Origin of the sequence: Arthrobacter sp. B1805 (assembly GCF_002929745.1) — a bacterium.
Taxonomy (GTDB): domain Bacteria; phylum Actinomycetota; class Actinomycetes; order Actinomycetales; family Micrococcaceae; genus Arthrobacter_D.
Genome location: NZ_PJIQ01000004.1, coordinates 171800 through 229470 on the forward strand (window position 1 = coordinate 171800; position 57671 = coordinate 229470).

The 57671-nt window shown below is 68.2% G+C and carries 51 protein-coding genes and 1 pseudogene (2 of these 52 running past the window's edge); 19 read left to right on the plus strand and 33 right to left on the minus strand.

Going from position 1 to position 57671, the window contains the following annotated elements; translation table 11 throughout:
• From CXQ96_RS06315 to CXQ96_RS06350, 8 genes are all read right to left on the minus strand, one after another.
• A protein-coding gene (locus CXQ96_RS06315) for a PPK2 family polyphosphate kinase (protein ID WP_104117297.1) crosses the window boundary here: on the minus strand, positions 1-483 show its 5' portion. 342 nt of this gene lie to the left of the window's left edge; 483 of the gene's 825 nt are visible here — the first part of the coding sequence; the start codon lies at positions 481-483; its stop codon lies off the left edge, out of view.
• 74 nt (positions 484-557) lie between these two features.
• A complete protein-coding gene (locus CXQ96_RS06320; RefSeq protein ID WP_104117178.1) occupies positions 558-1775 on the minus strand; it encodes a pyridoxal phosphate-dependent aminotransferase in 1218 nt (405 codons plus the stop codon).
• 92 nt (positions 1776-1867) lie between these two features.
• A complete protein-coding gene (locus tag CXQ96_RS06325; RefSeq protein ID WP_104117179.1) occupies positions 1868-2836 on the minus strand; it encodes an ABC transporter substrate-binding protein in 969 nt (322 codons plus the stop codon).
• Positions 2833-3579 carry an ABC transporter permease gene (locus tag CXQ96_RS06330; RefSeq protein WP_258058905.1) on the minus strand — a complete coding sequence of 249 codons (747 nt, stop codon included), beginning with the start codon at positions 3577-3579 and terminating at the stop codon, positions 2833-2835. Before CXQ96_RS06330 ends, CXQ96_RS06325 begins: the two co-directional genes overlap by 4 nt.
• Positions 3579-4274 (minus strand): ABC transporter permease, encoded by a 696-nt coding sequence (locus tag CXQ96_RS06335; protein ID WP_104117180.1) that lies wholly within the window; start codon positions 4272-4274, stop codon positions 3579-3581. Before CXQ96_RS06335 ends, CXQ96_RS06330 begins: the two co-directional genes overlap by 1 nt.
• A 2-nt stretch (positions 4275-4276) precedes the next feature.
• Positions 4277-5395 (minus strand): ABC transporter ATP-binding protein, encoded by a 1119-nt coding sequence (locus tag CXQ96_RS06340; protein WP_104117299.1) that lies wholly within the window; start codon positions 5393-5395, stop codon positions 4277-4279.
• Between the two features lie 288 nt (positions 5396-5683).
• Positions 5684-6670 (minus strand): N-acetylglucosamine kinase, encoded by a 987-nt coding sequence (locus tag CXQ96_RS06345; protein WP_104117181.1) that lies wholly within the window; start codon positions 6668-6670, stop codon positions 5684-5686.
• Between the two features lie 96 nt (positions 6671-6766).
• Positions 6767-8008 (minus strand): MFS transporter, encoded by a 1242-nt coding sequence (locus CXQ96_RS06350; RefSeq protein WP_104117182.1) that lies wholly within the window; start codon positions 8006-8008, stop codon positions 6767-6769.
• A 168-nt stretch (positions 8009-8176) separates the two neighbouring features.
• Between CXQ96_RS06350 and CXQ96_RS06355 the strand changes: the two genes are divergently transcribed.
• Together CXQ96_RS06355 and CXQ96_RS06360 are read left to right on the plus strand one after the other, a co-directional pair.
• Positions 8177-8659: an Lrp/AsnC family transcriptional regulator gene (locus CXQ96_RS06355; protein ID WP_258058906.1), complete on the plus strand. Its 483-nt coding sequence runs from the start codon at positions 8177-8179 to the stop codon at positions 8657-8659.
• Between the two features lie 34 nt (positions 8660-8693).
• Positions 8694-9566: a metal-dependent hydrolase gene (locus CXQ96_RS06360; RefSeq protein WP_104117184.1), complete on the plus strand. Its 873-nt coding sequence runs from the start codon at positions 8694-8696 to the stop codon at positions 9564-9566.
• A 42-nt stretch (positions 9567-9608) separates the two neighbouring features.
• Here CXQ96_RS06360 and CXQ96_RS06365 read toward each other — a convergent pair whose 3' ends face one another.
• The 4 genes from CXQ96_RS06365 to galU all read right to left on the minus strand — a co-directional run bounded on the left by CXQ96_RS06365 (position 9609) and on the right by galU (position 13608).
• The gene (locus tag CXQ96_RS06365; RefSeq protein WP_146070834.1) at positions 9609-10892 is read right to left on the minus strand and encodes a phosphotransferase; all 1284 of its coding nucleotides are present in this window, start codon (positions 10890-10892) and stop codon (positions 9609-9611) included.
• A 62-nt stretch (positions 10893-10954) separates the two neighbouring features.
• Entirely contained in the window at positions 10955-11797 is an 843-nt protein-coding gene (locus tag CXQ96_RS06370) for a hypothetical protein (protein ID WP_146070835.1), read from the minus strand.
• Between the two features lie 272 nt (positions 11798-12069).
• Positions 12070-12699: a GNAT family N-acetyltransferase gene (locus CXQ96_RS06375; RefSeq protein ID WP_104117187.1), complete on the minus strand. Its 630-nt coding sequence runs from the start codon at positions 12697-12699 to the stop codon at positions 12070-12072.
• A 6-nt stretch (positions 12700-12705) separates the two neighbouring features.
• Positions 12706-13608, minus strand: coding sequence for a UTP--glucose-1-phosphate uridylyltransferase GalU (gene galU / locus CXQ96_RS06380; RefSeq protein ID WP_104117188.1), 903 nt, complete (start codon positions 13606-13608; stop codon positions 12706-12708).
• Between the two features lie 56 nt (positions 13609-13664).
• Here galU and CXQ96_RS06385 point away from each other — a divergent pair, with 56 nt between their 5' ends.
• The 3 genes from CXQ96_RS06385 (at position 13665) to CXQ96_RS06395 (ending at position 15545) form a co-directional block, all read left to right on the plus strand.
• A complete protein-coding gene (locus tag CXQ96_RS06385) occupies positions 13665-14318 on the plus strand; it encodes a 5-formyltetrahydrofolate cyclo-ligase (RefSeq protein ID WP_181036379.1) in 654 nt (217 codons plus the stop codon).
• A gap of 111 nt (positions 14319-14429) precedes the next feature.
• Entirely contained in the window at positions 14430-14765 is a 336-nt protein-coding gene (locus tag CXQ96_RS06390; protein WP_104117190.1) for an FmdB family zinc ribbon protein, read from the plus strand.
• A gap of 108 nt (positions 14766-14873) precedes the next feature.
• The gene (locus CXQ96_RS06395) at positions 14874-15545 is read left to right on the plus strand and encodes an RcpC/CpaB family pilus assembly protein (protein ID WP_104117191.1); all 672 of its coding nucleotides are present in this window, start codon (positions 14874-14876) and stop codon (positions 15543-15545) included.
• 34 nt (positions 15546-15579) lie between these two features.
• Here CXQ96_RS06395 and CXQ96_RS06400 read toward each other — a convergent pair whose 3' ends face one another.
• The 10 genes from CXQ96_RS06400 to CXQ96_RS06445 all read right to left on the minus strand — a co-directional run bounded on the left by CXQ96_RS06400 (position 15580) and on the right by CXQ96_RS06445 (position 31235).
• A complete protein-coding gene (locus CXQ96_RS06400; protein ID WP_104117192.1) occupies positions 15580-19665 on the minus strand; it encodes a DUF4011 domain-containing protein in 4086 nt (1361 codons plus the stop codon).
• 93 nt (positions 19666-19758) lie between these two features.
• Positions 19759-21345 carry a glutamine-hydrolyzing GMP synthase gene (gene guaA / locus CXQ96_RS06405; protein ID WP_104117193.1) on the minus strand — a complete coding sequence of 529 codons (1587 nt, stop codon included), beginning with the start codon at positions 21343-21345 and terminating at the stop codon, positions 19759-19761.
• Positions 21346-21447: 102 nt separating this feature from the next.
• Positions 21448-21843: a DUF3817 domain-containing protein gene (locus CXQ96_RS06410; protein WP_258058921.1), complete on the minus strand. Its 396-nt coding sequence runs from the start codon at positions 21841-21843 to the stop codon at positions 21448-21450.
• A 103-nt stretch (positions 21844-21946) separates the two neighbouring features.
• Complete coding sequence (locus CXQ96_RS06415) at positions 21947-22852, minus strand: SURF1 family protein (RefSeq protein WP_181036380.1); 906 nt, start codon at positions 22850-22852, stop codon at positions 21947-21949.
• Positions 22853-23031: 179 nt separating this feature from the next.
• Positions 23032-23523 carry a PTS sugar transporter subunit IIA gene (locus tag CXQ96_RS06420; protein ID WP_258058907.1) on the minus strand — a complete coding sequence of 164 codons (492 nt, stop codon included), beginning with the start codon at positions 23521-23523 and terminating at the stop codon, positions 23032-23034.
• Positions 23524-23542: 19 nt separating this feature from the next.
• Positions 23543-24682 carry a GuaB3 family IMP dehydrogenase-related protein gene (locus tag CXQ96_RS06425; protein ID WP_104117197.1) on the minus strand — a complete coding sequence of 380 codons (1140 nt, stop codon included), beginning with the start codon at positions 24680-24682 and terminating at the stop codon, positions 23543-23545.
• Between the two features lie 131 nt (positions 24683-24813).
• The gene (locus tag CXQ96_RS06430; RefSeq protein WP_104117198.1) at positions 24814-25308 is read right to left on the minus strand and encodes an FBP domain-containing protein; all 495 of its coding nucleotides are present in this window, start codon (positions 25306-25308) and stop codon (positions 24814-24816) included.
• Positions 25309-25644: 336 nt separating this feature from the next.
• Complete coding sequence (locus tag CXQ96_RS06435; RefSeq protein WP_104117199.1) at positions 25645-27474, minus strand: ABC transporter ATP-binding protein; 1830 nt, start codon at positions 27472-27474, stop codon at positions 25645-25647.
• Positions 27475-27534: 60 nt separating this feature from the next.
• On the minus strand, positions 27535-29061 hold the full coding sequence (guaB, locus tag CXQ96_RS06440; RefSeq protein ID WP_104117200.1) for an IMP dehydrogenase: 1527 nt from the start codon (positions 29059-29061) through the stop codon (positions 27535-27537).
• A 119-nt stretch (positions 29062-29180) separates the two neighbouring features.
• Positions 29181-31235 (minus strand): acyltransferase family protein, encoded by a 2055-nt coding sequence (locus CXQ96_RS06445; RefSeq protein WP_258058908.1) that lies wholly within the window; start codon positions 31233-31235, stop codon positions 29181-29183.
• Between the two features lie 303 nt (positions 31236-31538).
• Here CXQ96_RS06445 and CXQ96_RS06450 point away from each other — a divergent pair, with 303 nt between their 5' ends.
• Positions 31539-33173, plus strand: a complete 1635-nt coding sequence (locus CXQ96_RS06450; RefSeq protein ID WP_104117202.1) for a ribonuclease J — start codon at positions 31539-31541, stop codon at positions 33171-33173.
• A 184-nt stretch (positions 33174-33357) separates the two neighbouring features.
• Here the strand turns inward: CXQ96_RS06450 and groL are convergent, their stop codons facing one another.
• Positions 33358-34971, minus strand: coding sequence for a chaperonin GroEL (gene groL / locus CXQ96_RS06455; RefSeq protein ID WP_104117203.1), 1614 nt, complete (start codon positions 34969-34971; stop codon positions 33358-33360).
• Positions 34972-35045: 74 nt separating this feature from the next.
• Positions 35046-35342 (minus strand): co-chaperone GroES, encoded by a 297-nt coding sequence (groES, locus tag CXQ96_RS06460; RefSeq protein ID WP_055768411.1) that lies wholly within the window; start codon positions 35340-35342, stop codon positions 35046-35048.
• Positions 35343-35669: 327 nt separating this feature from the next.
• Here groES and CXQ96_RS06465 point away from each other — a divergent pair, with 327 nt between their 5' ends.
• The 6 genes from CXQ96_RS06465 to CXQ96_RS06490 all read left to right on the plus strand — a co-directional run bounded on the left by CXQ96_RS06465 (position 35670) and on the right by CXQ96_RS06490 (position 41507).
• A complete protein-coding gene (locus CXQ96_RS06465) occupies positions 35670-36617 on the plus strand; it encodes a siderophore ABC transporter substrate-binding protein (protein ID WP_104117204.1) in 948 nt (315 codons plus the stop codon).
• A gap of 32 nt (positions 36618-36649) precedes the next feature.
• Entirely contained in the window at positions 36650-37663 is a 1014-nt protein-coding gene (locus CXQ96_RS06470; RefSeq protein WP_104117205.1) for an ABC transporter permease, read from the plus strand.
• The gene (locus CXQ96_RS06475) at positions 37653-38666 is read left to right on the plus strand and encodes an iron chelate uptake ABC transporter family permease subunit (protein WP_219816101.1); all 1014 of its coding nucleotides are present in this window, start codon (positions 37653-37655) and stop codon (positions 38664-38666) included. Before CXQ96_RS06470 ends, CXQ96_RS06475 begins: the two co-directional genes overlap by 11 nt.
• Complete coding sequence (locus tag CXQ96_RS06480) at positions 38663-39421, plus strand: ABC transporter ATP-binding protein (protein WP_104117206.1); 759 nt, start codon at positions 38663-38665, stop codon at positions 39419-39421. The genes CXQ96_RS06475 and CXQ96_RS06480 overlap by 4 nt, the downstream gene beginning before the upstream one ends.
• A 9-nt stretch (positions 39422-39430) precedes the next feature.
• On the plus strand, positions 39431-40645 hold the full coding sequence (locus CXQ96_RS06485) for a class I SAM-dependent methyltransferase (protein WP_104117207.1): 1215 nt from the start codon (positions 39431-39433) through the stop codon (positions 40643-40645).
• Between the two features lie 148 nt (positions 40646-40793).
• Positions 40794-41507 (plus strand): HAD family hydrolase, encoded by a 714-nt coding sequence (locus CXQ96_RS06490; protein WP_104117208.1) that lies wholly within the window; start codon positions 40794-40796, stop codon positions 41505-41507.
• A 72-nt stretch (positions 41508-41579) separates the two neighbouring features.
• Here CXQ96_RS06490 and CXQ96_RS06495 read toward each other — a convergent pair whose 3' ends face one another.
• The gene (locus tag CXQ96_RS06495; protein ID WP_104117209.1) at positions 41580-41873 is read right to left on the minus strand and encodes a DUF503 domain-containing protein; all 294 of its coding nucleotides are present in this window, start codon (positions 41871-41873) and stop codon (positions 41580-41582) included.
• 249 nt (positions 41874-42122) lie between these two features.
• Between CXQ96_RS06495 and ybaK the strand changes: the two genes are divergently transcribed.
• A complete protein-coding gene (gene ybaK / locus CXQ96_RS06500) occupies positions 42123-42617 on the plus strand; it encodes a Cys-tRNA(Pro) deacylase (RefSeq protein ID WP_104117210.1) in 495 nt (164 codons plus the stop codon).
• 131 nt (positions 42618-42748) lie between these two features.
• Entirely contained in the window at positions 42749-43240 is a 492-nt protein-coding gene (locus tag CXQ96_RS06505) for a GNAT family N-acetyltransferase (protein WP_258058909.1), read from the plus strand.
• 166 nt (positions 43241-43406) lie between these two features.
• On the opposite strand, the gene CXQ96_RS06510 is transcribed toward CXQ96_RS06505, so the two are convergent.
• Entirely contained in the window at positions 43407-44861 is a 1455-nt protein-coding gene (locus CXQ96_RS06510; RefSeq protein ID WP_104117211.1) for an APC family permease, read from the minus strand.
• A gap of 210 nt (positions 44862-45071) precedes the next feature.
• Between CXQ96_RS06510 and CXQ96_RS06515 the strand changes: the two genes are divergently transcribed.
• The 3 genes and pseudogenes from CXQ96_RS06515 to CXQ96_RS06525 all read left to right on the plus strand — a co-directional run.
• The gene (locus CXQ96_RS06515) at positions 45072-45518 is read left to right on the plus strand and encodes a VOC family protein (protein WP_104117212.1); all 447 of its coding nucleotides are present in this window, start codon (positions 45072-45074) and stop codon (positions 45516-45518) included.
• Positions 45515-46249 carry a maleylpyruvate isomerase family mycothiol-dependent enzyme gene (locus CXQ96_RS06520; protein WP_258058910.1) on the plus strand — a complete coding sequence of 245 codons (735 nt, stop codon included), beginning with the start codon at positions 45515-45517 and terminating at the stop codon, positions 46247-46249. The genes CXQ96_RS06515 and CXQ96_RS06520 overlap by 4 nt, the downstream gene beginning before the upstream one ends.
• A 250-nt stretch (positions 46250-46499) precedes the next feature.
• A pseudogene (locus tag CXQ96_RS06525) lies at positions 46500-48314 on the plus strand (amylosucrase); the annotation flags it as partial.
• A 7-nt stretch (positions 48315-48321) separates the two neighbouring features.
• Here CXQ96_RS06525 and CXQ96_RS06530 read toward each other — a convergent pair.
• Complete coding sequence (locus CXQ96_RS06530) at positions 48322-49140, minus strand: shikimate 5-dehydrogenase (protein ID WP_258058911.1); 819 nt, start codon at positions 49138-49140, stop codon at positions 48322-48324.
• A gap of 158 nt (positions 49141-49298) precedes the next feature.
• Here CXQ96_RS06530 and CXQ96_RS06535 point away from each other — a divergent pair, with 158 nt between their 5' ends.
• Positions 49299-50438 carry a glutamate--cysteine ligase gene (locus tag CXQ96_RS06535; RefSeq protein ID WP_104117214.1) on the plus strand — a complete coding sequence of 380 codons (1140 nt, stop codon included), beginning with the start codon at positions 49299-49301 and terminating at the stop codon, positions 50436-50438.
• 58 nt (positions 50439-50496) lie between these two features.
• On the opposite strand, the gene CXQ96_RS06540 is transcribed toward CXQ96_RS06535, so the two are convergent.
• Complete coding sequence (locus CXQ96_RS06540; protein WP_104117215.1) at positions 50497-50742, minus strand: hypothetical protein; 246 nt, start codon at positions 50740-50742, stop codon at positions 50497-50499.
• Positions 50743-51097: 355 nt separating this feature from the next.
• Here CXQ96_RS06540 and CXQ96_RS06545 point away from each other — a divergent pair, with 355 nt between their 5' ends.
• Positions 51098-51976 (plus strand): serine hydrolase, encoded by an 879-nt coding sequence (locus CXQ96_RS06545; RefSeq protein WP_104117216.1) that lies wholly within the window; start codon positions 51098-51100, stop codon positions 51974-51976.
• Positions 51977-52087: 111 nt separating this feature from the next.
• On the opposite strand, the gene CXQ96_RS06550 is transcribed toward CXQ96_RS06545, so the two are convergent.
• The 5 genes in view from CXQ96_RS06550 to CXQ96_RS06570 are tightly spaced (at most 47 nt apart) and all read right to left on the minus strand, a layout consistent with a single transcriptional unit that may run on beyond the window.
• Positions 52088-54064, minus strand: a complete 1977-nt coding sequence (locus CXQ96_RS06550; protein WP_258058912.1) for a beta-galactosidase — start codon at positions 54062-54064, stop codon at positions 52088-52090.
• A gap of 47 nt (positions 54065-54111) precedes the next feature.
• On the minus strand, positions 54112-54750 hold the full coding sequence (locus CXQ96_RS06555; protein ID WP_104117218.1) for a hypothetical protein: 639 nt from the start codon (positions 54748-54750) through the stop codon (positions 54112-54114).
• Positions 54747-55658 (minus strand): carbohydrate ABC transporter permease, encoded by a 912-nt coding sequence (locus CXQ96_RS06560; RefSeq protein WP_258058922.1) that lies wholly within the window; start codon positions 55656-55658, stop codon positions 54747-54749. Before CXQ96_RS06560 ends, CXQ96_RS06555 begins: the two co-directional genes overlap by 4 nt.
• A 5-nt stretch (positions 55659-55663) precedes the next feature.
• On the minus strand, positions 55664-56647 hold the full coding sequence (locus CXQ96_RS06565; protein WP_104117219.1) for a carbohydrate ABC transporter permease: 984 nt from the start codon (positions 56645-56647) through the stop codon (positions 55664-55666).
• A 20-nt stretch (positions 56648-56667) separates the two neighbouring features.
• Positions 56668-57671, minus strand: the 3' portion of a protein-coding gene (locus CXQ96_RS06570) for an ABC transporter substrate-binding protein (protein ID WP_104117220.1). 289 nt of this gene lie beyond the right edge of the window; the window shows 1004 of its 1293 coding nt (coding positions 290-1293); the start codon falls outside the window, past its right edge; the stop codon is at positions 56668-56670.

The window sequence follows — 57671 nt, forward strand, 5'->3', positions numbered from 1 at the left end:
TGCCACCACTTCGTTCTCGAAGGACCTGATCGCGCCGTACCGTTGCTCGATCTCCTCGGGTGCGGACAGTCCGCGGACCCGGTGGATCAGCACATCCTCGTAGTGTGATCGGTCGAACACACCGATCATGCCGGGCTTGGGAAGCTCCCTGTGAATACGCCAGAGGAAGTCATGGCTCTGTTCCTCGTCCGTCGGCGCTTTGAATGCGTGGTGCTGCACACCCTGCGGATCCACGAGTCCCACCACGTGCCGGACTATGCCGCCCTTGCCCGACGTGTCCATGCCCTGCAGGACGAGGAGGACTGAAATCTCGCTTCCGGCCCGGCTCTCGGCGAACAGCTTCTCCTGGAGCCCCGACAGCGCCTTCGCGCCGGCCGCGAGTGCGGCCGTGCCTGCTTTCTTCCCGCCGTCGAACCCGGGGGTGGAGCGAGGGTCGACGGCGTCCAGCGAGAAGTCCGGTCCGGCCAGGAGAAGACGCCGCATCTCGGCAGAGCTGTCGGTCTTCGGTGCCATTATTCCTCCTGCTGTCGAAGTGCTGTCGAGAACGTCCCGTCGGGTCAGGGCTTGTAGGTCGAGAGGAAGTCGGCGAGCCTGCCGATGGCGTCCTCGATGACCTCGACGCTGGGCAGCGTGACCATGCGGAAGTGATCGGTGGCGATCCAGTTGAAGGCGCTGCCGTGCGAGATCAGGATCTTCTGCTGCTTCAGGAGGTCGAGGGCGAACTTCTCGTCGTCCTTGATGGGGTAGACCTCGGGGTCGAGCTTCGGGAAGAGGTACAGGGCGCCCTGCGCCACCTCGCAGCTCACGCCCTCGATCGCATTGAGCATCTGGGCGGCCTTGTCGCGCTGCTGCTTGAGGCGCCCGCCCGGCAGGATCAGGTCGTTGATGCTCTGGTATCCGCCGAGGGCCGTCTGGATGGCATGCTGGGCCGGCACGTTCGCGCACAATCGCATGTTCGCGAGGAGGTTGATGCCCTCGATGTAGTTCGCCGCGTCGCGCTTCGGCCCCGAGATCGCCATCCAGCCGCTACGGAATCCGGCGATGCGGTATGCCTTCGAGAGGCCGCTGAACGTGAGGCACAGGACGTCGTCCCCTGCCACCGACGCCGCGTTGATGTGGACGGCGTCGTCGTACAGGATCTTCTCGTAGATCTCATCCGCGAACAGGATGAGCCCGTGCTCGCGCGCGAGCCTGACGATGCCCTCGAGGATCGACCTCGGGTACACCGAGCCCGTCGGGTTGTTCGGATTGATCAGGACGATGCCCTTGGTGTTGGGCGTGATCTTCGACGCCATGTCCTCGAGGTCCGGCCACCAGTGGTTGTCCTCGTCGCACAGGTAGTGCACGGGAGTGCCGCTGGCAAGGGCAACGGACGCCGTCCAGAGCGGGTAATCGGGCGTCGGGATCAGCACCTCGTCGCCCGCGTTGAGAAGGGCCTGCATCGAGAGGGTGATGAGTTCGCTGACGCCGTTGCCGAGATAGACGTCGTCGACATCGATCGAGTTGATGCCGCGGCTCTGGTAGTACTGCACGACGGCGGTACGCGCGGAGAAGATACCGCGGGAGTCGCTGTAGCCCTGCGACCTCGGGAGATTGCGGATCATGTCGACCAGGATCGCGTCCGGTGCTTCGAAGCCGAACGGGGCCGGGTTGCCGATGTTGAGCTTGAGGATGCGGTGGCCCTGGGCCTCCATGGTCATGGCGTGTTCGAGCAGCGGCCCCCTGATGTCGTAGAGGACGTTACGGAGCTTTTCCGACTGCTTGTAGGTGGCCATTGGATCAGGATGCCACAGCAGGGGCCCGTTACGCGGCATCGAAATGCGGCTTAACGGGCCCCGGCCTTCCCACGGATTCCGGTGCGGCGGTACTAGCCCGCGAGCCCCTTCTCGGCGAGCCAGTCGGCGGCGGCGTCGGCGGGGTTCCGCTTCTCGTCGCCACTGACCTCGCGGTTCAGTGCCAGCAGGTCCTCGGTGGTCAGTTGCGCCGACACCTCGTTGAGGACCTTCTGGGCCTCCTCGCTCACGGTTTCGGTATTGATCAGCGGCAGCACCTGCTGGGCGATGAAGTTGTTCTCCGGGTCCTCGAGGACCACGAGGTCGTTGTCGGCGATCGACGGCGTCGTCGTGTAGATGTCGGCTGCCTGCACGTCGTCGTTCAGCAGTGCCTGCAGCGTGATGTCTCCACCGCCGTCGTTGATGGCCTCGAAGCCGCCGGGCTCGCAGTTGTACTTCTCCTTGAGGCCGGGCAGGCCGTAGGCGCGCTCCTGGAACGTGCTGGGAGCGCCGATCGTGATCTCGCCACAGACCTCTGCCAGATCGGCGATGGACGTGAGGTTGTACTTCTCGGCTGTCGCCGCCGTGACGACGAGTGCGTCCTTGTCCTCGGCCTTGGAGGGCTCGAGCACGCCGAGCTTCACATCGGGCGACTTCGCGGTCAATGCCTCGGGGAGCGCCGCGACGATGTCCTCGGCAGATTCGGCGGTCGCATCGGGATCGGCGAACAGCAGCAGGTTGCCGCTGTAATCGGGGATGATGTCGATCGACCCGTCCTCGACAGCGGAATAGTAGATCTCGCGGGAGCCGATGTTGAGTTTGGTAGTGGCCTCGACACCGGCTGCATTCAGCGCGCCGGCGTAGATCTCGGCGATGATCTGGCTCTCCGCGAAGTCAGCTGAACCGACGACGACGGAGCCGCTCGCCTGGGTGGCGGTCTCCTCCGGCTGTCCTTGGGGTTCCCTGTTGGCACCGCAGGCAGTCAACGCCAGCGCGGCCGTCAGGCCGCCAGCCAGTCCCATCAAAGCGCGCCGACCGGCGCGTTGTGCTGACAGGTTCTTCATGGTGTTCCTCCTTGTGCACTGGCGACGGCCTTCTGCCGGCCAGATCCTTGTGCCTTCCCGGGGCCCGACGTGCGCAGCCCAGGCGAGATGGCGATTCTCTGCAGCAGTCCCATGAGCAGATCGACGGCGATCGCGAGGACGGTGATGACCACGGCGCCGCCGAAGAGGCGCCCGTAGTCCGCTAGCTGTGTTCCCTCGACGAGGAAGACCCCGAGGCCGCCGAGGTTGATGAAGGCGACGACGGCTGCGGTCGCGATGACCTGCAGCACGGCGGCGCGTACACCCCCGAGGATGACCTGCAGACCATTGGGCACTTCGACCCGGAAGAGGATCTGCATCTCGCTCATGCCCATGCTGCGCGCGGCATCGACCACCGCACGGTCCACCGAGGAGATGCCGGCGTAGATGCCGCTCAGCAGCGGGGGGACGGCCAGGAGGACGAGCGCCCAGATGGGCGGCATGAGCCCGAGCCCTGCGAGGAGCACGAACAGGAAGACCATGCCGAGGGTCGGCAGGGCACGCAGTATGCCGACGCCGGACACGATCACGATGCGGCCCCGCCCCGTGTGGCCGACGTAGAGACCGATCGGTACGGCGATGACGAGTGCGATCAGCATGGTCAGCCCGGTGTAGCCGAGGTGCTCGACGACGCGCGTGGGAATCCCGCGCTCCCCCGCCCAGTTCTCGGAAGCAGTCAGCCACTCCCACATCTGGATGAGGAGATTGTTGCTCGAGTAGTCCATCAGGCTCCTGCCACCCTCGCCTCGAGCGCCACGGTGTCCCGTGCCGGCTTCGCGCCGGCGGCCGTCCTGCGCGTCCACGGCGTCAGCAGGCGCTCGGCCAGCACGAGCACGAGGTCCATGACGAGAGCCAGCAGCAGGATGATCACGATGCCGACGGCGATCTCCGTCGGGAACGACCGGAAGAGCCCGTCGGTGAACAGCGTGCCGAGGCTCGGGACCCCGATGAGCGCACCGACGCTCACGAGCGAGATGTTCGTGACCGAGACGACGCGGAGTCCGGCGAACAGCACGGGCAGCGATAGGGGGAGGTCGACGGTCAGGAACCTGCGCATGGGCTTGTAGCCCATGGCGACCGCGGCCTGCCGGACGCCGTCGTCGATCGAGTTGAGGGCATCCAGCGTGGAGCGGACGAGCAGGGAGAAGGCGTAGATGGACAGCGCCACGATCACGTTGATCGGGTCGATCACCTTCGTACCGAGGACCACGGGGAGGAACACGAACATCGCGAGCGACGGGATCGTGTACAGGATGGAGGAGCCGGTCAGCAGGACCGATCCGACGGTGCGGTTGAGCCGCGCGACCTGCGCCATCGGCACGGCGACGAGGACGCCCAGCAGAAGCGGCACGATCGCCTGGAACAGGTGCAGGCGTGCGTGGAGCCAGATGTAGTCGAGGTTGCCGAGGAACCAGTCCACGCTCAGACCACCGTGTTGTGATCGGCGCGCCCGCGGTCGAGCCTGGCAGCCTCGATGAGCTCGAAGACCTCCGCGGCCCTCACCACCCCGAGGGCGCGCCCGTCGGCGTCGACCGCTACGCCCAGGCCCGACGGCGAGGACAGCGCGGCATCCAGCGCGCGGCGCAGGGTGTCGCCGCGCGTATACAGGGAACCTCCGGGAACGGCCTCGGCCTGCTGCGTGATGCTTTCACGCCGGGCCTGCGGGATCCAGCCGTGGGGACGACCGTCCGCGTCGACGAGCAGCGTCCAGGGCGACCGTACGGAGACCGTCGGATCCCCGAGCCGCTCCACCTCGATGGTCTCGATCGGGTGGATCACGACCTGGTCCCCCGGCTGGAAGGACAGGTGGCGGAATCCGCGATCCCTTCCCACGAAGGACGCCACGAAGTCGTCCACCGGCACGCGCAGGATCTCCTCGGGAGTGGCGTACTGGGCGAGCCGCCCCCCGACGGCGAGGACGGCCACCTTGTCGCCCAGGATCGTCGCCTCGTCGATGTCGTGCGTGACGAAGACGATCGTCTTGGCGAGGTCGCGCTGCAGTCGCAGCAGTTCCTCCTGCAGTTCGGCGCGCACCACCGGGTCCACTGCGCTGAAGGGCTCGTCCATGAGCAGCACCGGCGGATCCGCTGCGAGGGCGCGAGCGACACCCACCCGCTGCTGCTGGCCGCCGGACAGCTGGCCGGGGTAGCGCCGGCCGAGGTCCGACGCGAGGCCGACGACGTCGAGCAATTCCTGCGCCCGTTTGCGGGCGTCTGCCTTGCCGACCCCGTTGAGCCGGGGCACGGTCGCTATGTTGTCCAGCACGGTCCTGTGGGGCAGGAGGCCCGAGGCCTGCATGACGTAGCCCATCGAGCGCCGCAACTCCGCGGCATTCCGCTGCGAGACGTCCTGCCCGTCGAGGAACACCTGGCCCGACGTCGGTTCCACCATCCGGTTGATCATGCGCATGGACGTCGTCTTGCCGCAGCCCGATGGCCCTACCAGGACCGTGATCCTCCCCCTGTCGATGGCCATGGTGAGATCGTTCACCGCGGGGCGCCCGCCGTCGTACGTCTTCGTGACGTGGCGGAACTCGATCATGGGATGTTGGCTGGACGCCTGCTCGGTGGAAGTCATGGCAGCTGTGCCTTTCGTGGCAGGAGCTTCTCGGCCGGGCTACACCCGCGGGCCGCACATGATGCGGTTCCGGCTTGCCGTCCGAGTGGTCGATGAGCGGGGCGCTCAGCGGTCAGTTCAAGCTGTCGGAGGTTCTGAGTCTAACCATGACTTCGGAGCAGACAAGGCCTCATATGGGTCGCGGCTGCGTCACACTGCGACACCCGCCCCCGGGTGGACCTTGTGCCCGGCTCGGAAACGGTCCCGGCCCGGCTACGCCCGCCCTCCGGCCAGGAACTTCGCCCCCATGACCGGATCCTCGGTGAGGAACACGACCTCGATCACGCCCTCGGCGGTGAGGCGGGCCCGGAGGCGGGCCTGCAGGTCGGGCTGGTGCATCGCGAGCCCTCCGCCCAGGACGATCGGACCAGGTACTCCGATCACCGTCGCGACATCGAGCACGAGGCGCGTGAGGTCTGCTGCCGCTCGGTCCACGATCGCCGCGGCGTCCTCGTGTCCGTCCCGTGCGGCGTCGAACACCGCCCGGGACTGTGCTGCCCAGTACGTGCGCCCCGCTCCTGAGTGGAAGAGTCCGATCAGTTCCGGCACGGTATCCACTCCGTTGAGCGCCAGGACGGCCGTGTCGAGCGTATCGGGACGCATCCCGAGGTCGTGCCGATGCAGCGCACGACGGACTGCTTCACGCGCCACCCAGTAGCCGCTGCCCTCGTCCCCGAGGAGGTAGCCCCAGCCGCCCGACCTGGCTTCCCTGCCGTCATCCCCCACGCCCCAGGCCACCGACCCCGTTCCGGCGATGACCGCGATGCCGGTTCGTGCACCGCCCGCCGCGAGGATGAGCCGTGTGTCATGGACGACGTCGATGGCGGCGTTCGGCGTGTTCGGGGCGATCAGACCCCGAAGGCGTTCGGCATCGGCTGCCGTGTCCACTCCCCCGGATCCAGCGACGACGAGGCCGACACCGTGCGCCTGCATGGGCGGCAGGAGTTCCTCGAACAATGCCCGCAGGTTACGGGCGGCTTCCGCGGGAGTGACGTTCTGCACGTTCGCACTCCCCGCGCGTGCCTCCCGGACGAGCGTGCCGCCGACCCACAGCGCACCGTGCGTCTTGGAACCGCCGATGTCGAGCCCGACGACGACCGCTCCGTCACCGTTGCCTCCGACTCCTCCGAGCGCTCCGTCCTTCCCGTTCCTGCCGGCTCGGATGGTCGGGAGGGACTCGTGCGCGGGCGTGTTCGACATGCCTACAGCCTACAAACAGCGGAACCCGTCCGGGTCGGACCCCGAGGACCGACCGGGCGGCCCGCCTACTGAGGGGCACGTTACCGAGTGGCCCGCCTACCGGGCGGCTCGGCGGCGGACGATCAGTGAACCGATGGCGAGCACCGCGCACACGGCGGACACAGCCGCCGCGAACACCGTGACGGACTCGTTCAGCCCCCATACCCCGGCGGCGGCACCGAGGCCCAGCACGGGGACGGCGCTGCCGAGGTAGGTGATGACGTACACGGCACTGACGGTCTGGGCATGCAGGGCCGGGTCGACCTTCACGGACACCTCGTTGAAGACCACCCGGAAGGCCATGCCCTGCCCGAAACCGGCAACGACGCAGGCTGCGACGAGCAGGGAAACGCTGCCCGTACCCTCGGCGACCGGCAGGAGGCCCACCCCCACGGCCATGCCCGCGAGGCCCAGCGGCACCACGAACCGTCCGCGGGGTGACAGCAGCTGACTGACGGCGGACGAGCCGAGCACGAGGGCCGCGAGAAGGCCGATGAGCGGTCGCGACGACGTACCGGCTATTCCCGCGAACCAGGTGGGAGCAAGGCTCAGCGTGAAGCCGAAGACCGCGAAACTGAGGAAGCCGACGGACGACGCCGTCCAGAAGGACCGTCGCGCGTCCGGCGATACCGCAGGACGTCTGGGTCGCAGTGCCGACAACGGATTGTCCGGGGCCCCGGGTTTGATCGCCGGCCGCGCACGGAGCAGCACGAGAGGCACCAGAAGGCTCGCGAGCACCACCAGGTAGACGAGGAAGGGCGTCCTCGTGGGAGTGGGCAGGAGCGAGAGGAGCCCGCCGATCACCGGCCCTGCGGCCACTCCCCCGGCGGAGGCCATCAGCGTGAAGCGGGATGCCCAGTCCGGCCGGGTCGGAAGGAGGTCCCGGAGCGCGGCGGCGCTCGCGCCGGTGGCCAGGGCGACGGCAGCACCCTGCAGGATTCGCCCGGCGGCCAGCATCGGCAATGAGGTGGCGAACCCGAACAGGGCGGCGCCGAGCAGTCCGAGAACGACGGCGAGGACCAGCGCGGCGCGCCGCCCGATGTAGTCCGACCAGTGCCCAGCCAGGACGAGCCCGACGATCAGCGCCACGACGTAGGAGGCGAACGCGACCGTGACGGCGAACGATGTCAGCCCGAGTTCCGCCTGGATGAGCGGGTAGATGGGCGTCGCGAGGTTGGCCCCGATCAGGAGCGTCGAGATCACCGTCACCGCGAGCGCGAGCCGCACCGCCAGGGACGCGTCCCAGCTGCGGCGCTCAGCGGAGGACGGTTTCATCCGGAGCTCGTTGATGACGCTCATCCCACCGCTTCTCCTTGCTCGCACGCGCTCAGACTATGGCTCTTCCGCGCGCTCTTCCGCCCGGACATCTATAGGATGAGGTTGAGTGCCACCGTCTAGCAGGACGGGACGGATATTTTGCGCAGGATGCGCAACACAGGCAGCGCCGATTGACCGGAAGTGAGCTCCGTGAGCAAGTTGGACAACCTCGACATGCGCCTGCTGCTCGAGCTCGTGCGGGACCCCAGGGCCCAGGTCAGTGAGCTCAGCGAACTCCTCGGCGTGGCCCGCAATACGGCGCAGAGCAGGATCCGCAGGCTGCTCCGGGCGGGGACGCTCCGCAGGAGCGGACGCGAGATCGACCTCGAGGCCCTGGGCTACGACGTCATCGCCTTCATCACCATCGAAGTGTCGCACCGCGAACTCGATGGCGTCATCGCCGGGCTGCGCACCCTCACCCAGGTGTTGGAGGTCCACGAGATCTCCGGACGCGGCGACGTGTGGTGCCGCGTCGCGGCGACGGACACGCACAACCTGCAGGTCGCACTGCGCTCCGTGCTCAAGATCAAGGGGGTCATCCGCACCGAGACGGTGCTCGCCCTGCACGAGCACATCCCCTACCGCACGGAACCCCTCCTGGAACGACTGGCGCAGCTGCCGGCCGACGCCTGACCCGCCCCAGCACGCCCGAGCACAAGGAGCTCCCATGGTTCTGCCGACGTCCGACACCCTCGTCACCTATCCCCAGGGAGCCGTCGGATCGGCCTCGCGCGTGATCCACGTCGAGATTCGCGACGACGGTCGACGCGCGGTCCTGCTCGACACCACCGCGTTCCACCCTGTCGACCACGCCTGGCCCGACCAGGGACCGGACCGCGGCGAGCTGGTTGCCGACGGGAGTAGCTGGCCCGTGGTCGATTGCGTGGTCGGAGCCACCGACGGGACCACGCTGTACCTGGGCGGGGAGGCGCCCGTGCGCAAGGGCACCGACGGATGGGCGTTCGTCGTCGTGCACCTCCTCGACGGCGACGGGCCCGCGGAAGGCGACGACGTCGTCGTACGTGTGGACGCGGCACACCGGGCCGCGCTGTCCGCGGGGCACACGGGGTGCCATCTCGCCTCGCTGGCCCTGAACCGCGCGCTCGCCGGGCGCTGGAAGAAGGACGCGGCACCCGATGCTCTCGGCGCCCCGAACTTCGACGCCCTGGCGATCGACACCACCGTCATCGGCGAGTTCGGCTCGGTCGACCGGTACCGCCTGGGGAAGTCCCTGCGCCGCAAGGGCTTCGGTACGGAGGGCCTCGACACCGACGCCACAGCCTCCATCGTCAACGCCACGCTCGCCGTCTGGACGTCGACGGGCGCACCGATAACCATCGGCGCGGACGGGCCGGGCCTCACTGATCGGCGGCGGTGGATCTGCGACCTTCCCGGCGAGCAGGCCGAGATCCCCTGTGGCGGGACGCACCTGGCGTCGCTGGCGGGCGTCGCGGTGTCCGTCCACCTGGACTTGGCCGACGTCGACGGGACACCGGTCCTGCGGATGGAGACGCGCGTGGACGTGCCCTCTCCGGCCTGAGGCCTGCGTTCGAGCCCTCGGGCCGGCACGGGGTCGCCGACATCAGCGCTCGCCGGCCCTGCCTGGCCGACCGGCGCCCAGCGACCGCGCCTCCGCAAGGAACTGCTCCGCCACCTCCAGTCGGGACAGCGCCTCCGTCATGCCGCCCTCGTCCCCGGGGCGGCTCCGGGCTCCGGCAACGAGGGTGAGGCTTACGGCGGCGGCGCGACTGCGCAGCGCGGCGGGGTCCACGTGCCGGTCGAAGACCCGCATGAAGCGCACCAGGGCCTGAGGCACGTGGACGTAACCGTGGTGCAGGCCGGGTAGGACGGCGACGTGGCCGAGGAAGCAGGCGAGGTCGTCGACGAGGCGGCCCGGTCCGAGCGCGTCGACATCGAGGACACCCGATACGGCAGCGCCGGTGATGAGGAGGTTGCCCTCGTAGAAGTCGCCGTGCGTAGGGACCAGGGGGCCGCTCTCACTGGCACGGACGGCGTCGTCGATCCCGTGCGCGAGCCGACGGATGCGCTCCGCCTCGGCCGGAAGGACGGCCACCGCGCCTTCGCCGTAGTCGCGCACGCGGGCGGCCCATGGCGGACGTACCGGCAGCGTGAGGACGGCAGGCGGGAGCGACCTGAGGAGCTGTACGAGCGCCTCGGGATCGACGTCGGCGGCACCGTCGCGCATGAGCAGCTCGGCGAGCGGAGTCCCCGCGGCCGCGTGCATCGCGACGACGTCCTGCACCGGTTCGCCTGCGAGCACCGGCGCCGGAACGCCCGCGGACTGCAGCATCCTGTGCCGCTCCGCCAACTGCACGGCCGCGTTCCGGCGCAGCACCTTAAGGTAACGGGCGTCGTCGCCGTTCCGCGCCATGACGACTGCCCGCCTCAGCGGCCGGTAGCTCTTTAGTTCGACGACGGTGTCCGCGGGATCATGCTGCGGACCGAACGCCCACCGGGTCATGCCCGCCGGATCCAGTGCAAGGGGAAGCCCGGGCAGCAGTGGATCGGCGGGATGCACCCAGACGAAGAATTCCTGGGTGCCCTGACGATGAGCAAGTACGGTGCGGCCGCTCAGTCCCGGAGGTGCGCTCGAGGTGATGCAGGCGTGGGTCGGTACGGAAGGAGAGACGCTGCGACGCCGTCCGCCGGGAGCGGGCTGCACCGCTATCGAGAAGACCCCCGTCACCCCGGCACCGGGCCGATGATGCACCGGTCCGAGCTGCCAGGACACGAGGCCCCAGCCGTCCGGGGCGAGCACCTTCCGCAGGAGCTCGCCGGGCGCATCCGACTCCAGGTAGGTGATGGCCTCCTGCTCGCGCATGATGCGCGCTTCCCTGGACCTCATGCGGTGGCTAGGCAGCGGTTACGGCCATCGTGGCGACGGCGCCGGGCCCTGGCACCGCTGCCTCAGGCTCGGCGTCGCTGCAGCACGTCGTCGAGGTTGATGCGCCCCGTGGCGGGAGCGGACCCGGAGGTCGTGGTTGCGGGATCGGCTGTCGCCGATGCGCTCCGTGCTGCAGCCTCCGCGGCCTTGATGGGGGTCTTCGACGAGGGCTTCGGTGCCTCGGGCAGATCGAGTGGAGCGGGGGCCTGGCGTTCGGCCTTCACCGAGTCGACGTAGGTGGGACGCGGGACCTCGACCGGCGCCCAGGCTGTTGCTCCGGCGGGCTGCGTAGCGGTTTCCTCGGTGACCGCCTGGATCCCGCTGTGCACCGACACCGCGGTGGCTCCGTGAGCTACTGCGAGGGCTGCTGTGCGAAGCTCCATCGCCGTCAGCGGCCGAACCGCCTGGTCCTCGGCGTCGAACAGTGCCGTGGGACGTTGTGGAGCAGCGCGACCGGCGGTTCCGGTCGTCTCGGACATCTCCGAAGTCTGGGATGTACCGGATGTCTCGGGTGCGGTGGTGCGCACGGGCGCCATCGCAGCGGCGAAAGCGTTGTTGATGCGTGCCCGACGGGATCGGATGGCGAGGAACCTCAGCACCCCGACGGCGGCGGCAGTCAGTGCGGCGCAGGCGAGTGGAACGAGCAGGGACACGACGTTCAGCGCCGCGAGAACCAGCGTGACGGGTACGGCGACCAACGCCATGAGCCCCACCAACGCAACGGCGATGCGTCCCCAGCGGGGCGTGAACGACGTCGTGGGTGCGGACACGCCGGGGTGCGCCGGCGCGGGCACTTCCTGGAACGCCGGGGAGTGGGTTCCCTGGATGCTCCACCAGCGACGCGGCGCGCTCTCAGGCTGGGTCATTGCCATCGCGCTCCCCCACGCGCCGCGAGTCGAGGCATTCCGCGGAAGAGCCGCGGTTCCGGCTGTGGCCGGCACGTTCGCGCGGAGGACGAACGGGGCTACCCACACCAGCCACAATCCGACGATTGCAGCGAGTACCAACGAACTATCCAGAGAGAAGACCACATCTAGAACCGTAGGAGCAATCGCCCGCTGGGCGCGGCATTGGCACGGGTGTGTCGTGATCGAATATGCCCTTCAGGGCATTGGACATCCAGGTCACCCCAGGCAGGTCACCCCAGGCGAGGTGGACTGCCCTCGAGCCACGGAGTCAACAGACCGCGGGGCACTTCCTCCGCCGTGAGGGCGAAACTCCTGTGATCTGCCCACTGACCTGCTATGTGCAGATACCTGGGGCGCAGCCCTTCGTCGCGGAAGTGCAGTTTCTCCACGACCCGGAGGCTCGCACGGTTCTCCGGACGGATGTTGATCTCCATACGGTGCAGCCCGAGGTCACCGAAGCAGTAGTCGGTAGCAAGAGCCACCGCGGTCGGCGCGATCCCCCGCCCGGCCCGCTCGGAGTCGACCCAGTAGCCCAGCGTCGCCGTCATCGCCGAACCCCAGGTGATGCCCGAGACCGTCAACTGTCCGACGAGGCGCTCGTGGCCCGAGCCCGGCTGCTGCTCGAGGATGAGGAACGGAAGCGCCGTTCCTGCCCGTGCCTGTGCCGTCAGCGAGCGCACCATCTGGTGATAGGTGGGCAGGAAGCCCTCCGGGTCGGGGTTCGACGCCTCCCACGGGGCCAGCCAGCGGGCGTTGCGGTGTCGCAACGCAGTCCACGCCGCCTTGTCCCTGTGGCGAATGGGCCTGAGGACCAGCGAACCAGCCCTCAGGGTCACGGGCCAGCTGGCTGCCGACCACACGGCGGATCAGTCCGGGATGTTCTTGCTGAAGTCCTTGATCCAGGCGCAGAGGTCCGGTCCGAGATCCTCGCGTTCGGACGCCAGCGTGACAACCGCCTTCAGGTAGCTCAGCTTGTCACCCGTGTCGTACCGACGGCCACGGAAGACGACCCCGTAGACGCCGGAGCCCTCTCCCTCGGCCGCAGCCAGGGTCTGCAGGGCGTCGGTCAGCTGGATCTCGTCTCCCCGACCGGGCTGCGTGGTCTCCAGGACCTCGAAGACCCGGGGGTGCAGCACGTAACGCCCGATGACGGCGAGGTTCGACGGCGCGTCCTCCACGGCGGGCTTCTCGACCAGCTGGTTGACGCGGACGTGGTCCTCCCCGTCCAGCTCGGTGATATCGGCGCAGCCGTAGGCGCTGATCTGCTGCGGATCGACCTCGATGAGGGCGATCACGGAGCCACCCGTCTTGGCCTGAACCTCGATCATCGTCTCCAGCAGGGGATCACGCTCGTCGATCAGGTCGTCTCCGAGCAGGACCGCGAACGGCTCGTCGCCCACGTGGAGCTTGGCCCGGAGGACCGCGTGGCCGAGGCCCTTGGGGTCCCCCTGGCGGAGGTAGTGGATGTCGCCCAGCTCGGACGGGCGCCGCACGGCGGCGAGCTTGTCGAGGTCACCCTTGGCCTCGAGGGTCTGCTCGATGAAAGGAACACGATCGAAGTGGTCCTCCAGCGCCCGCTTGTTGCGCCCCGTGATCATCAGGACGTCGGACAGTCCTGCGTCCACGGCCTCCTGGACGACGTACTGGATGGCCGGCTTGTCGACGACCGGAAGCATTTCCTTCGGCATCGCCTTGGTTGCGGGAAGGAAACGGGTTCCCAGGCCGGCCGCGGGGATAACGGCCTTCGTCACACGTGATCGCAAAGTCATGGGCACCACACTACATAATGGGCGTGGACTCGCGAGGCAGCGAGCACAATGGTGGAATGACACGCTCCCGCCGTGCTACGGAAAAGGCCCGCCTGCGCGCCTCACTGCGGACGACACGCGCCGCCTTCGATCCGACGGAGCGGCAGGACCAGTCGGACGCCCTCGGCGAGGCCGTGGTCGCGCATGTCGGTCGACTGTTCGCGGACAGCGCCGGCGCCACCCCCCGCCCCACCGTCGCCGCGTACCTCGGCGTCGACCCCGAGCCACGCACCGCTTCCCTCCTCGGGGAACTGCACCGGCTAGGGTTCGGCGTCGTCGTCCCCATCTGCGAACCCGCCTACGAGCTGTCCTGGGCCGCATGGACTCCCGGCATCGCCCTCGAGCGCTCGGTGCGAGCCCCGGTGGATGAACCTGTGGGTCCACGCCGTCGGTTCGGCGACCTCGCCCCGCAGGTCGCGCTCATCCTGGTCCCAGCGCTCGGGGTGGACGTCGAGGGCAACCGCATCGGCCAGGGCGGCGGGTACTTCGACCGCTTCCTCGCCCGGCATCCCGTCGACGAGCCCGGAGCCGTACCCCGGCTCGGGGTCGTCTACCGCTCGGAGATACTGCCGAGCGGAGTGATCCCGACAGAGCCCTACGATCAGCCGCTGACGGGAGCGTTCACCGCGGACGGCCTGCTGCGCTTCGACAGGACCCGCGACGCACGATAGTCGGACACGGCGCCCGCGCTCGGGGTGTAGACTGGCACTCGACCCCGGAGAGTGCCAATCGACGGTCCAGAGAGCCATCCGGGTCCACGACGTTCGTCCAGGAGGATTTCCATGCCGATGTACGCCTATGCCTGCAAGGATTGCGGCCACGCCTTCGATATCCAGCAGTCGTTCTCCGACGACTCGCTGACGGTATGCCCCGAGTGCGGCGGCGCCCTGCGGAAAAAGTTCAACAGCGTCGGCGTCGTCTTCAAGGGGACTGGCTTCTACCGCAACGATTCCAGGGACACCAAGACCAGCGTGGAGGCCGGTTCGTCGTCTGCGACATCCGATTCGGGTACCAAGGCCAAGGTCACCTCCGATTCCTCGGCGGGCACGGGTTCCTCGTCGAGCTCCCCGTCAACCTCCTCGGCCACCCCGAGCGGTGGAGGCACCGCCTCCTCCTGAAGGTGCGGGGAGGAACTTCCCTACGTCGCCACCGCGTCGGGCGCGCTGATGTCCACATACGCCTGATCGCAGGACCACGCACGCGGAGGCCCGGCCTACGGTCGGTTCATGAACCAGACGAATCACGCCGGACGCCCCCCGATCCGGTATCGCCTGCGCAGGCGCATCCAGCGACACAGGCGCCTGATCGCCTGCCTGCTGCTCAGTGCCGCCGCGGGTGTCGCCGTTGAAGCCGCCGTGGGTGAGGACTACGCAACGACCACCGTCGTCAGCGCTGCACACGACCTCCCCGTCGGGAAGGTGCTGAGCGACGCCGACGTCGCACTCATCGACCTTCCGGAACAAGCGATGGGCGGGCCCGCCTACCAGGACCGGTCCCAGGTGGTCGGCCAGCAGCTGGCTGCTCCCCTGTCCCAGGGGTCGCCGATTCCACCGACGGCGCTCGTGGGTGACGGCCTGCTGACGGGTACCGCGCCGGGAACTGTCGCCGTGCCCATCAGGCCGGCCGATCCGGCCACAGTCCAGCTCCTGGCCCCGGGTCAGATCGTCGACGTCATCCTGAGTACGGGCAACGGCTACGACGTCGCGTCGGAATCGACGGTCCTCGCTCGCTCCGTCCCGGTCGTGTGGGCTGCTCCGGGCGGCTCGGGAGGCACGTGGCCAGGGGCCGACGACGACGCCGGACTCGTCGTCGTCGCCGCCGGAGCGAAGGAAGCCGCTGCGCTCGCCGGAGCGTCGAGCTCAGGGGATGTCCACCTCGTGTTGAGAACAGCCCCGTGAGCCCGGCGGACTCACGGGAGGAGCGTCGACGCGATCAGCCCCAGTGCGGGGGACGCTGCTCCTGAAGCCAATCGTCGTGATTCTCCTCGGCGTCGCCCCAGGTTCGGGGGTCGTCCTCGCCCGCGGTCGTCGGAAGCGCAGGAGAGGCATCCTCTGCTGCTCCTGCTTCACGGCCGACGATGATGCCACGTCCCGGGTGCTGCTCGTCCTTCCGCATCCTGGCGGCGTCCTTTCGCGTTCGCGGCTGCTCTGACATCTCACGCGGGGGGAGGCCGATGAGGGCCGAAGCCCGCTGGGCGCACCCATCGGGATCGGTGAACACCTCGATCGTCCACAACGGCATGTAGCGCCACCCCATACGCTCGAGGACCTGGGGTCGGAGGCGGCTTCGCTCCCTCACGGACATCGACCCGTAGCGGGTTGTACCGTCGGATTCAATCGCGAGCGGCGCCGGGCGCTCGTCCGACACCGTCGCAGCGCTGCCGTCGGCACTTCCTTCGACACTGACGCCCGGAGGCCGCACCGCGACGATGTCGAGGACGCCTGCGTAGTGGTCCCACACGTCCGCGCCACGGTACCTCAGGCGGTCCACCAGATCCGCAACCAGTGGATCCTCGTTGCCGCCTGACCTGACCGCGTTGTGTCCCCCGTCGCCCCCGAGTTCGCGCTGCAGGAGTTCGAAGAAGTCCAGCGCCCCCGTCGTGAGGCGGTCGGGATCGAGGTCGGAGGGCTCGAAGCACGTCAGCACATGCTGCAGGCGCCGCGCCCTCGTCATGGCCATGACGAAGTTCTTGCGACCGTCGGAGCCGGACAACGGACCGAAGGAATGCAGTGCACGTCCGTGCGGGGTCCGTCCGTAGCCGAGCGAGAAGATGATGTCGTCGCGCACCAACCCACCGGCTCGCTGGACGGGAACCACACGGAAGGCTTCCCTGCGCGGTGTGAAGAAGTCGGCCGCCCAGGGGAATTCCGCCATCTGCAGGCGGATCGCCTCTCCCACGCGCGCTGCATGCCGTGCACTCGCCGTCACGACCGCGAGCGAGAAGCTCGGGCGGCGGCGGATGTGGTCGAAGACCAGTTCGACGACGCGGTTCACCTCGACGTCGACGCTCTCCACGCCGTCGTGCTCCGAGCTCGGCATGCCGGTGCCGTTGGGCAGGTACTCGACCACGAGCCCTCGACCCTCACCCGTCACTTCGGAGGCCTGCGGCAGTCGCGAGAGCTTCCCGTCGTAGAACGATTCGCTCAGGTACGTGTCGAGACCGCGATCGACCCCCCGGTAGACCTCTGTCAGCCCGCGGACCGGCAGTACCTCGCGCAACGAGTCGAATGCACTCGGTAGCGGCTCGAGGGTCGTCGCCCGGTCGGCGGCCTGCACCTCGATGCTGAAGCGGGTGGGGTGGGCGAGGCGATCGTCGCCGAAGACGACGACCTGCGCCGCGCGCGCCACGCAGGGCACCGCACTCTGCAGGGACATCGACTCACCGTCGAGGACAACCGCGGTGTCGAACGTGTAGCCCTCGGGAACGGTGCCCCTGATCGTCAGCGGGCTCACGGCCCAGACGGGCAGCAGTGCCGCGACCAGGTCCCGGTGAAGGCTTGCGAAGACCTCGAGGGTGAGGGTGCCGTCCTTGAGTTCCTGCCGCAGGCGGCCGGCATCGTCGGGGTGATCCGCCACGGCGTTCCGCCACCGTTCCGCGAGCGTCCAGCGGATCCGGGCAGGGCCGGACGCGATGTGGGCGTTGTCCGCCAGACGGTACTCGGCCTCGAGCTTGCGGAGGCTGGCGCCGTCGGACATGGCGAGGTAGTCGTCACCGCTGATCATCGCCTCCAGAGCGGACTGCCACCAGGCGAGCTCCAACTCCGGGCCGACCCCTTCCGCAGGAACCTCGCGGGCTGCGAGGTCGGCGAGCAGTTCACCCAGCCCCTGCTCACGCATCTCGTCGAGCAGCAGCGTGCGCTCCGGCAGCGTCTCCAGGGTCTCCCGGTCCGATGCGAGGCCGCTCAGGATCGCCTCGAGCCCGTCCAGTTCGAGGGACGCGAGGTCCGGGTGCCGTGACGTGGGCCGCAGTATCTCGGTCAGGTCCGCGAGGCGGGCCTCGACGGCCTGATACGACGCGTGGATCTCGGCGAGTCCGGTCGGCACCGAGGGATGCCGCTCGGTCAGCGCGTAGCGCGTCCACAACGTGCGTTGCTGCTGCACTTCGAGAAGGGAGGTGTGGAGGTCCGAGATGTGCACGCCGGGCCGGATGTACTCCTTGGCGACGCGCCGGAGCCGCGACCTCGTCATCGAGCTCATCTCGATGTCGCGTTCCTTGCGCCACGATGACGGCGCGGTCGCCGAGATCAGGTCGGTCACGGGTCGGTCGAAGATGTCGGGCGTGAACTTGTCGAGACTCCCCCGCACCGCCACCAGGAGCTCGAGCTGCTCACCCCACTCCCTGAAGGTCGCGCCGAGCGTGATGTGCGAATGCTCTGCTACGCGCTGCACCCGATTCCGCAGGTCGGGGATCTCCGTCGAGAGCTGCTGCGCCAGACCGTGCGCGTGCTCGGTCTCCTTGCGGTTGAGCAGCTGCGCGCCGTACCAGGGACTCTCGGTCGAGGCCTTGCTGAAGCTACCCAGTTCCGCTGCACGCCGGAGGTGCTCGCTCAGTTCCTTGCGATCAGCGATCGAGTCGAGGACGCTGCGCTTGAGGCGCACCGTGGTGGAAGGCGCAGGGTCGAGGGCCGTGAGGCCGGCGAGGGACTGCATGGCCTGATAGGGCGAGCACGCCCAGCGGCTCCGGACGTTGTGGAGGCTTCGCACGTGCTCCATGAGCTGGTGGCGGTGACCCGTCAACGTGGAGTGCAGGGATTCGAGGTGCGGCTCCGTCGCCTTCTCGTTCCGCACCAGGGCACGGATGACGGCCTCCCGCAGCTGCGCGGGACCGGTCTGACTGCCGAGCTGGAGCACGAGTGAGCCGAGATTCAGCCCGTCGAGATCCTGCACCAACTCGTTGAGGGTGCCCCGGCGCTCGGCCGCGACGACGACGCGGCTGCCGACAGCGGCCGCCCGCGCAACGACGTTCAGCGCGGTCTGTGTCTGCCCCGTTCCCGGCGGTGTGGCCACGGCGAGGCTCACGCCGGCCGAGGCGAGGTCCAGGACCTCCTGCTGCGCCCGGTCCGCGTCGAGGATCAGCAGCTCGTGCGCCGGATCCCGCTCGTCCGCGGGCGGGAAGGACAGTCCGTCCGCTGCCCCGGAAAGGACCGAAGCTGCCCCTGCGTCTCCCCGCGCCGACGCGATGAGGGCAGCGAGCACCGGGTGTTCGGGGCGGAGTGCCGGATCGCCCTTGACGCCTGCGAGGTCGGCGAATGTCGACACGAGGATCCGGTGCTCGACGGACATCCCGCGGACGCCGTCCGCCAGGACCCGCATGCGCTCGAGCACGGGGTAGGGATCGAAGCGCGCGGTGCCGTAGGCCAGCCGGGCGATGCCGGTCGGGTCCACCTGCAAGCCCTGGTGGTCCCGCAGGTGGCGCACGAGGGCCGGATTCATCCGGGCCTGCTCTGTGATCTGCAGTTCGTAGTCGTCCTGTGAGGCATGCACCGTCAGTGACACAGCAGTGAGGAGCACCGGTGCGTTCAATGTCTCCGAACGTCCTGCATCGTCCACCGATCGCCAGGACGCCGTTCCGGCGGCGAGGTATCCGACGTCGATGCCGCGCTCGGTTCCGAGTTCGAAGATCTTCGCCCGCAGGGCTCGTGCGGCCGCCTTGGCCGCACTGTACTGGACGGGGTCCCGCAGAAGCGTCGACAGACGCGTCCGGCGACCGGCGAGGAGTTGCGCGAGCCCGGAGGGGTGCGCGTGGGTCAGGTCGATGCTCGTGCCGGCCGACGGCCGGAAGTGGAGCAGCGTGTCCCCGCTCGCCTGCGCACCGAGGCCCTCGAGCCACGGAACGAGGAAGTCCTGCGCCGACGACCGATCCTCGGACCCGGCAGCATCCTGCTGGCCGGTCCCGGTGCTCCGCTGGTCCTCCTGCAGCTGATCCGCCGGCGTCGCTGCCGCATCCCGCTGGTCCTGCTCCGGCACGACGGCCTTCTTCCCTGCATTGTCACGTGCTGATCTCGACCAGATTGGCATGTCTTCCAAGCTATCCGAAAAGCGGACGGTCCCTGCGGATAGCAACGCTGCCCGGGCGGACCGAAGTAGGTTTATCGCCGCCCGGACCGCTGCCTATTCCCATTCGATGGTTCCCGGCGGCTTGCTCGTGACGTCGAGCACCACGCGGTTGACGCCGTCCACCTCGTTGGTGATCCGGTTGGAGATGCGGGCCAGCAGATCGTACGGCAGGCGTGACCAGTCGGCGGTCATGGCATCCTCGCTCGATACCGGGCGGAGGACGATCGGGTGCCCGTAGGTGCGGCCGTCACCCTGCACGCCCACGCTGCGCACGTCCGCCAGCAGGACCACTGGCATCTGCCACACCTCGTTGTCGAGCCCGGCCGCCGTCAGCTCGGCACGGGCGATCGCGTCGGCCTTCCGGAGCAGCTCAAGGCGCTCCTCCGTCACCTCGCCGACGATGCGGATCCCCAGTCCCGGACCGGGGAACGGCTGGCGTCCCACGATCTCGGCAGGGAGCCCGAGCTGGGCCCCGACGGCTCGGACCTCGTCCTTGAAGAGGGTGCGGAGCGGTTCGACGAGCTCGAACTGGAGGTCCTCGGGCAGGCCGCCCACGTTGTGGTGGCTCTTGATGTTGGCGGCTCCTTCGCCGCCCCCGGACTCGACCACGTCGGGGTACAGGGTGCCCTGCACCAGGAAGCGGATGGGCTCGCCCTCCGCCTCGGCCTCCCGCATGATGGCGCGTTCCGCCTCCTCGAAGGCGCGGATGAACTCGCGTCCGATGATCTTGCGCTTCGTCTCCGGGTCCGATACTCCGGCGAGTGCCTCGAGGAACCGCTTCTGCTCGTTGGCGACGTAGAGCCGAACGCCGGTCGCGGCCACGAAATCGCGCTCGACCTGCTCGGCCTCACCCTCGCGGAGCAATCCGTGGTCGACGAAGACACACGTGAGCTGGTCGCCGACGGCGCGCTGTACCAGTGCTGCCGCAACGGCGGAGTCGACGCCGCCGGAGAGTCCGCAGATGACGCGCGAGTCGCCGATCTGTTCTCGGATGCGCTCCACCTGCTCCTCGAGGATGTTGCGGGTCGTCCAGTTCGGGTCGAGCTGCGCGCCCCTGAAGAGGAAGTTCTCGATGACAGCCTGACCGTGCGGCGAGTGCTTCACCTCGGGATGCCACTGCACACCGTAGAGGCCCTTCTCCTCGTTGGCGAACGCCGCGACCGGCGCGCCCGCAGTACTCGCGAGGACATCGAAGCCCTCCGGCGCGGACTGGACGCTGTCACCGTGGCTCATCCACGCATTCTGCTGGTCCGGCGTGCCGCTGAGGATGGACCGCGATCCGCCGTCGGAGCGGACGTCGGTGGAACCGTACTCCCTCAGACCCGTCTTCGCGACGGTACCGCCGAGCGCATTGGCCATCGCCTGGAAGCCGTAGCAGATGCCGAGTACCGGAACGCCGGCGTCGAACAGGTCCGCCTCGACCTTCGGAGCACCTTCCGCATAGACACTGGACGGGCCGCCCGAGAGGATGATCGCCGAAGGATTCTTGGCGAGGATCTCCTGTGTACTCAGCGTGTGCGGCACGATCTCGGAGTAGACATCGGCCTCACGGACGCGGCGCGCGATCAGCTGGGCGTACTGCGCGCCGTAATCCACGACGAGGACAGGGCGGTGTTCGGAACCGTTCTCGGGGGTAGTCACCTATCAACAATAGTCCGCGTGCACCGGCGTCGCACATTGGGATGACGGTCCACCGAGCAGTTGGAAGCCGTCCGTGACCACTCCACGCCGGTCACGGGGGCATCAGTAGCGCGGCGCGGCCTCGGGGTGTGCCGTCAGGTCCTGCTCCGCCTGCCGGTGGACCCGCTTCTCGACGAAGAACGACAGCAGGGGCACGACGCCGCCGAGCGCGATCAGGACGAAGCGGCTGAACGGCCACCGCATGAACTGCCAGAGCCGGAAGTCGGCGATCAGGTACACGACGTAGAGCCAGCCGTGCACGATCAGCACCGCCGTGGAGAGGTTGAACCCGCCCGCCGTCTCGGCGACGACCTCGGGCAGGAACTGGATGGCTGCACCGCCGCCCGCGACGATCTCGGAGTCGAAGCCGTACTTGGCGACCATCTCGACGACGACGAGCAGGAGCATGACGCCCGTGGCATAGGCCAGCACCTTGTAGAACGCGAGCGCGGACCTGATCTGCCTGTGGGTTCCCCCGAAGCGCCGCTTCGGTGTGCCCTTCGATGGCGTAGGTCCAGTAGCTCCGGTTGCTCCGCTTGCTCCGCTTGGTTCCAGGGTGGGCTCAGTCACTGTGCGCGCTTCTTTCAGTGTCGGACGTCGGGTCGGTTGACGCATGGGTGGACGGGCCGGCACCGGTCACGACGACGGAGGCGTCGGGCCGTCGGTCGGCGCCCTCCGCCTGCGCTGCCTCGGCGGCATCGGCGGCGTCCTCGAGGGAGCGGCGGTAGTCGTCGGCAACCAGGCGCCACCACAGGAAGAAGGCGAAGCCGGCGAAGACGACCCACTCGATCGCGTAGAAGATGTTCAGCCAGTTGATCGGCGTCTCCTGCGGCTGCGGACCGACGACGACCTGCCGCATGCCCTCGGCGAAGGGGACATCGGTACCGCCGACCGTCACCTCCGACGCGACGACGAAAGCGGAATAGGACTCGCGGTCCCACAGGTTGGTCAGTTCGGCAGTGGCCAGCGTGGGCACCTGCCCTTCCACGGGCCGCTGCACCTCGGGGGCTTCCGGTGGCAGGAGGCGACCGACGACGGAGGCCGGGCCCTGCTGTTCCTCGATCGCAGCGGCTTCATCGGCCTCCGGCACCCACCCGAGCACGACGGGGATGACGGCACCGCCGACGCCCGGTTCCGGGTCCCCGTCCGATCCCTCGACCGCGAAGGCCTCGACGACCCAGAGGCCGTCCTCGCCCTCGGACAACCGGTTCTGCACCAGGACCCTGGTGCCCGACAGGAAACTGCCGTCCAGCGAGACCATCTGATCGGCAGTGCTCGAATACAGCGGAGTGAGGGGTTGCAGCACCTCGGTCAGCGGGCGGACGTTCTCGGTGGCACTCGGCGCAGGCGGCGGTGCGTCGCGGGAAGAGCTGAACTGCCACTGGCTGAGGAGCACGAAGACCGCCGCGATGGCCATGGCGAGGATCAGCATGAGGATCCATCGAGGCTTGAGCGCGGTCTTCAACACCCCTCAACGGTACTTCGTACGGCTGTAGAACAACGAATGCCGGAGGGCCTGGACTCTGATGGCCGAGCCGGCGGAAGAGTCGTCGGGGGAGCCTATAGCTTGCTGGAGGGCACGTATGCCTCGCTGTGGAAATCCTGGCGGAACGAGTAGCGCGTCCGTACTCGCCGTCCGCCCGGTCGCTAGTGGTCGAAGAACACCAGGGACGAGTTGATCAGCTCGGCGATGACCTCGGCGTCGTGCGCCCGGCGCAGCGACTCCCGGAAGTTCTCCTTGAACAGGCTCCGAGCGATCGTGGCCAGCACTTCGAGATGCTCCGAGAAGGATTGTGCCGGCGTGGCCATGAGGAGCACGAGCGTCGCCGGACCGTCCACGGCGCCGAAGTCGAGGCTGTGCCCGAACCGGGTGACACCGACCGCGATGGAGGTCTGGTTGACGTACTGGCTGCGAGCGTGCGGCAGGCCCACACCGCCCGGCAGTCCCGTCGCCATCTGGTGCTCGCGGGAATTGACCTGGTCGAGGAAGGCCTCCAGGTCCGAGATACGCCCGGCCTCGTACAAGCGTCCGGCGAGTTGCGCCGAGGCGTCCTCCTTGGAGGTCGCCTCCATCTCGAGGATCACGAGCTCGGGAGTGGTCAGTCCGGCGTCGTGCAGGTCAAGGGACAGGTCGCTCACAGTATGCCTTTCGGAACCATCAGTCGGTGGAGATGTACGGCGAGAGGACGACTTCCACGCGCTGGAACTCCTTGAGGTCCGAGTAGCCGGTGGTGGCCATCGCCCGCCGCAGCGCGCCGATGAGATTCGACGTGCCATCCGTGTGGTGGGAGGGGCCCCACAGCACTTCCTGGAGCGGACCGACGGTGCCGATGTTCACCCTGTCGCCGCGTGGCAGTTCATGGTGGTGCGCTTCCTGGCCCCAGTGCCAGCCCTTGCCGGGTGCCTCCTCGGCACGGGCGAGCGCCGAACCGAGCATGACGGCGTCTGCGCCCATGGCGATCGCCTTCACGATGTCGCCGCTGGCCCCCATGCCGCCGTCGGCGATGACGTGGACGTACCGGCCTCCGGATTCGTCCATGTAGTCGCGGCGGGCTCCGGCGACGTCGGCGATGGCGGAGGCGAGCGGCGAGTGGATGCCGAGCGCGCGGCGCGTCGTGGTGGTCGCCCCGCCGCCGAAACCGACGAGCACACCGGCGGCACCGGTCCGCATGAGGTGGAGGGCGGGCGTGTAGCCGGCCGCACCGCCGACGATCACGGGGACGTCGAGTTCGTAGATGAACTTCTTCAGATCCAGCGGCTGCTCGTTCTTCGACACGTGCTCCGCAGAAACCGTCGTGCCGCGGATCACGAAGATGTCGACGCCCGCGGCGAGGACCGTCTTGTAGAACTGCTGGGTGCGCTGTGGCGTCAGGGCACCGGCGACGGTGACACCCGCCTCACGGATCTCGGCGAGGCGGCTCGTGATGAGGTCCGCCTGGATGGGTGCGTCGTAGAGCTCCTGCATGCGCCGGGTTGCTGCGGGGCTGAAGTTCTCGGTGCTCAGTCCCGCGATCTCGTCGAGGACGGGCTGTGGGTCCTCGTATCGGGTCCACAACCCCTCGAGATTGAGTACGCCGAGACCGCCGAGCCTGCCCATGGCGATAGCCGTGGCGGGTGACATCGCCGAGTCCATGGGGGCTGCGACGACGGGCATCTCGAACTGGTAGGCGTCGATCTGCCAGCCGACGGAGACGTCGAGCGGATCACGCGTGCGCCGCGAGGGCACCACCGCCACGTCATCCAGCGAATATGCCCTGCGTCCGCGCTTGCTTCGGCCAATCTCGATCTCGTAAGTCACTGCTCTAGGTTAGCCCAGCGCGGCCCGCGGACGAGCGGCACGTCATGCTGCGACGGGCACGCACCCGCCCGCTTCTGCGGGCGGGTGCGCCCTCGGTGCATCGTGCCGCGGTGTCCGGTCCGATTCCGGTACTAGCGCTTCAGCACGCGGGAGAGGAACCTGTCGGTCCGCTCGCGCAGTTCGCCCACCTGGCGGGCGACGACCGCCGCCGGGTCCGGCTGGATCTCGCTGACGGGCGGCTCCCTGCGCACGTTCGCCGAGCAGATGAAATCGGCGCAGATCAGCGTACCGACCGTGTTGCCGTCGCGGCCTGACTGGCCGGCGCGGCGTGCGACCCACAGGAGGACGTCCTCCTTCGAGAACACGTCACGGCAGAGCTCGCACAGGACGGCTCGGTTCTTCCGTGCGCCGGACTCGGGTGCCCGGAGAAGTATGCCCGAGGGCCCCTTGTCGGTGGGCACCACGAGGTACCCCCGGAGGGGCATCTTCTCGTCACGCCAGCCGAGGAAGTCCAGGTTGTCCCAGTCGAGGGAGTCGAAGTTCCCCGGTGGGGTCAGTTTCGCCGCCTCAGACCGGGTCGCGTTGATGAAGGATGAACGGATGTCCTTGATGGAAAGGGGGTGCATGGAGGAGCGCCTTAGCAGTTGGAGGATCGGGATGATCGGTCTCTGCCGGCTGGTGGCATACGGGAACTACCGTGCCATGACGGGTATCGGTGTCGGTGACGCGCAGGGCGTCCGACGCGGGCGTTCAGGAGTAGGAACGACCCGCCGCATGCTGGGGTGCCGGCCTGGCCGCGGGCGCACAGCAGGCCATCGAGGCCACCCCGCTCACCGTGGCACTTCGGGGCCAAGCGGTCCGCAGCATGCTCATCTGTCCTTGATCGTCGACGCTTCGTGCGGAGCCATCTTCGCAGAAACACCCGCCGGGGAGCAAAGCGTCCCACACCCGGCCAGAAGCCCCTACGCCTCGGGCAACTGGCTCTCGAACATCCGGTAGTAGCGACCCCGAAGCGCCACCAGCTCGGGGTGGGTGCCGGATTCGACGACGCGGCCGTCCTCCAGCATGTACACGATGTCCGCCTTCTCGATCGTGGCGAGCCGATGACTGATGGCGATGATCGTTCGGGAGCGGTCGGCGAACAGCCGCGTGAAGATCCGGTGCTCGGCGAGAGCGTCGATGGCCGACGTCGGCTCGTCCATGACGATGAAGGGCGCGTCCCGGTAGAAGTTGCGGGCCATCGCGAGGCGCTGCCACTGCCCGCCGGACAGGCCGCTGCCCTTCCGCCCGCGGGGGTCCTCCATCCAGTTGCTCACGTAGTTGTCGAAGCCGTTGGGCATCTTCTCGATGAACTCCACGGCCTCGGCGTCCTGCGCCGCCCGACGCACGCGGTCGTCGTCACGCGGGCGGTGCACGTCGCCGAAGTAGATGTTGTTCGCGGCCGTCGCGAACTCGTACCGCAGGAAGTCCTGCGACATGACGGCGAGGTACCGATGCCAGTCGTCGATGCTGATGCCCCGCAGGTCCCGCCCGTCCACCAGCACGCTTCCGCCGCTGGGCTGGTACAGCCCAGCGAGGACCCGGATGAGCGTGGACTTCCCCGCTCCGTTCTCCCCCACGATCGCCACGTGGGTCCCGCGCTCGAAGGACATCGAGATGCCCTTCAGCACCTCCGCCTCGCTGCCCGCATAGGTGAAGTGGATGTCGCGAAGCTCGACGACGGAGGGTGCCGCCTCGAGCCGCCCGACGGCCGCCGTCGAGAGGGGGAACTCCATGAACTGCTCGTAGTCCTTGAGGTTCGCCAGGTCCTCGTCGATGGAGCTGAGCGAGGACACGAGGTTGTTCGCGGTGCTGAGGGCCCGGCTGACGATCTGCTGGACGTAGAGGAACTGACCCACGGGCTGGGCCCGGGCGATGATCTGGCCGACGATCCAGACGAGCGCGAGCAGCTCCGCCCCGTACTGCAGTGCATCCGCGAGGAGCTGCTTGGGGATGTAGCGCTTCTGGAAGTCCAACCGCCGTTTCTCGTCGGCATCGCGCAGGGTCGAGCGTAGGTCCATGAGGTGGCGGACGATGCCGTAGAGGCGCATCTCGGCGATGTGCTGCGGCTTCATCAGGTTGTTCTCGATCATGCGGCGCTGCCGACGCGAGTCCACCTGCGTGTTCCAGTGGGCCATCTGCTCCCGGGACAGGCGGAACTGCAGGTAGACGCTGGGGATGATCGCCACCAGGACGATCAGCGCTATCCACCAGCTGACCAGGAGCAGCGCGCCGATGGCGAGGACCACGGACACCAGCTGCGTGAAGATCGCCGCGATGCGGTCGAGGACCCTGGCGTAGGAGTCCGAGAAGCGGCGCGCCCGGTCGTAGAGATCCACCGTCTCCTTGTCGTCGTACCGCCAGAACTCGAGGGCGAGGAACCGCTCGTACATGCGGTCGCCCACGATGGCACCGACGCGGAAGCTCAGGACCTGCTGGATGTAGCGGTCGACGCTGGTGAAGGCGCCCCAGAGCAACCCGAGCACGGCAGTGACGATCACGTAGGTGACCGCGGACCGGCCGGCGTCAGGGTCACCCGCGTAGGCGGCGGCGAGCGCCGTCGTCGTCAGGGACGCGAAATAGGTGGTGACCAGCGGCAGGACCGCCGAGATGAGCGAACCGGCGATCTTCATGGCGACGGCGCCGGGGGACGCCTTCGCACTGACGACCAGCACCTGCCCCACGGCACGCGCGTAGGGCGCGAGCCGGAGCTTCCGGCGCGCGCCCATTTCAGGCTGCGGCAGGCTGCTCATACGGCGCCGACCTGCGTTCCATCGCCGCCGCGACGGGCGGGCCGACGCGGCGCGGGGCTGCTACTTGGAGCCGTAGTTGGGTGCCTCGACCGTCATCTGGATGTCGTGCGGGTGGGACTCCTTGAGCCCGGCCGCCGTGATGCGGACGAACTTGCCCTTGGCCTTCAGCTCGGGGATGGTGCGCGCACCCGTGTAGAACATGGTCTGGCGCAGGCCACCGACGAGCTGGTAGGCCACCGAGGCGAGGGGGCCGCGGTAGGCGACCCTGCCCTCGATGCCTTCGGGGATCAGCTTGTCGTCGCCCGTGACGTCCGCCTGGAAGTAACGGTCCTTCGAATAGGAGGTGTTCTTGCCCCGCGTCTGCATGGCGCCGAGCGAACCCATGCCGCGGTAGGTCTTGAACTGCTTGCCGTTGACGAAGATCAGCTCGCCCGGGGCTTCGGCGGACCCGGCGAGGAGCGAACCGAGCATCACGGTGTCCGCTCCGGCCACGATCGCCTTGCCGATGTCGCCGGAGTACTGGAGGCCGCCGTCGGCGATCACGGGCACGCCTGCCGGGATGGCCGCCTTCGCCGACTCGTAGATGGCCGTGACCTGGGGGACGCCGACGCCGGCGACGACACGCGTGGTGCAGATGGAACCGGGACCGACGCCCACCTTGATGCCGTCGGCGCCGGCGTCGATCAGGGCCTGGGCACCCTCGCGGGTCGCAGCCTGGCCGCCGATGATGTCGACGTGCGCGGCCGACTTCTCCGCCTTCAGTCGCGCGATCATCTCGAGCACGCCCGCACTGTGGCCGTTCGCGGTGTCCACGAAGAGCGCGTCCACGCCGGCCTCGACGAGCGTCATGGCGCGCTCCCAGCCGTCCCCGAAGAAGCCGATGGCGGCTCCGACACGAAGGCGTCCGTCGTCGTCCTTCGTGGAGAGCGGGTACTGCTCGGCCTTGGTGAAGTCCTTCACTGTAATCAGGCCGCGCAGGATCCCCTCGTCGTCGACGAGCGGAAGCTTCTCGATCTTGTTCGACGCCAGGAGGTTGATGGCGTCGTCGCCGCTGATGCCCACCTTCCCGGTGACCAGTGGCATCTTCGTCATGACGTCGCGCACCAGCGTCCGCTGGAAGTCGCGCTCGAGGACGAAGCGGGTGTCGCGGTTCGTGACGATACCGAGGAGGTGACCGGACTCGTCGACGACCGGCAGGCCCGAGACGCGGTAGTGGCCGCACAGCTCGTCGAGCTCCCTGAGCGTGGCATCGGGGCCGATGGTGAGCGGGTTCGTGATCATGCCGGACTCGCTGCGCTTCACCCGGTCCACCTGGTCCGCCTGATCCTGGACGGACAGGTTGCGGTGGATGACCCCGAGGCCGCCCTGCCGGGCCATCGCGATCGCCATGCGGGACTCGGTGACCGTGTCCATCGCCGAGGAGAGCAGCGGTGTCCTCACGGTGATGCGCTTGGAGATACGCGAGGAGGTGTCGGCCTCCGAGGGGATGACGTCGGTATGGCCGGGGAGCAGGAGCACGTCGTCGTACGTCAGGCCGATGAATCCGAAGGGGTCGTGGGTCTCGTTCTGGCCGGACTGCTGGCTCACTGCTGCGCCTCTTTCGGTGTCACCGGGTGGGGAAGGGGCCTTCGGCTCAGGTGCGCCGGCGGGCTCTTCCAGTCTAGAACGGATCGTGGAAGCGCCCTATTCCGGTGACTGTCCTCACGTCACCACCCGAGCGCCGCCTTCAGCCGCTCCTCGAAGACCGGGACGGTGGTCTCGACGTACGTCCTGCTCAGGTGGTCGCGGTCCATGTAGACGCGCACGTTCCCGACGATGCCGGAGCAGGTGCCCTCGGCGCACACCAGGTCGGTCAGATCCAGGTGCTCGAGTCCCGGCATGCGATCAGCGACGGCCGCGAGGGGCGACGACGGCGCCAGCACATCGGTCATGGCGACATCGCAGACCGAGGGGTCCTCAGCGTTCCGTGCCGTGCATTCCGCCATGTCCTCGTCGAAGCGCGGCGTGTCCCGCAGCCCGACCACGGGGATGCCCGCGTCGAGAAGCGGCTGGATGCCCGCTTCGAAGCCGGCGGGCACCTCCTCGTCCGGGGAACTCCAGTCCGTGCGGGTGCCGACCGTCACGACGGCGTCGGGGCGGAGCTCCAGGGCGTAGTCCCCAACCGCGGCGTTGAACGCCTGGCACTCCGGGAACTCCGGCATCGGAACGTCCACGAACCTGCAGTTCGGCTTGTGTACCGACACGGCCAGCCAGTTGTTCGCCGTCGCCATCGCCCCGATCGCCGTCATCCACATGTGCGAGTGGGAGTCGCCGAGAACCAGCACGATGCGCTCCGCGGTCGCCTCGGCGCCCGTCTGCTCGCACGAGTACAGCTGCGGGTCGGCCGGCATGAGGGCGTCCGAGCACGGCCCGTCCACCGCGGCCCATTCGGCGCCGAGACTGCTGGCCAGTGGCTTCACGAGGGCGTCCTCCGCACCCTCGAACTCGAAGTCGGGAGCCAGGGCGGCCGCACCAGGGTTGTCGGCCAGGGTCTGCTGCTCCACCGCGGCCTCCCGCGCCTGTACGCGGTACTCCCAACCGGTCAGGGGCACGGCAACGAGGGCGAGCGCGACGGCCGCGACCAGGCCCGTGCGCCGGCGCTTGACCGAGGGCCACAGCCAGGAGCGCACCGGCTCCTCGACGTACCGAGTCGTCAGCGCGGCGAGCACCAGTGAGGCGGCAATGACCAGGGCGCCGTCGACCAGGCCTGCCGCGTCCTGGTCCGCGACGATGAGCCAGATGATCAGGACCGGCCAGTGCCAGAGGTACAGCGCATAGGACGCTCCGCCGAGCCGTTGCAGGGGCGCAGAGGAGAGCCAACGGTCGACGCCGGCCGGGCTTCGCGTGCGACCGGCCACGATCACGGCCGCTGCAGCCAGGGTGGGCCACAGCGCGATGTAGCCCGGGAACTGCTGGTGCACCTGCAGGAGGACACCGCAGGCCAGCATCATGCCCACACCGGCCCAGCCGAGGAGGATCCGGACCCGCGTCGGAAGCACCAGGTAGGGCAGGACGAGCGCCACGAGCGACCCGAGCGCGAACTCCCACAGCCGGGCACGCGTGTCGAAGTAGGCCGCAGCCTGGTGCTCACCGGTCTGCCACACGGAGAACCCGAGGGAGACCACGAAAACCGCCCCGAACACAGCGACGAGGACGCGTCGTGGGCGAAGGCTCGTCACCGCGACGACGCCGGCGCAGACCGCGAACAGCAGCGGCCAGAGCAGGAACACCTGGCCCTGGATCGACAGGGACCAGAAGTGTTGCAGCGGACTGGCTCCGCTGTTGTCCAGTGCGTGGTAATCGACGGCGTTGCCGGCGAGCTCCCAGTTCTGCCGGTAGGTCAGCGACGCCCACGTCTGGTCGAAGACGGACCGCCAGCGCGAACCGGGGACGACGGCCGCCGTCGCCGCGAGGACGGACAGGAGGACGACGACCGCAGCGGGGAGCAGCCGCTTGAGCAGTCCCAGCCAGTACGCCGGAAGGGCGAGCGGCTGGCGGGACTCGAGGCGCCGCGTGAACGTGACGGTGAGCAGGAATGCCGAGACGAGCAGGAAGACGTCGACCCCTCCCGACACACGGCCGAGCCATACGTGATAGACGACCACCATGGCGACCGCGAGCGCCCGCAATCCCTGCACCTCGGGCCGGAAGGTGCGCTCACCCGGCGGCTCCCGTACCGTCCGACAGGGCCGGCCCGGAGGGGACTGTAGGACGGAGACCACGCTGTTCCTCCTCACTAGCCGGGCCATACTGAATGGACGCAAACGTCCAGTTTACCGCGCCGCGAACGCCACGGACCGCCTGGGCCGACGGAGGAATAACCCGCGCGGCGCCCGACCACGTAGTCTTGGAGGAGTATGTCCCCGGAAAGCGGGGACCACGCGAATGGAACTGCCGGGTGGATGGCCTCGACGACGTACGTCTGACGGCCTCTGGCCCCGCTTCCCTCACCAACGAGAGAAACCTAATCTGTGAATAAAAGACCTGCCGCACTGAAAGCACCACGGGAACTGGCCAAGGGAGCCATGCGCATCGTCGCTCTCGGTGGCATCGGTGAGATCGGCAGAAACATGACCGTCTTCGAGTTCGACGGGAAGCTGCTGATCGTCGACTGCGGCGTCCTGTTCCCCGAGGAACACCAGCCCGGCGTCAACGTCATCCTGCCCGACTTCTCCTACATCCGAGACCGGCTCGACGACGTCGTGGCCGTCGTGCTCACGCACGGGCACGAGGACCACATCGGGGCCGTCCCGTATCTCCTCAAGGAGCGCGCAGACATTCCCCTGGTCGGCTCGAAGCTCACGCTCGCATTCATCTCGGCCAAGCTGCAGGAACACCGCATCACCCCGAAGACCGTCCAGGTCAAGGAGGGCGACCGCCGCACCATGGGCGGGTTCGACCTCGAGTTCGTGGCGGTGAACCACTCGATCCCCGACAGCCTCGCCGTCGCCATCCGCACCGCGGCCGGCATGGTGCTGCACACCGGCGACTTCAAGATGGACCAGTTCCCGCTGGACCGCCGCATCACGGACCTCGGAGCGTTCGCCCGGCTCGGCGCCGAAGGCGTGGACCTCTTCCTCACCGACTCCACGAACGCGGACGTCCCCGGCTTCACGACGTCGGAGAAGGACCTCTCCCCCGCCATCGATGCCGTCTTCCGCACGGCGCCGCGCCGGATCATCGTCTCGAGCTTCGCCAGCCACATCCACCGCATCCAGCAGATCATCGACACCGCGCACCGGCACCGCCGCAAGGTGGCCTTCGTGGGTCGCTCCATGGTGCGCAACATGACGATCGCAGCGGATCTCGGCTACCTGAACATCCCGCAGGGCCTGCTCGTGGACTTCAAGAAGCTCGAGCGCAGCGACGACCACAAGGTCGTCCTGATCTGCACCGGGTCCCAGGGTGAGCCGATGGCCGCCCTGTCGCGCATGGCCAACAACGATCACGCGATCCGGATCACCGAGGGTGACACGGTCCTGCTGGCGAGCTCGCTCATCCCCGGCAACGAGAACGCCATCTACGGGATCATCAACGCGCTGACCGAGATCGGCGCCAATGTGGTCCACAAGGGCAACGCGAAGGTGCACGTCTCCGGACACGCCAGTGCGGGTGAGCTCGCGTACTGCTACAACATCGTCAAGCCCCGCAACGTCATGCCGGTCCACGGCGAGTGGCGCCACCTGCGGGCCAACTCGGAGATTGCCGTCGCCACCGGCGTCGATCCACGCAACGTCGTCATCGCGCAGGACGGCGTAACCGTCGACCTCGTCCGCGGGCGCGCGACCCTCTCCGGCAAGGTGGAGGCCGGCCTGGTCTTCGTCGACGGCGACAGCGTCGGCGGGATCACGGAGGAGGACCTCCGCGAGCGCCGCCGGCTGGCGGAGGAGGGCGTGGTCACGGTCCTCGCGATCATCGATCCCGACAACGGCGAGATCGTCGAGGCACCCGAGTTCTTCACCAAGGGCTTCTCCTGCTCGGACGAAGACCTCGACAAGGCGGGAGCCGCCGTCGAGAAGGCGCTGCGCGACTCCGCGTCGAACCGCCAGGGCGGACGCCGACAGGATCCGGAGGAGATCATCGAGCGGGCCACGGCCAACTGGATGCGCCGGTTCTACAACCGCCAGCCCGTCGTCACGGCGATCGTCGTCGACGCCTGACCGGACGCCTGACCTGTTGCACCTGAAGGCCCCGGTACTCCTCGGAGTACCGGGGCCTTCGTGTTCCCCGACGGGCCCGAGCCAGGGATGGGACGGCCCGCCGAAGGACGGCCATATAAGAAGAAGCACCCCGGCTCCGAGGAACCGGGGTGCTTCTGGACGAACGGCCGGGGCCCTGCCCGTCCTAGTGCGAGTGGCCGTGGCCCTCGTCGTCGGACTCTTCCGGCTTCTCGACCACGAGGGTTTCCGTGGTGAGCACCAGTGCCGCGATGGAGGCGGCGTTGCGCAGAGCGGAACGCGTGACCTTCACCGGGTCGATGATGCCGGCGTCCACGAGGTTCTCGTACTCGCCCGTGGCGGCGTTGAAGCCGTGGCCCACCTCGAGGTCCGAGACCTTGGAGACGACGACGTAGCCCTCGTGGCCCGCGTTCTCGGCGATCCAGCGCAGCGGCTGGGCGATCGCGCGGCGGACGAGGCCGACGGCGGTCGCCGCGTCGCCTTCGAGGGCCAGGACGTCGGCGTCGGTGTCCAGCGCCTTGCCTGCGTGGACCAGGGCGGAACCGCCACCGGCCACAATGCCCTCTTCGAGAGCGGCACGCGTCGAGGACACGGCGTCCTCGATGCGGTGCTTCTTCTCCTTGAGCTCTACCTCGGTGGCCGCGCCGACCTTGATGACGCCGATGCCGCCGGCAAGCTTCGCCAGGCGCTCCTGGAGCTTCTCACGGTCCCAGTCGGAGTCGGTGCGCTCGACCTCGGCGCGGATCTGCGCCACGCGGTCGGCGACGTCGGACTCACTGCCCGTGCCGTCGACGATGGTGGTCGCGTCCTTGGTGACCGTGATGCGACGGGCGGAGCCCAGCACCTCGAGTCCGACCTGGTCCAGCTTCAGACCGAGGTCGGGCGAGACGACCTGCGCACCCGTGAGTGTCGCGATGTCCTGCATCATGGCCTTGCGGCGGTCACCGAAGCCCGGCGCCTTGACGGCGACGACGTTGAGCGTGCCGCGGATCTTGTTCACCACGAGTGTCGAGAGCGCTTCGCCCTCGATGTCCTCGGCGATGATGAACAGCGGCTTGCCGGCCTGCAGCGCCTTCTCCAGCAGCGGCAGGAATTCCTGCAGCGAGGAGATCTTGCCCGAGTTGATCAGGATGAGCGCGTCCTCGAGGACGGCTTCCTGGCGCTCGGCGTCGGTGACGAAGTAGGGCGAGAGGTAGCCCTTGTCGAACTGCATACCCTCCGTGAGGACGAGTTCGGTCTGCGTGGTGGAGGACTCCTCGATGGTGATCACACCATCCTTGCCGACCTTCTCGAATGCCTCGGCGAGGAGGTCTCCGACCTCGGTGCTCTGGGCGGAGATGGAGGCGACGTTGGCGGTCTGCTGGCCGACGACCTCGCGGGCGTTCTCGAGCAGGCGCTTGGCGACCGCCTCGACCGACACCTCGATGCCGTGCTTGAGCTGCCCTGGTGCGGCTCCGGCGGCCACGTTGCGGAGGCCCTCCTTGACGAGTGCCTGCGCCAGCACGGTAGCCGTGGTGGTTCCGTCACCGGCGACGTCGTTGGTCTTGGTGGCGACCTCCTTGGCGAGCTGCGCGCCGAGGTTCTCGTAGGGGTCGTCGAGCTCGACCTCGCGGGCGATCGTCACGCCGTCGTTCGTGATGGTGGGGGCGCCCCACTTCTTGTCGAGCACGACGTTGCGTCCGCGGGGGCCCAGCGTCACCTTGACGGTGTTCGCGAGCTTGTCCACGCCGGCCTCGAGGGCACGGCGGGCGGCGTCGTTGAATTCCAACTGCTTTGCCATTGTTGGTTCCTTTCAGGCTTGTGCAGCGAGAAAAACCCCGGCCACTGCGGGCCGGGGCTTTTCCAATCGGGGTACTACTTGACGACGACTGCGAGGACGTCGCGGGCGGAGAGCACCAGGTACTCCTGGCCACCGTGCTTGACTTCGGTTCCGCCGTACTTCGAGTAGATGACGATGTCGCCTTCGGCAACGTCGACGGGGACGCGGTTGCCGTTGTCGTCGACGCGACCCGGTCCAACTGCTACAACTTCGCCCTCCTGGGGCTTTTCCTTGGCCGTGTCCGGGATGACGAGGCCGGAAGCAGTGGTCTGCTCGGCTTCGAGCGGGCGGACAACGATGCGATCCTCAAGAGGCTTAATAGAGACCGACACTCGGGCTCTCCTTTGCGTTCGATACCAATGGAATGTAGGCCGTCGGGCTGGGCGTGAACCGTCGTCGCGGTGCCGGCGAACGCTTCCCTCGGGATTAGCACCCACATCGAGTGAGTGCCAACTCCGACTGTATGCAACGGCTAGCACTCGGTCAAGGCGAGTGCCAGCCTTCGTTTCGCGGAGCACCCGCAGGTGACTGAGGACACAGTGAATACGAAACGGTTCGTTTGCGTAATTCGCGGGCCGCCGCTTAGATTCGAAGAGGTAAGGCACTCCTTACTTCAACGACATCCGGCCTTCCCGGCCCTTCCCCCCGGAGTTCACCCCATGGCACATGTGCGCCTCGCCGTCCTCTCCGCCGCCGCCGCGGCTACCCTGGCCCTCACCGCGTGCGGTGGATCCTCCGAAGCGGCCGACGAGCCGGCAGCGGCCTCGACCGTCGTCGAGGTCGCTCACGCCCAGGGCACCACGGAGGTTCCGGTGGACCCCGAGACCGTCTTCACCTTCGACCTCGGCGCCCTCGACACCCTGGACGCGCTCGGCGTGGAGGTGGCCGGCGTTCCCCAGGGAACCCTGCCCGCGCAGTTGTCGGACTACGAGGGTGGCGACATCACGAACATCGGGTCAATGAAGGAGCCGGACTTCGAGGCGATCGCCGCTGCCGCCCCTGACCTGATCATCATCTCGGGCCGCGTGGCGGACTCGTACGACGAACTCTCGGAGATCGCACCGACGATCGACCTCAGCGTCGACGCGGCCGATCCGATCGCCAGCTTCACCGAGCACACGGAGTCCCTCGGCCGGATCTTCCGCGCCGAGGACGCAGTGGCCGAGCGCCTCGCGGCCCTCGACACCAAGATCAGCGAGACGAAGGAAGCCGCGGCGTCCGCAGGGAACGGTCTGATCCTGCTGACCAGCGCCGGTGAGGTCACCGCCTACGGCGCCGGGTCACGCTTCGGCCTGATCCACGACGTCCTCGGTGTCGCGCCCGCCGCCGACGTCAAGGCCGAGGGAACGCACGGAGAAGCGGTCTCCTTCGAGTACGTCGCCGAGATCAACCCCGCCCATCTGTTCGTCATCGACCGTGACGCCGCGGTCGGCGAGGCCGGAGCCGCGGGCTCGGCCGTCCTCGACAACGAGCTCGTGAACGGGACGGACGCCGCGAAGAACGACGCGATCACCTACCTCGACTCCGCGAGCTGGTACCTCATCGGTTACGGGCTGAACAACCTCGACGCCATGGTGTCCGCCGTCAACGAGGCCGTCACGGCCTAGTACCCCCCGCCTCGGAGCCCGCGTCCCCTTTCATGGCAACGCTCTCCCTCCGGTCGCGACGATCGGTACAGCAGTACGGTTCCACCCGCACGTCGGCCCTCTGGCCGGCCGGTGGAGCCGTGCTGCTGCTTGCCTTCGTGAGCCTCTTCGTCGGAGTCTCGGACATCTCCCCGGCGGACCTGCTGGCGGGAGATGCCGGAGTCTGGCAGACCTTCCTCGTGAGCCGGGTTCCACGCACCCTGGCTCTCATCCTCGCGGGAGTGGCCCTGAGCATCGCCGGGTTCGTCATGCAGCTCATGGCCCGCAACCGGTTCGTCGAGCCCTCGACCGTCGGGACGGTCGAATCGGCTACGGCAGGCATCCTCGTGGCCACGCTGTTCCTTCCCGCCGCCCCGATCGTGGTGAAGATGCTCATTGCTGCGCTGTTCGCCATGGCAGGCACCGCACTGTTCCTCTCCGTCCTGCGGCGGATCCCGCTGCGCAACACGCTCATCGTGCCCCTCGTGGGCATCATGCTCGGTGGTGTCATCGCGTCCGTCACCACGTTCTTCGCCTACCGATTCGATTTGCTGCAGACGCTCAACACGTGGATGATCGGGGACTTCTCGGGGCTCATCCGCGGCCGGTACGAGCTGCTGTGGATCGTGGCCGCGCTCGCCGTGGTCGGCTACGTGTGCGCCGACCGGTTCACCGTTGCCGGCATGGGCGAGGAGTTCACGACGAACCTCGGGCTGAACTACCGCAGCACCATGAACCTGGGCCTCGTCCTGGTCAGCCTGATCAGCGCGGTCGTGGTGGTCGTCGTCGGCGCCATCCCGTTCCTCGGCCTGATCGTCCCGAACCTCGTGTCCCTCCTGATCGGGGACAACGTCCGCCGGGCCGTGCCCTGGATCGCGATCTTCGGAGCCGGTTTCGTGCTGGCCTGCGACATCCTGGGCCGGGTCATCCGCTTCCCGTACGAAGTGCCGGTCGGCGTCATCGTCTCCGTCGTCGGGAGCGCACTGTTCATCACCCTGCTCCTGAGGAGGACCGCCGATGCGCGCTAGGACCAGCGCCCTGCCCACCGCCGTCGTGCAGTCCGGAAGGACGCCGATGAGATCGCTGCCGCCCGCAGCCTGGATCGTGGTGCTCGGCGTCACCGCGGCGGCGCTCGTCGCGGCGTTCCTGCTGGTGGGTCTCGAGGGCAACCTCGGCTATGTCCTGCCCCGGAGACTCAACCGTGTGGGAGCCATGGTGCTCGTCGCCGTCGCCGTCGGCGTGTCCACCGTCCTGTTCCAGACGGTGACGGGGAACCGGATCCTGACGCCGTCCATCATGGGACTGGATGCGCTGTACATCCTCATCCAGACCGTGCTGGCCTTCTCCCTCGGCGCGCAGACCCTCCTGACGCTCGGGGCGCCGGTGCGTTTCATCATCGAGGTCGGCCTCATGGTGGCCTTCTCCTGGCTGCTGTACCGCTGGCTCTTCACGGGTGGCGGGCGTAGCCTCCACCTGCTGCTGCTGGTCGGCATCGTGTTCGGCGTGTTCTTCCGCGGAGTGTCGTCGCTGCTGCAGCGATTGATGGATCCGAGCGAGTACATCATCCTGCAGGACCTGTTCTTCGCGAGCTTCAACCGCGTGGAGCCGGCCCTGCTGCTCATCTCCGCGGTCGCCGTCGCCGCACTCTGCATTCCCGCCTGGCGCCTCCGTCACCGCCTCGACGTCCTGGCCCTCGGCCGCGACACCGCGGTCGGGCTCGGCGTCGACCACCGGCGAACCGTGACACTCGTCCTGGTCATCTGTTCGGTGCTGGTCGCCGTCTCCACCGCCCTCGTGGGTCCGGCGACGTTCTTCGGGCTCCTCGTGTCGGCACTCGCGTACCAGCTGTGCCACCAGTTCCGCCATGCCATGGTGCTTCCCATCGCCGTCCTGCTGGGTGTGATCGCCCTCGTGGGTGGTCAGCTCGTCCTCGAGCAGGTCTTCGCTTTCGACACCGCGCTGAGCATCGTCATCGAGTTCACCGGCGGGATCGTGTTCCTCGCCCTCCTCCTGAAAGGTCGTATCCGGTGATCACCATCGACCACGCCAGCAAGCGCTACGGCACCACCACGGTGGTGGATGACGTCAGCTGCACCATCCCGCGCGGTGGTGTCACCTCGATCATCGGACCGAACGGCGCGGGCAAGTCCACACTGCTCTCCATGATGAGCCGGCTGCTTCCCCTCGACGCCGGCACGGTCGAGGTCAACGGTCTCGATGTCAGCACGACGGCGGGGCCGACGCTCGCACGGACCCTCTCGATCCTGCGGCAGGAGAACCAGCTGACGGTCCGGCTCTCCGTCCGCGACCTCGTCGGATTCGGGCGGTTCCCCCACAACAACGGGCGGCCGACCGTCGTCGACCGCGAGCACATCGATCGGGCGCTCGACTATCTCGATCTCACGCACCTGGCGGACCGCTTCGTCGACGAGCTCTCGGGCGGGCAGCGCCAGCGCGCCTTCATCGCCATGGTCCTCGCGCAGGACACGGACTACATCCTGCTCGACGAGCCACTCAACAACCTCGACATGAAGCACTCCGTGGACATGATGCGACTGCTCCGCCGGCTCGCCGACGACCTCGGTAAGACCGTGGTGCTCGTCATCCATGACATCAACTTCGCGTCCTGCTACTCCGACTCGATCGTCGCGATGCGCGACGGAGCCCTCATCCACCAGGGCACGCCGGAGGAGATCATGACGCCGGAGGTGCTGCACGACGTGTACGACGTCGAGATCCAGGTGGAGCACATCCGCGGCAACAGGATCGGCGTCTACTTCGCCTAGGCTGGCTGCATGGCTTCGGACAACATCGCGGACATCCTGACCTCCGAAGGCTGGGAGCTCCTCAACTCGCTCGGCCCCTACTCCGAGGCCGACAGCCTGAGGCTCACCGGGCAGCTGCGCAAGGCCGGCTACTCCCCCGAGGTGGTCGCGGCGGCCCTCACGCAGTCGCGGCTCCGCGCGAAGGCATCGGCCAAGTTCGGCCCCTTCGCTGCCCACATGATCTTCACGGCCGCCGGCCTCGAACAGGCAACGCGCCTGTCCGTCGCGGCGCGCCATGCCCAGCGGTTCGTCGACGCGGGACTCCTGAAGGTTGCCGACCTCGGCTGCGGGCTCGGCGCCGACAGCATGGCGCTGGCCACCCTCGACCGCGAGGTGACGTCCGTCGAGCTGGACGAGACCACCGCCGCCGCGGCGACGATGAACCTGCTCCCCTTCCCCAACGCGCGCGTCGTCAATGCCGATGCATCCTCCGTGGACACCGCGGAGTTCGACGGCGTGTGGCTCGACCCGGCACGCAGGACGACGACGACGTCGGGCACGTCGCGCCTCTTCGACCCGGAAGCCTTCTCACCCCCGTTGTCCTTCGTCCAGGAGCTCGCCGACAGCGGGAAGCCCGTCGGCGTCAAGATGGGACCTGGGATGCCGCACGAGTCCATTCCCGCGACCTGCGAGGCGCAGTGGGTCTCGGTGGATGGTGACGTCACGGAGGTGGCCCTCTGGTTCAACGCGCTCCGTCGGGACGGAGTCCGTCGCGCGGCGCTCACCCTCGGTCCGCAGGGCGCCGCGGAGATGGTGTCCGGCGCGGAGTTCGGCGAGGGCCCGATCGCGGCGATCGGCGAGCCCGCCGGCTACCTCTACGAGCCCGACGGCGCCGTCATCCGCGCCGAGCTCGTGGCCGACCTCGCGGCCCGGCTCGGTGGTCACCTGCTCGACCCGATGATCGCGTACATCTGCGCGCCAACACTGACGGACACACCCTTCGCCCGCGCCTACCGCGTGCTCGAGGTACGTCCCTACAACGTCAAGGCGCTCAAGGCCTGGGTCCGCTCCGAGGGCATCGGCGTGCTCGACATCAAGAAGCGCGGCACGTCCGTCACTCCCGAGGAGGTCCGCAAGCAGCTGCTGACCGGTTCGGGAAAGGGTCGCAAGAAGGCCACCCTCGTGCTGACGCGCATCGGGGACGAGCGCGTGGCTATCGTCGTCGAGCCCGTGCCGGCCGCGTAGGCGGAAGAGCACCGCCTCCCAGACCACACACTTCCCCTCCCGCCGCAACCGGCCGATCCGGTTGGGCAGGCATCCGCCGGCTTCCTAGACTCGGACACGGTAGAACAACGATGCGGCAGGACGATCGCGCGAGCGGAAGGTGGACCACATGGCCGATGGAACGACGGACTCCCCCGAGGTACGGCACGGCGTGCTCTTCGACGTGGACGGAACCCTCGTCGATTCCAACTACCAGCACACCCTCGCGTGGTGGCAGGCGTTCCGCCGGTTCGGGCACGACGTCCCGATGGCCGAGATCCACCGGGCCATCGGCATGGGTGGCGACAAGCTCGTAGCGCACCTCCTCGGCGAAGACCGTGACGCCGAACAGGACGCCGAGCTCGATTCCACGCACGGCGCAATCTTTTCGACCTACTGGCCCGGCCTCCGCCCCTTCGCGGGTGCCGGCGAGCTGGTACGGCGCTGTGCCGACGACGGCCTGACGGTGGTGCTGGCCTCGTCCGCCTCGAAGCAGGAGCTCGGCGTCCTCCGCGGCATCATCGACGCCGACGAGGCGATCAGCGCGGCCACCAGCTCCTCGGACGCCGAGAACAGCAAGCCTTCCCCGGACATCCTCGAGGCCGCGCTCGACGCCGGTGGACTCGAGGCGGCCAACGCCGTCTTCGTCGGCGACTCGGTGTGGGACGTCCTCGCCGCGTCGGAGCTCGCCATCCCCACGATCGGCCTGGCCTCGGGCGGCACGAGCGAGGCTGAATTACGGGAGGCGGGTGCCGTCGAGGTGTACAAGGACATCCGGGCGCTGCTCGACGCGTTCGACGACGGCGCCCTGCACAGGCTCGCCGCGTCCTCCGGCGAAGCCTGAGCGGGCAGGTTCAGCACCCGGTAGCGCCGGGCTCGCGTCCGCATCCGCCGGCTCGGTGGGCCCCTGCCGACGCTAGTCCTCGCTGCTGAGGAGCTGCCGGTGGGCGCTCAGCAGTTCGATCTCCGGCCTCGCTGCGACGTACCGCTCCACGCGGTCCAGCACGTCCACCACGTGCTGCCGATCTCCGCCGACGACCGCGGCCCCGACGACGGCCCGGCGGTGCAGGTCCTGGTGGCCGACCTCGGCAACGGACAGCTCGAATGTCCGGCGGAGGTCCGAGACCAGCGGACGCACCACCGATCGCTTGCCCTTCAGCGAGTGCACGTCACCGAGCAGGACGTCGAACTCGATGAAACCGACCCACATGACGGTCCTCCCTGTAGTGCCCCCGGGGTCAGATCTTCGTACTGTAGCGGAGGCACGACACTGTGACGGAGGCTCGAGGACTCCGCGTCCGAGGGCTGGAGAGCGCTCAGCGACAGGGCGTAGATTACGCCGAAGGACCCTGGCCGGCAGGGCCGGTGGTAGCTGGTCCCACTCCCGAGTGTGGGTTCAGCGGCGGTCGGGGCCGGACGGGCATCGCGGACTCGAGTGCCGTCGGAGAGGGAGGCGAGAGTGGGCAAGAAACCGAACCGGTCCGCCGGTACACCTGCGGTGGCCGCGCTGACAGCAGCGGGAATACCGTTCGTCGCTCGCCCCTACGTGCACGACGACGACGCCCCCTCCTACGGGCTCGAAGCCGCGGCCGCGCTGGGGGTCGAGCAGGAGCGGGTCTTCAAGACGCTCATGACGAGCGTCGACGGATCCCTCGTGGCCGCCGTCGTGCCGGTCAGCGGGTCGCTCGACCTCAAGGCTCTGGCGCATTCGCTCGGAGCGCGGAAGGCGACCATGGCGGATCCGGCCGTGGCGCAGCGCCGTACGGGCTACGTGCTCGGGGGGATCTCGCCGATCGGGCAGCGGCAGCCGTCGCCCGTGGTGATCGACGAGTCCGCCCATGCGCAGTCCACGATCTTCGTGTCCGGCGGCCGGCGGGGGCTGGACATCGAACTGGCCCCTGCTGACCTCATCGCCGCCACGCACGCCCTGACGGCGGCCATCGCGGGTCCCTGAGCGCCGGAAGTGACGGGCTACGGTAGCTGGGTGAAGACCATCACCGGTGCCGCCGGCCCTCATCGCCGCAGCCGCGCGAGGTCCTTTCGGCTGCACCGAGACACCGTCCTGGCTGCGGTCGGCTCCACGCCGTGACGGCGCCCGCGCGGCTCCTTCTTCCAGCCTGGCCCCGAGAGCCGCCCACCTCCGGGCGCGTGGCCCTCCGTGCGTTCGAGGACCGGGACGCCGCCATGGTCCGTGATCTCGCGACGGATCCTCACGTGCCGCTCATCGGCACACTTCCCGCGCTGTGCGACCAGGCGGAAGCTCTCGCGTACATCCGACGCCAGCGTCAGCGGCATCCCGAGGGCACGGGGTTCTCCTTCGCGATCTGCGACGCCTCCTCGGGGGACGCGCTGGGCATCATCGGGCTTTGGCTCCGTGACTACGGGCTGGGTCGCGCCCAGGCGGGGTACGCCGTCGCACCGGCCGCCAGGGGTCGGTCAGTGGCCTCGGACGCACTGCGAGCGCTCTCCTTGTTCGCGTGGACCCTGCCGGATCTCCACCGCGTGGAACTCCATATCGAACCCTGGAACACGGGCTCGATCGCGGTCGCCCGGAACGCGGGCTTCACCTACGAGTGACTCCTGCGCGGCTATCTGGAGATCGGCGGTACACGGCGGGACCTCGGATCCTTCTCACTGGTCCGGACGGCGTCTCCTGAAACCGTCGTTCCGCCGGCGAATGGGGAAGGCCGCTCCACCTCGCCCCGCCCTCAAAGTTAGGCGGGTCAGGCGGATGCCGTCCGGCTCAGCCGTCGACGGCCGTCGGATCACCGGCGCGCGTGTTGGTCTTCCTGTTGATGAGCCACGTCACGAGCCACAGGACGACGCCGATCGCCATCAGGCTCCCGGCGATCTGGTACTGGACGACGTCGCGCCCCACCCACGGTCCCGCGAGGAACGCACACAGCAGCGCGGCCACGACAGGGAGCGGGCCCGGCGAGGTGAAGAACACCTTGCGGTTGAGGTCCCGCTTCCGTCGCAGGACCACGCAGGCGACGTTCACCACCGTGAACACGCACAGCAGCAGGAAGGCGGTCGTACCCGAGAGATTGGCGACAATGTTGCTGTCAGGATCGCTCGTGACGTACAGGATCAGGCCCAGCGCGAGGATGGTGGAGAAGGCGATCCCCGCCCAGGGCGTGCACCGGACGGGCAGCACCTTGGCGAGCGGTCGGGGCAGGACGTCCTGCCGGGCCATGCCGTAGATCAACCGACTCGCCATGAGCATGTTGATCAGGGCGGTGTTCGCGACGGCGAAAACGGCGAGGAACGGGAAGATCCTGTCGATGGGGAAGTCCGGAGAACCCTTGTGGACGACCTCGAGCAGGGCCGCTCCCTCGGCCTCGCGGATCCCTTCGAGCTCCGTCGGGCTGAGGACGGTCACGACGGAGATCGCGACCAGCATGTAGAAGATGACGGCGATGCCGAGGCCGGTGAGCATGGTCCGCGGGAAGATCCGCTCGGGGTTCTGGGTCTCCTCCACCATGTTCACGGAGTCCTCGAATCCGACCATCGCGAAGAAGGCGATGGAGGTCGCCGCGGTGACCGCGAGGAACATCCCCTTGTCCTGGTAGTCGGTGAAGACGAAGATCTCGCCCACGTTGTCCTTGCCCTGCGCCATGGCGAGGAATCCGACGGCGATCACGATGCACAGGGCGGCCACCTCGACGAGCGTGAGGACCACGTTGAACTTCACGCTCTCGCCGACCCCGCGCAGGTTGATCACGGCGAGCAGGAGCATGAACCCGAGGGCAACCGCGGTGATGACCCCCTGTCCCGGCATCGCCAGCCAACCATTGATCTCGAGTCCGCCGAAGAAGTTCTGCGCCAGGACGTTGGCCGAGGTCGCCGCGCTCGTGAGGCCGGAACACACGACGGCGAACGCCACCAGGAACGTGACGAAGTGGATCCCGAACGCCTTGTGCGTGTAGAGCGCGGCACCGGCGGCCTGCGGGTACTGGGTCACGAGCTCCAGGTAGGAGAACGCGGTCATGGTCGCGACGATGAACGCGAGCAGGAACGGGAGCCAGACCAGTCCGCCCACCGTGCCGGCCATCGTTCCGGTGACGGCGTAGACACCCGCTCCAAGGATGTCCCCGACGATGAAGAGGAGGAGCAGTTTCGGCCCGAGCACCCGTTTGAGTTCGGGCTCACCGGTGGTCGCTGGTGCGTCGGATACGTGCTCGGCAGAAGTACTCATGCTGGCCTCCCCTGTGGTTTTCCACCTCACTGTGGCCCTGATCAGCCTGCTTAGCAAGAGCCGGCCGCGAAACCGTCATGCCGTGCTCCTGCCGTCGTCGTGCCTGTCCCTTGCCGAAAGTCTCCCCCGCACCGATGATTCTTGAAGGTCGCTTCCGTCCAACACGTATCAAGGGCCCACGAAGGGCCCTCCAAGAACAGGAGAACGGCCATGGCCACGCGAGTCTTCATCAACCTTCCGGTCGCCGATCTGGCGAAGTCCAAGGAGTTCTACACCAGCTTCGGCTGGACCCTGAACCAGAACTTCTCCAACGACGATGCCGGTGCCATCACCATCAGTGACACCATCCATCTGATGATCCTCACGCACGAGCACTACTCGCGGTTCACGGACAAGCCGATTGCCGACACCCACTCCACCTCCGCTGTCATCAACGCCATCGGCCTCGAGGAGTCTGCACACGTCGACGCGCTCGTCGAGCAGGCCGTTGCCGCAGGTGCAGTCGAGGCAGCCCCGCAGGAGCTGGGCTTCATGCGCTCGCGCTCCTTCGCGGATCCGGACGGGCACACCTGGGAGATCATGTGGATGGATCCCATCGCCGAGGCAGGCGACTGGGCAGCGGTCCAGGCGAAGTACGGCGAACAGCAGCCGGCGTGATCCCTTCCCCTCCGCCCGATGCCGGGGCAGGTGTAGTGGGTCCCGGCGTCGGTAGCGCTTCCGCGAGGAGAGCACTGTGGCAGGTCACGCATGCCGAACGCGCCGCCCTCGCCCAGGACCTCGCGACCCTTACGCCGGACCAATGGCAGCGCCCGTCCCTGTGCGGCAGGTGGACTGTCGAGGAAGTCGTCGCACACCTCTCGGCCGCAGGGTCGATAGGCAGGTGGCCATGGATCCGGAGCATGGTCTTCGCCGGTTTCCGGCCCGGCGTGCACAATCAGCGCCGCCTGACCGAGCACCTCGGCGCCACGCCCGCCGGGACGCTCCGGCGGTTCGAGGAGGTCGTTCCGCTGTCGGTCGCGCCGTCGTCGGATCTGCCTGCCTATCTCGGCGAGGTCGTCGTGCATGCGCAGGACATCCGGCGAGCCCTGGGCATCGAGACTAGACCCGCCCTGGACGCCCTGCTTCCGGTCGCCCGATTCTTCGTCGCGAGGAACTTCACCGTGCCGAGCCGACGCATCGCGAGCCGGCTCCGGCTGATCGCGACCGACGCTCCGTTCACAGCGGGCGAGGGGCCGGAGGTCCGCGGGCCGCTGGTAGCGCTCGTGATGTGCATGGCCGGCCGTCCTGACTACCTCCGCGATGTCGCCGGTCCTGGCGTGCCCCTTCTGCGAGCGCGCATCGCCGGGGGCGACGGGAACCGAGGCCCGATGCCTGCCCGCGCGGTCTGACGGGCAGCACGGGGTCCGGTCTGCCCCTTTGACCTGCACCGCTGCACCGCTGCACCGCTGCACTACAGGATGTGCCGTCGGCCGGGCTCCCGGGAAGTCGCGGTCCGGCACCGGATGCGCACTCCGCCGGCGCGCCCTCCTGCACTACGCTTGCTGGATGAATCCCACGGAGAGCCTGCCCGGGGACCGCATGCGGGCGGCGCTGCTGTCTGCGCGCCGGAGTACGACGCCGGACGCCGACTGGCAGTCCTTCGAGGCCCGCTTCGACGCGGAGTTCCCCCGGCTGCAGTCGCTGTTCCACCAGATCTACGGGCCTGGAGCGGACGCAGAACTGCTGCTGGTGGTGCTCGATGCCGCGGCGTCCTGGCAGGACCGGCCCGCGGACCTCAAGGCCATCGACGCGTCCCGGGCAATGGCTCCGGACTGGTTCCAGTCGAACCGGATGCTCGGGGGCGTCTGCTACGTGGACCTGTACGCGGGGAACCTCGAGGGACTCCGCTCGCGCATCCCGTACTTCCGCGAACTCGGCCTGACCTACCTGCACCTGATGCCGTTGTTCCTGGCTCCCGAGGAGAACTCCGACGGCGGCTACGCGGTCTCGAGCTACCGCGACGTCGATCCGGCACTCGGCACCATGGACGAACTCGCCGGGCTCGCCCGGGAGCTGCGGGACAACGGGATCGCCCTCGTGGTGGACTTCATCTTCAACCACACCTCCAACGAGCACGAGTGGGCCCGCAAGGCCATTGCGGGCGACCCCGACTTCGAGGACTTCTACTGGATCTACCCGGACCGGGAGATGCCGGACGCCTACGAGCGCACCGTCCGGGAGATCTTCCCGGACGACCATCCCGGGTCCTTCGTGCAACTCGACGACGGGCGCTGGATCTGGGCCACGTTCCACTCGTTCCAGTGGGACCTGAACTACCGCAACCCGCGCGTGTTCCGGGCGATGGCCGGGGAGATGCTGTACCTCGCGAACCAGGGCGTCGACATCGTCCGGATGGACGCCGTCGCGTTCATCTGGAAACGGCTGGGTACTTCCTGCGAGAGCCTCCCCGAGGCGCACCTGCTCCTGCAGGCCTTCAATGCGGTGTGCCGCCTCGCTGCGCCGTCCCTGCTCTTCAAGTCCGAGGCGATCGTGCATCCGGACGAGGTGGTGCAGTACATCGATCGCGGCGAGTGCCAGCTCAGCTACAACCCCCTGCAGATGGCGCTGATCTGGAACTCGCTTGCAACACGCGAGGTCTCCCTGCTCGCCCAGGCACTCGAGCACCGGCACCACATCCCGGAGGGAACCGCCTGGGTCAACTACGTGCGGAGCCACGACGACATCGGCTGGACGTTCTCCGACGAGGACGCCGCCGAACTCGGCATCAACGGTTCCGACCACCGCCGCTTCCTGAACTCGTTCTACGTCAACCGGTTCCCCGACAGCTTCGCGCGCGGCGTCCCCTTCCAGGACAACCCACGCACCGGCGACTGCCGGATCTCGGGAACGACGGCGTCACTCGCCGGGCTCGAGGCGCAGGACGACGCCGCCGTCGCCCGCATCCTGCTCGCGCACTCGATCATCCTGAGCACCGGAGGCATCCCGCTGCTCTACCTCGGCGACGAGGTGGGCCAACTCAACGACTACGGGTACGAATCGGACCCGGCGAAGGCGGACGACAGCCGCTGGGTGGGCCGCCCCGCCTACCCGGCGGACCGCTACGCGTCGCGGCAGGACCCGACGACCGACGCCGGCGCCGTCTTCGCCGGGCTCCGCCGCCTGATGGAGGTGCGTCGCCGGACCCCGGAGTTCGCCGGGGGTCGGCTCGTACCGTTCCGCACCAATAATCCGCACGTCCTCGGCTACCAGCGCCCTGGCCTGCTCGGCGCGCTCGGAGCACCAGAATCGACCGTCGTCGTGTTCGCGAACTTCGCGGAGACACCGCAGGAGCTCTCCGTCGAGACCCTGTCCGGCCTTCCCGAGTCCGCGCCGGACCTCATCAGCGGTGAGCGTACGCTCCTTCGTCCCGGCGTGACCCTCGAACCGCACGGCGTGCTGTGGATGCGGGTCTGATGCCGTCCTACGCCTGCTGGCGTGAGAACTCCCCCGCTGCCCGCACCTGCTCAGGCGTTGGCCGGACGCCGGTGTAGAGCACGAACTGCTCCTCGGCCTGCAGCGCCACCACTTCGGCTCCCGTGATGACGGGCTTTCCGGCGTCGCGTGCGGCAAGGATCAGCGGAGTCTCCGACGGCGAGGCGACGACGTCGAACACCACCTGCGCGGCGTCGATCGCCGTCCGGGGGAAGGCGACGACGTCCGCGTCGGCGCCCGTCATCCCCAGCGGCGTGACATTGAGGATGAGGTCCGCCGTCGACTCCCCGACCTCCCGCTGCCACTGGAACCCGTACAGCCCGGCCAATGCGCGGCCGGTGCGCTCGTTGCGCGCCACCACGGTGACGCGGGTGAAGCCGGAATCCCGCAGGGCCGCGACCACCGCCTTGGCCATGCCTCCGGAGCCCTGCACGAGCACCGAGTGCGTCGCCGGGACGGCATGCTCGCGCAGGAGCCGCTCCACGGCGAGGTAATCGGTGTTGTAGGCGGTGAGGACGCCGTCGTCGTTCACGATCGTGTTGACGGAGTCGATCGCCGTCGCGGAAGGGTCGAGGTGGTCCACGAGCGCGATGACGTCCTCCTTGAAGGGCATCGAGACCGCGCAGCCCCTGATGCCGAGCCCGCGGAGTCCTGCGATGGCGGATGGCAGGTCCGTCGTCGTGAAGGCCTTGTAAATGTAGTTCAGCCCCAACTCCTCGTAGAGGTAGTTGTGGAAGCGCGTGCCGATGTTGCTGGGCCGCGCAGCCAGGGAGATACAGAGCGTCATGTCTTTGTTCAGGATGGGCACCGCACTATTCTGCCCGAGTCCCGGGCGGGGGACGACGACGACACATCACGCGCCGGTCGGTGCGCCCTCACTACACTTGACCTCAGTCCTCCACGCGACGGCGCACTGTCGAGGCCTTCCCACCGCACCACTTCCCGCACCGTCCCAGGAGCAAGAACTTGAAGATCGAATTCGCGCAGTCCGCCCAGTCCACACTCGGCGTGGAGTGGGAGCTGGCGCTCGTGGACCGCTACAACGGCGAGCTCGTCTCGGTGGCCAACGAGGTGCTCAGGGGCGTCAGCGCGAACCACCCGGAGCTGCAGGACGACGACGAGCACCCCCACATCAAGCAGGAACTCCTGCTGAACACCGTCGAGCTCGTCACGGGCGTCTGCACCACCGTCGACGAGGCCAAGGAGGATCTGTCCCGCTCCCTCGCCGCGGTTCGCGAGGTCACCGATCCCATGGCCGTCGAGCTCTTCTGCGCCGGCTCCCATCCTTTCAGCGCCCCGCGTGCCCAGCAGGTCACCGACAAGGAGCGGTACGCGAAGCTCATAGACCGCACGCAGTGGTGGGGTCAGCAGATGGTGATCTACGGCGTGCACGTCCACGTGGGGCTCGATCACCGCGACAAGGCGCTGCCGGTCGTGGACGGTCTGACCAACTACTTCCCGCACTTCCAGGCGCTTTCGGCGTCGTCGCCCTTCTGGGGCGGGGAGGACACGGGGTACGCATCGCAGCGCGCCCTCATGTTCCAGCAACTGCCCACGGCCGGCCTGCCGTTCCACTTCGACGACTGGTCGGGGTACGAGTCCTACGTCCAGGACATGTTCACCACGGGCGTGATCGACGCGGTCAGCGAGATCCGCTGGGACATCCGACCCGTCGCGAACCTCGGTACCGTCGAGATGCGCGTGTGCGACGGTCTCTCGACCCTGCAGGACGTCGGCGCCGTCGCGGCACTCACCCAGTGCCTCGTGCACGAGTTCTCCGGGACGCTCGATGCCGGCGGAACGATCCCGACCATGCAGCCGTGGCACATCCAGGAGAACAAATGGCGTGCGGCGCGCTACGGCCTGGACGCCATCATCATCCTCGACGCGGACGGCAACGAGCAGCTCGTCACGGAGCACCTCGTGGAGGTGCTGAATCGCCTCGAGCCGATCGCCGCGAAGCTCGGCTGCAGCAGCGAACTGGCCGACGTCGAGGGCATCCTCCGCCGGGGCGCCGGCTACCAGCGCCAGCGTCGGATCGCCGAGGAGAACGACGGCGACCTGCGCGCCGTCGTGCTGGACATGGTGCAGCAGCTCCGGGCCTGACGGTGCAGCCGCTGCGACTGGATCGACTGCCGGGCGTGCCGGGCAGGTGTGGGGTGCGCTAGCGCGAGCCTCCGGTGAAGCGGTCGTCCGTCGTCGGATTGTCCGCCGGTGAGTCTTCGAGGCCGAGGTTGCCTGCGAGGGTCTCCACGGACGGTTCCGCATCCGGGACTGCCTGGTTCGAGATCAGATCCACCTCGTCCGCAGCGGTCAGCGGGCCGTCCTGGATCTGGCCTACGTCGGTAGGGTCGATACCCTCGGTGCTGCCGAGGTCCTTCAGGTGATGTTCTTCCGTCGGCTGGTCCATGGTCCGAGCGTAGGCCGCCGGCCACTGTGTCCGCAGCCCGGGCCGCCGGTCGCCAGCGGCGTTGCGCCCTCCCGCGGCGAGGTGTAACGGCCTCGCCGGTCCCTCCGGTCCCGCCCGATCCGGCGGGCGCAACCGGTCCGGGCACGCGCCACTGCGGTCGCCGCAGGGCCTCCGGGTCGTCGGTCCGGGCCGTCCCGCAGGTTATGCTTGCACGTCGACGCGCCCGCTGCGGCGGCCCCGGTGACCAGGAACGTAGGAGAGCCGACATGGCAGAGATCTTCCCCTTGGCACCCGAGCGGCTTCCGCGCCGGGGGCGCCGATGCCAGGGCTCGCGGCACGGGCAGGAGAAGGACTGATGGGGCAGCAAGCCGGACGCCGCTCCCCCTCGCGCAGGGTCCGGCGCATGCGCACGGTGTGGGGCGCCTGCACCGCGCTGGTCCTCACCCTCGTCGTCCTGACCGTGATCGGGTTTCAGTCCGCTTCCCCTCCGGACGCGGAACCTCATGATGAGGTGCCCGGTGCCCCCGTCGCAGAAGCCCCCGCATCACTGGACGACGAGATCTCCGCCCTCCTCGCGGAAGCCGACACGTCCCGGGTCGGCGTGGCGCTGGCCGATGTCTCCGGTGACGCTACCCGGACCTTCGGCGATGAAACGCCCTTCTTCGCCGCGAGCACTGCCAAGATCATCTCGGCTGCGGCGTTCTACCATCTGGTCGAGAACGGGGAGGCGAGCCTCGATCAGGACCTGGGGGACTACGACGCCGCCTTTCAGATCGAGGCCATGGTCAACAACAGCAGCAATGATTCCTGGGCCCTGATCATGGACGCCGTAGGCCACCCGCAGCTCACGGAGTACGCGGCGTCCCTCGGCATCGACTACGACCCCGAAGACAACCTCCTGACAGCGGCGGACATGGCTACCGTGCTCAAACAGCTCTACGCGGGCGACCTCCTCAACCAGGAGGACACTGCACAGTTGCTGGGCTACATGCAGGAGACCAACAACGAGGATCTCATCCCTGCCGGTTCACGCCCGGGGATAACGGTGCACCACAAATACGGCCAGGTGGACGGCGAACTCCACGATGCAGCGCTCCTCACCTACCACGGCTCGACCTTCGCACTCGTCATCTACACCGAGAACACGGAGGGCAACGCCGGCGCCGAGCAGGTCCAGCTGATCCATGATTTGACCCGTGTGATCGAGGATGCCCTCTTCGCGCCGGACGCCTGAGCGGGAACACGAGCGGATCCGGGCACGGAGCCCGGAGGGATGTCCGGTCGCAGACGCCCTGCGGCGTGCCCGGCTCCCGGCTCCCGCTGAGGCGGGCACGCCGTCGGCTGCTCAGCCTTCGACCAGCACGAGCGCGTACCCGAAAGGTTCCAGCGTCACGCCGTCCACGGCGGCACCACTGATCACACGGCCCTGCACAGGTACGTCCACGACGTCGGTCCCGTGGTTGATGACGGTCAGCAGCGGCCCGCGGCGGATGGCCTCGACCATGGGGGGAAGGCCGGGCAGCACCGGTTCCACGCCCGCCTCGCGGAAGACGTGCTCGAGCACCTGCCGGGACCCGTCGTCGTCGGGCACTGTGGCCAGGTAGTACGCCGTTCCCGCTCCCCGGGCGCGCGCGGTGAGCGCGGGCCGGCCGTCCTGGCGGCCGCCGTCGAACCGTGCGAGGACCTCGGCATCGGTGGCATGGATCTCCTCGGCGAGCAGGGAACCGGTGAAGCCGAATCCCTTCCCCGCGACCACGGCGTGCTTCTCGCCCGGTCCCGGTGAGCCGGGGTCCACCAGCGCACCGAAGTCCTCGACGACGACGCCGAGCACGTCGCGCAGCTGCGTGCAGAAACCACCTGGCCGGAAGCGATCGCTCTCGTCCACGACGTCACTGAATGCCGTGACGAGCAGATGCCCGCCGCGCCCGACGTACTCCACCAGATTCGCTGCTCCCCCGGCGGTCAGCAGGTAGAGGTGGGGCGCGACGACGGCGGCGTAACCCGAGAGGTCGGCCGTCGGAGGCACGAGGTCCACCTGCACGTGGAGACGGTGGGCCGCGTCGTACCAGCCGCGCACGAGCGACAGGTAATCCAGGGCGGTGGGGTGGTCCGGGTTCTCGATCGCCCACCAGTTCTCCCACTCGAGGAGGATGGCGACACGCGATGACGCGCCGTCGTCGACCGGAAGTCCAGGGAGCCGTCCCAGCTCCGCGCCGAGTGCCACGACCTCACGCCACGTGCGCGTCGCCGTGCCGGCGTGCGGCAGCATCCCGGAATGGAACTTCTCCGAGCCCGCCCTCGACTGCCGCCACTGGAAGAAGAGGATGCCGTCGGCGCCCCTGGCGATCGCCTGCACGCTCTGCGCCGCGAGCTGTCCCGGCGCTTTCGGGGCGTTCGAGGGACGCCAGTTGACCGCATTCGATGCCTGTTCCATGAGCAGCCACGGCGTTCCGGGCTTCAGGGAACGCATGAGGTCGCCGTGAAAGGCGCCCTCACGGAAGCCCTCGGGATCGTTGGGATCCGGATAGAGGTCGTCGCTGATGACGTCGAGCTCCGCTGCCCACTGCGCGTAGTTGGCCGGCTTGAACGCGCCCATGAAGTTGGTGGTGATCGGCTGGCTCGCACCGGCGGCCCGGATGATGTCGCGCTCCATCCGGTAGCACTCGAGCAGCATGTCCGAGGTGAACCGGCGGTAGTCGAGCAGTTGACCGGGGTTGTGGCTGTACGGCGCATGCCGGGGCGGGAAGATCTCGGCGAAGGAGCCATAGCGCTGGGACCAGAACATCGTGCCCCAGGCATCGTTCACTGCATCGATGGTCCTGTAGCGGTCCTCCAGCCAGGTCCGGAACGCGTCCCGGGCAGCATCCGAGTAGTCGATGTTCAGGTGGCAGCCGTACTCGTTGTTCACGTGCCAGAGGACGACGGCGGGGTGCTGGGCGTAGCGCTCGGCCATCCGCGTGACGAGGTCGGCGGCGAGGCGCCGGTAGGCCGGCGAGGATGGTGCGTAGTGCTGGCGGCTGCCGTGCCAGTAGACACTGCCGTGTTCATCGGCGGCAAGCATGTCCGGATAGGCGATGGTCGCCCACGGCGGGGGCGACGCCGTCGCGGTCGCGAGGTCCACGGCGATGCCGCCGTGATGCAGGAGCCCGATGATCCGGTCCAACCACTCGAAGTCGAACTCGTGCTCGGACGGCTGGATGCGGGCCCAGGAGAAGATGCCGAGGCTCACCATCGTGACGCCGGCCTCCTGCATGCGTGCCACGTCCTCCGGCCAGACCTCCTCCGGCCACTGTTCGGGGTTGTAGTCGGCGCCGTAGTGCAAGAGGACTCCAGGAGTAGTCGGTTCGTCGGGGACGGAAGGGAAACAGGTCAGGAGCGGGAAGGCCGTGGGCGCACGGCGGTCGCGAGTGCAGCGAAGACGAGGCATCCGACGCCGGGGACCACGAGCGGCGGCAACTGCCATGCCACCATTGCGGTGAGGACCACCGCCGCGACGAGCCACAGGACGCCGGCCGGGTCGGTCCGAGCATCGCGGAACCACTGACGCCAGGCGGAGCGCCACGATCGCGTGCCCTGCCATCGCGCCGTCGTTCCCGCGAGCCCTGCCAGCACACCGACCAGCAGGACGACGCCGGCGGCGAGGACAGCCTGCCAGCCGGGGAGGAGCCGCGACCCGGCGACGACGATGTCCAGCAGCAGGAGCCCGGCCGCGACCGCGACACCGAGTCCCACGAGCCACCCCGTCCTCAGTGCTGCCATGAAGTCCGCAGCGAAGTGCCGGAGCGACGAGTCCTCCGCCCGCAGGAACCGGTGCAGGTGTGCGGAGCCTGCCGCAAGGGCCGCGGGAATCGTGACGACGCCGATGCCCGCCACGCAGCACAGCACCCCTACCCAGAGGACTTCACCGAACAGTGCGAACTTCGCTGTGGCTCCGGGCCAGCGCAGGCTGCTTCCATCGCGGGCCGCTGCTGCGCGCCCCCGACCGGCCTCGCGCTGGCGCCGGCTCATCCCTTCAGGCCCTGGGTTGCCACGCCGTCCACGAGGAACCGCTGGAAGATGATGAAGAACAGCAGTACGGGAAGCAGTGCGAGGACGGAGATGGCGATCGTCGCTCCGTAGTCCGAGGTGCTCGTCTGGTCGTTGAAGATGCGCAGGGCGAGCGGCAGCGGGTACTTGTCCGGAGAGTTCAGGTACAGCAGCGGTCCGAGGAAGTCGTTCCAGCTCCAGATGAACGCGAAGATCGACGACGTGATGATGGCGGGCTTGATCAGCGGGAGCGTGATGGAGAAGAAGATCCGCCCGTGCCCGCAACCGTCGATGCGTGCTGCCTCGTCGAGTTCACGCGGCAGGTTGCGGATGAACTGCACCATCAGGAAGACGAAGAACGCCTCGGTGGCCAGGAATTTTCCGGCCAGCAGCGGCCAGAAGGTGTCGATCAGGCCGAGGTTCCGGAAGATGATGTACTGCGGGATGATCAGCACGTGGAACGGCAGCAGCAGGGTTCCGATCATGGCGGCGAAAAGGATCTTGCTGCCGCGGAAGGTGATGCGTGAGAAGGCGTACGCCGCCATCGATGAGGAGATCACGGTGCCGATCACCGCACCGACCCCGAGGAGCAGCGAGTTGAGGAAGAACTTCCAGGTCGGGATCCCCGCGATGCCCTGCATGACCTTCACGAAGTTGTCGAAGGTCGGGTTCTCGGGGAGGAAACCCTGGTTGCTGCCGAACTCGGAGTTCGGTTTGAGCGAGGCCGAGAACATCCAGAGGAGCGGGTACAGCACAATCGCCGTCAGGGCGACGATGCCGACGATCCAGAGCGCCGTCGGGAGGTGGCGCCGCAGCGGGCGGCGCTTGCGCGGAGGCTGCGTGCGGTCCCTGCGATCCGACGGGACGGGAACGGCAGGGCTCGATTCGATGGTGGTCACTTGGAGTCTCCTGCGTAGTGGACCCAGCTCCTGGAGGTGCGGAACAGGATGAAGGCGAGGACGCCGACAGCGAGCAGAAGCACCCAGGCCATCGCGGATGCGTAGCCCATCTGGTTGTTCGCGAAGGCCCGTGTGTAGAGGTAGACGGTGTAGAAGTTGGTGGCGCCACCGGGACCGCCGGTTCCCGAACCGATGATGTACGCCGAGGCGAAGACCTGGAAGGCGTTGATCATCTCGAGCAGCAGGTTGAAGAAGATGACGGGCGACAGCATCGGAACCGTGACGCTGAGGAACTTGCGCCAGGGTTTCGCCCCGTCGACGGAAGCGGCCTCGTACAGCTCCGCCGGGACTCCCTTGAGCCCGGCCAGGAAGATGACCATCGGAGCGCCGAACTGCCAGACGGCCAGCAGGATCATCATGGGCATGATCAGGGAGGGGTTCCCGATCCAGCCGCCCAGGTTGATTCCGAAGAAGTTGAGCGTTCCATCGACAGGGCCATCGGTGGAGAACATGGCCCGCCACACGATCGCGATGCTGACACTGGCGCCGATCAGGCTCGGCGCGTAGAACGCCGAGCGGAAGAAGCCGGTGCCTCGTGCCTTGTAGTTCAGGAGCATGGCGACCGCGAGCGCGGCGGCGAGCTTAATGGGAGTCCCCACCAGCACATAGATCAGGGTGATCCGCACCGAGCTCCAGAACTTCTCGTCCTCGGCCATCCGGGTGAGGTTCTCGAGCCCGGTCCACTCCGGAGCGGTGAAGAGGTTGTAGTCCGTGAAGGCGAGGTACAGGGAAGCCAGCATCGGACCGAGGGTGAGACCCACGAAGCCGAGCAGCCACGGCGAGAGGAAGACGTAGCCCGCAACGGTGTCGCGGTTGCGGCGGCGGGGCCGGGGCCCGCCCGTCCGGCGGCTGTCCGCCGGACGGGCACCGGATTCGGCGGTGCGGGGTTGTGCTGGCGCGTGCGCCGAGTCCGTGGTCACGGTCTAACTCCTTTGTCTGACTAGCTACCGAGCGTGACGGAGGCTTCGTCGAAGAACTGCCGGGCGGCGTCTTCAGGCGTCACGGAGCCGAGGCCGATCGACTTGCCGAGGTCCCAGAAGGTCTGCTCGATGGCACCGAAACCGGCGACGGGTGCTGCCGGAGCATCCCCCATGCGGTCCTCGATGGAGTCGAGGTAGTCCTTGACCGCCTTGTCGGGCCCTTCGAGGTTGGCACCCTCGAGCTGGGTCTCCGACGCAGGGATACCGAGCGTTGCACCGAAGATCCCGCCCACCTCGGGGCTGTTGATGAGGAAGTCGACGAAGGCCGCAGCTGCCTCGGGGTGCTCGGTGGAGGCGGAGGCCGCCTGCATCAGGCCGACCTTCTGGTACAGGTCCTTCTCGTCCGGGTTGTCCGTGGGAGGAGCGACGATCGTGATCTCCTCGGCACCGGAATCACCCAGGTAGCCGCCGAGGAAGTTGCTCCAGCTCATCTCGCTGGTGGTCAGGTTGCCACCGAAGCCGGAGACCGGGCTGATCTCCTCGAGCTTGCTCTGCGGGACGGTGACCTTGTCGCGGTTCTCCTGGCCTTCCTTCCAGTGCTCAGCGAGCTCTTCCTGCGTGAAGTTGAGCTCGCCGTCCTCCGTGAAGAGCTGACGGCCTTCCTGGCGCAGCTTCAACTCGAAGTCCTGGATGCGCTGCGTGGTGTCGGTGCCACCGTAGACGGTTCCCCCCGACGCCTCGGTGACCGAGGCCATGTAGGCGTTGTAGTCGTCCCAGCTGGTGCCGCCCTCGTAGGGCTCCACGCCGGCAGTGGCCAGGAGCGCGGGGTTCTGGAAGACGGACCAGGCACTGTATCCGGTGGGGATGGCGAACGTGCCGTCCTCGAGCTTGCCGGTCGACAGGAGGCTCTCGTCGATGGCGTCGGTGGTGATGCCGTTGCCGAAGTACTCCTCGAGGTCGAGCAGCAGACCGTTGTCGCCGTACTGGCGGAGGTAGGTGTAGTCGAACTGCATCACGTCCGGCA

Excerpts from the sequence above, each read along its gene's own strand:
- CXQ96_RS06465 (WP_104117204.1), top strand. The coding sequence starts at position 35,670 with ATGGCACATGTGCGCCTCGCCGTCCTCTCCGCCGCCGCCGCGGCTACC.
- CXQ96_RS06475 (WP_219816101.1), top strand. The coding sequence starts at position 37,653 with ATGCGCGCTAGGACCAGCGCCCTGCCCACCGCCGTCGTGCAGTCCGGA.
- CXQ96_RS06385 (WP_181036379.1), top strand. The coding sequence starts at position 13,665 with ATGACACGCTCCCGCCGTGCTACGGAAAAGGCCCGCCTGCGCGCCTCA.
- CXQ96_RS06325 (WP_104117179.1), bottom strand. The coding sequence starts at position 2,836 with ATGAAGAACCTGTCAGCACAACGCGCCGGTCGGCGCGCTTTGATGGGA.
- CXQ96_RS06470 (WP_104117205.1), top strand. The coding sequence starts at position 36,650 with ATGGCAACGCTCTCCCTCCGGTCGCGACGATCGGTACAGCAGTACGGT.
- CXQ96_RS06320 (WP_104117178.1), bottom strand. The coding sequence starts at position 1,775 with ATGGCCACCTACAAGCAGTCGGAAAAGCTCCGTAACGTCCTCTACGAC.
- CXQ96_RS06370 (WP_146070835.1), bottom strand. The coding sequence starts at position 11,797 with ATGACCCAGCCTGAGAGCGCGCCGCGTCGCTGGTGGAGCATCCAGGGA.
- CXQ96_RS06345 (WP_104117181.1), bottom strand. The coding sequence starts at position 6,670 with ATGTCGAACACGCCCGCGCACGAGTCCCTCCCGACCATCCGAGCCGGC.
- galU (WP_104117188.1), bottom strand. The coding sequence starts at position 13,608 with ATGACTTTGCGATCACGTGTGACGAAGGCCGTTATCCCCGCGGCCGGC.
- CXQ96_RS06435 (WP_104117199.1), bottom strand. The coding sequence starts at position 27,474 with ATGAGCAGCCTGCCGCAGCCTGAAATGGGCGCGCGCCGGAAGCTCCGG.
- CXQ96_RS06485 (WP_104117207.1), top strand. The coding sequence starts at position 39,431 with ATGGCTTCGGACAACATCGCGGACATCCTGACCTCCGAAGGCTGGGAG.
- CXQ96_RS06495 (WP_104117209.1), bottom strand. The coding sequence starts at position 41,873 with ATGTGGGTCGGTTTCATCGAGTTCGACGTCCTGCTCGGTGACGTGCAC.
- CXQ96_RS06360 (WP_104117184.1), top strand. The coding sequence starts at position 8,694 with ATGGTTCTGCCGACGTCCGACACCCTCGTCACCTATCCCCAGGGAGCC.
- groL (WP_104117203.1), bottom strand. The coding sequence starts at position 34,971 with ATGGCAAAGCAGTTGGAATTCAACGACGCCGCCCGCCGTGCCCTCGAG.
- CXQ96_RS06350 (WP_104117182.1), bottom strand. The coding sequence starts at position 8,008 with ATGAGCGTCATCAACGAGCTCCGGATGAAACCGTCCTCCGCTGAGCGC.
- CXQ96_RS06515 (WP_104117212.1), top strand. The coding sequence starts at position 45,072 with ATGGCCACGCGAGTCTTCATCAACCTTCCGGTCGCCGATCTGGCGAAG.
- CXQ96_RS06450 (WP_104117202.1), top strand. The coding sequence starts at position 31,539 with ATGCGCATCGTCGCTCTCGGTGGCATCGGTGAGATCGGCAGAAACATG.
- CXQ96_RS06555 (WP_104117218.1), bottom strand. The coding sequence starts at position 54,750 with ATGAGCCGGCGCCAGCGCGAGGCCGGTCGGGGGCGCGCAGCAGCGGCC.
- CXQ96_RS06430 (WP_104117198.1), bottom strand. The coding sequence starts at position 25,308 with ATGCACCCCCTTTCCATCAAGGACATCCGTTCATCCTTCATCAACGCG.
- CXQ96_RS06510 (WP_104117211.1), bottom strand. The coding sequence starts at position 44,861 with ATGAGTACTTCTGCCGAGCACGTATCCGACGCACCAGCGACCACCGGT.
- CXQ96_RS06395 (WP_104117191.1), top strand. The coding sequence starts at position 14,874 with ATGAACCAGACGAATCACGCCGGACGCCCCCCGATCCGGTATCGCCTG.
- CXQ96_RS06330 (WP_258058905.1), bottom strand. The coding sequence starts at position 3,579 with ATGGACTACTCGAGCAACAATCTCCTCATCCAGATGTGGGAGTGGCTG.
- CXQ96_RS06400 (WP_104117192.1), bottom strand. The coding sequence starts at position 19,665 with ATGCCAATCTGGTCGAGATCAGCACGTGACAATGCAGGGAAGAAGGCC.
- CXQ96_RS06365 (WP_146070834.1), bottom strand. The coding sequence starts at position 10,892 with ATGAGGTCCAGGGAAGCGCGCATCATGCGCGAGCAGGAGGCCATCACC.
- CXQ96_RS06340 (WP_104117299.1), bottom strand. The coding sequence starts at position 5,395 with ATGATCGAGTTCCGCCACGTCACGAAGACGTACGACGGCGGGCGCCCC.
- CXQ96_RS06545 (WP_104117216.1), top strand. The coding sequence starts at position 51,098 with ATGGGGCAGCAAGCCGGACGCCGCTCCCCCTCGCGCAGGGTCCGGCGC.
- CXQ96_RS06390 (WP_104117190.1), top strand. The coding sequence starts at position 14,430 with ATGCCGATGTACGCCTATGCCTGCAAGGATTGCGGCCACGCCTTCGAT.
- CXQ96_RS06490 (WP_104117208.1), top strand. The coding sequence starts at position 40,794 with ATGGCCGATGGAACGACGGACTCCCCCGAGGTACGGCACGGCGTGCTC.
- CXQ96_RS06540 (WP_104117215.1), bottom strand. The coding sequence starts at position 50,742 with ATGGACCAGCCGACGGAAGAACATCACCTGAAGGACCTCGGCAGCACC.